The 56,554-nt window shown below is 45.4% G+C and carries 60 protein-coding genes and 1 pseudogene (1 of these 61 cut by a window edge); 30 read left to right on the top strand and 31 right to left on the bottom strand.

What is annotated here, in order from left to right:
• Positions 1-758: the 5' portion of an ABC transporter ATP-binding protein/permease gene (locus tag LOSG293_RS02085; RefSeq protein ID WP_034526425.1), read on the bottom strand. The gene continues 1,177 nt to the left of window position 1, outside the view; the window shows 758 of its 1,935 coding nt (coding positions 1-758); it begins with the start codon at positions 756-758; its stop codon lies beyond the left edge, outside the window.
• A 177-nt stretch (positions 759-935) separates the two neighbouring features.
• On the opposite strand from LOSG293_RS02085, the gene LOSG293_RS02080 reads away from it, so the two are divergent.
• From LOSG293_RS02080 to LOSG293_RS02070, 3 genes are all read left to right on the top strand, one after another.
• The gene (locus tag LOSG293_RS02080) at positions 936-1,412 is read left to right on the top strand and encodes a MerR family transcriptional regulator (protein WP_051907169.1); all 477 of its coding nucleotides are present in this window, start codon (positions 936-938) and stop codon (positions 1,410-1,412) included.
• 35 nt (positions 1,413-1,447) lie between these two features.
• Positions 1,448-2,368 (top strand): L-lactate dehydrogenase, encoded by a 921-nt coding sequence (locus LOSG293_RS02075; protein ID WP_034526472.1) that lies wholly within the window; start codon positions 1,448-1,450, stop codon positions 2,366-2,368.
• Between the two features lie 78 nt (positions 2,369-2,446).
• The gene (locus LOSG293_RS02070; RefSeq protein WP_034526423.1) at positions 2,447-3,322 is read left to right on the top strand and encodes a DegV family protein; all 876 of its coding nucleotides are present in this window, start codon (positions 2,447-2,449) and stop codon (positions 3,320-3,322) included.
• 125 nt (positions 3,323-3,447) lie between these two features.
• Here LOSG293_RS02070 and LOSG293_RS02065 read toward each other — a convergent pair whose 3' ends face one another.
• On the bottom strand, positions 3,448-4,296 hold the full coding sequence (locus LOSG293_RS02065; RefSeq protein WP_034526420.1) for an aldo/keto reductase: 849 nt from the start codon (positions 4,294-4,296) through the stop codon (positions 3,448-3,450).
• 112 nt (positions 4,297-4,408) lie between these two features.
• Positions 4,409-4,714, bottom strand: a complete 306-nt coding sequence (locus tag LOSG293_RS02060) for a hypothetical protein (RefSeq protein WP_051907168.1) — start codon at positions 4,712-4,714, stop codon at positions 4,409-4,411.
• Between the two features lie 196 nt (positions 4,715-4,910).
• On the opposite strand from LOSG293_RS02060, the gene rlmD reads away from it, so the two are divergent.
• The 3 genes from rlmD to LOSG293_RS02045 all read left to right on the top strand — a co-directional run bounded on the left by rlmD (position 4,911) and on the right by LOSG293_RS02045 (position 7,471).
• Positions 4,911-6,335: a 23S rRNA (uracil(1939)-C(5))-methyltransferase RlmD gene (gene rlmD, locus LOSG293_RS02055; RefSeq protein WP_034526418.1), complete on the top strand. Its 1,425-nt coding sequence runs from the start codon at positions 4,911-4,913 to the stop codon at positions 6,333-6,335.
• A gap of 34 nt (positions 6,336-6,369) precedes the next feature.
• Positions 6,370-6,795 carry a hypothetical protein gene (locus tag LOSG293_RS02050; RefSeq protein ID WP_034526416.1) on the top strand — a complete coding sequence of 142 codons (426 nt, stop codon included), beginning with the start codon at positions 6,370-6,372 and terminating at the stop codon, positions 6,793-6,795.
• Positions 6,796-7,045: 250 nt separating this feature from the next.
• A complete protein-coding gene (locus LOSG293_RS02045; RefSeq protein ID WP_051907167.1) occupies positions 7,046-7,471 on the top strand; it encodes a hypothetical protein in 426 nt (141 codons plus the stop codon).
• 250 nt (positions 7,472-7,721) lie between these two features.
• On the opposite strand, the gene LOSG293_RS02040 is transcribed toward LOSG293_RS02045, so the two are convergent.
• The 7 genes from LOSG293_RS02040 to LOSG293_RS02015 form a co-directional block, all read right to left on the bottom strand.
• Entirely contained in the window at positions 7,722-8,492 is a 771-nt protein-coding gene (locus LOSG293_RS02040) for an ABC transporter permease (protein ID WP_034526414.1), read from the bottom strand.
• The gene (locus LOSG293_RS02035; RefSeq protein ID WP_034526412.1) at positions 8,489-9,136 is read right to left on the bottom strand and encodes an ABC transporter ATP-binding protein; all 648 of its coding nucleotides are present in this window, start codon (positions 9,134-9,136) and stop codon (positions 8,489-8,491) included. The genes LOSG293_RS02040 and LOSG293_RS02035 overlap by 4 nt, the downstream gene beginning before the upstream one ends.
• A 129-nt stretch (positions 9,137-9,265) precedes the next feature.
• Positions 9,266-10,783: a glycerol kinase GlpK gene (gene glpK / locus LOSG293_RS02030; RefSeq protein WP_034526410.1), complete on the bottom strand. Its 1,518-nt coding sequence runs from the start codon at positions 10,781-10,783 to the stop codon at positions 9,266-9,268.
• 131 nt (positions 10,784-10,914) lie between these two features.
• Positions 10,915-11,340, bottom strand: coding sequence for a hypothetical protein (locus tag LOSG293_RS10095; RefSeq protein ID WP_439950827.1), 426 nt, complete (start codon positions 11,338-11,340; stop codon positions 10,915-10,917).
• Positions 11,309-11,545, bottom strand: a complete 237-nt coding sequence (locus LOSG293_RS10090) for a hypothetical protein (protein ID WP_235786782.1) — start codon at positions 11,543-11,545, stop codon at positions 11,309-11,311. The genes LOSG293_RS10095 and LOSG293_RS10090 overlap by 32 nt, the downstream gene beginning before the upstream one ends.
• A 25-nt stretch (positions 11,546-11,570) precedes the next feature.
• Positions 11,571-12,512, bottom strand: a complete 942-nt coding sequence (locus LOSG293_RS02020) for a nucleoside hydrolase (protein WP_034526409.1) — start codon at positions 12,510-12,512, stop codon at positions 11,571-11,573.
• An 82-nt stretch (positions 12,513-12,594) separates the two neighbouring features.
• Positions 12,595-12,849 (bottom strand): hypothetical protein, encoded by a 255-nt coding sequence (locus LOSG293_RS02015; protein WP_034526406.1) that lies wholly within the window; start codon positions 12,847-12,849, stop codon positions 12,595-12,597.
• A 127-nt stretch (positions 12,850-12,976) separates the two neighbouring features.
• Here LOSG293_RS02015 and LOSG293_RS02010 point away from each other — a divergent pair, with 127 nt between their 5' ends.
• On the top strand, positions 12,977-13,699 hold the full coding sequence (locus LOSG293_RS02010) for a gamma-glutamyl-gamma-aminobutyrate hydrolase family protein (RefSeq protein WP_034526405.1): 723 nt from the start codon (positions 12,977-12,979) through the stop codon (positions 13,697-13,699).
• Positions 13,700-13,736: 37 nt separating this feature from the next.
• On the opposite strand, the gene LOSG293_RS02005 is transcribed toward LOSG293_RS02010, so the two are convergent.
• Positions 13,737-14,351, bottom strand: coding sequence for a hypothetical protein (locus LOSG293_RS02005; RefSeq protein ID WP_034526402.1), 615 nt, complete (start codon positions 14,349-14,351; stop codon positions 13,737-13,739).
• 125 nt (positions 14,352-14,476) lie between these two features.
• Between LOSG293_RS02005 and LOSG293_RS02000 the strand changes: the two genes are divergently transcribed.
• On the top strand, positions 14,477-16,417 hold the full coding sequence (locus LOSG293_RS02000; RefSeq protein ID WP_034526399.1) for an alpha/beta hydrolase family protein: 1,941 nt from the start codon (positions 14,477-14,479) through the stop codon (positions 16,415-16,417).
• A 58-nt stretch (positions 16,418-16,475) separates the two neighbouring features.
• On the top strand, positions 16,476-16,967 hold the full coding sequence (locus LOSG293_RS01995; RefSeq protein WP_034526397.1) for a GNAT family N-acetyltransferase: 492 nt from the start codon (positions 16,476-16,478) through the stop codon (positions 16,965-16,967).
• Positions 16,968-17,044: 77 nt separating this feature from the next.
• Here the strand turns inward: LOSG293_RS01995 and arsC are convergent, their stop codons facing one another.
• Positions 17,045-17,458, bottom strand: a complete 414-nt coding sequence (arsC, locus tag LOSG293_RS01990; protein ID WP_439645957.1) for an arsenate reductase (thioredoxin) — start codon at positions 17,456-17,458, stop codon at positions 17,045-17,047.
• Between the two features lie 86 nt (positions 17,459-17,544).
• On the opposite strand from arsC, the gene LOSG293_RS01985 reads away from it, so the two are divergent.
• The gene (locus tag LOSG293_RS01985) at positions 17,545-18,204 is read left to right on the top strand and encodes a YczE/YyaS/YitT family protein (RefSeq protein ID WP_034526393.1); all 660 of its coding nucleotides are present in this window, start codon (positions 17,545-17,547) and stop codon (positions 18,202-18,204) included.
• Here the strand turns inward: LOSG293_RS01985 and LOSG293_RS01980 are convergent.
• Positions 18,201-19,043: an alpha/beta hydrolase fold domain-containing protein gene (locus LOSG293_RS01980; protein WP_160171694.1), complete on the bottom strand. Its 843-nt coding sequence runs from the start codon at positions 19,041-19,043 to the stop codon at positions 18,201-18,203. The two genes, LOSG293_RS01985 and LOSG293_RS01980, sit on opposite strands and share 4 nt — an antisense overlap.
• A gap of 168 nt (positions 19,044-19,211) precedes the next feature.
• Between LOSG293_RS01980 and LOSG293_RS01975 the strand changes: the two genes are divergently transcribed.
• The gene (locus LOSG293_RS01975; protein ID WP_034526388.1) at positions 19,212-20,003 is read left to right on the top strand and encodes a tyrosine-protein phosphatase; all 792 of its coding nucleotides are present in this window, start codon (positions 19,212-19,214) and stop codon (positions 20,001-20,003) included.
• Positions 20,004-20,018: 15 nt separating this feature from the next.
• Positions 20,019-20,951: an alpha/beta hydrolase gene (locus LOSG293_RS01970; RefSeq protein WP_034526386.1), complete on the top strand. Its 933-nt coding sequence runs from the start codon at positions 20,019-20,021 to the stop codon at positions 20,949-20,951.
• 63 nt (positions 20,952-21,014) lie between these two features.
• On the opposite strand, the gene LOSG293_RS01965 is transcribed toward LOSG293_RS01970, so the two are convergent.
• Both LOSG293_RS01965 and purB read right to left on the bottom strand, forming a co-directional pair.
• Positions 21,015-21,668, bottom strand: coding sequence for a hypothetical protein (locus tag LOSG293_RS01965; protein WP_034526382.1), 654 nt, complete (start codon positions 21,666-21,668; stop codon positions 21,015-21,017).
• 386 nt (positions 21,669-22,054) lie between these two features.
• Positions 22,055-23,350 (bottom strand): adenylosuccinate lyase, encoded by a 1,296-nt coding sequence (gene purB / locus LOSG293_RS01960; RefSeq protein ID WP_034526379.1) that lies wholly within the window; start codon positions 23,348-23,350, stop codon positions 22,055-22,057.
• Positions 23,351-23,545: 195 nt separating this feature from the next.
• Between purB and LOSG293_RS01955 the strand changes: the two genes are divergently transcribed.
• Both LOSG293_RS01955 and LOSG293_RS01950 read left to right on the top strand, forming a co-directional pair.
• Positions 23,546-24,841: an adenylosuccinate synthase gene (locus LOSG293_RS01955; protein WP_034526376.1), complete on the top strand. Its 1,296-nt coding sequence runs from the start codon at positions 23,546-23,548 to the stop codon at positions 24,839-24,841.
• A 32-nt stretch (positions 24,842-24,873) separates the two neighbouring features.
• Entirely contained in the window at positions 24,874-25,842 is a 969-nt protein-coding gene (locus LOSG293_RS01950; RefSeq protein WP_034526468.1) for a GMP reductase, read from the top strand.
• A 158-nt stretch (positions 25,843-26,000) separates the two neighbouring features.
• On the opposite strand, the gene nhaC is transcribed toward LOSG293_RS01950, so the two are convergent.
• Positions 26,001-27,440 (bottom strand): Na+/H+ antiporter NhaC, encoded by a 1,440-nt coding sequence (nhaC, locus tag LOSG293_RS01945; RefSeq protein WP_034526373.1) that lies wholly within the window; start codon positions 27,438-27,440, stop codon positions 26,001-26,003.
• 487 nt (positions 27,441-27,927) lie between these two features.
• The gene (locus tag LOSG293_RS01940) at positions 27,928-28,461 is read right to left on the bottom strand and encodes a GNAT family N-acetyltransferase (RefSeq protein WP_034526370.1); all 534 of its coding nucleotides are present in this window, start codon (positions 28,459-28,461) and stop codon (positions 27,928-27,930) included.
• 133 nt (positions 28,462-28,594) lie between these two features.
• Here LOSG293_RS01940 and LOSG293_RS01935 point away from each other — a divergent pair, with 133 nt between their 5' ends.
• The 3 genes and pseudogenes from LOSG293_RS01935 (at position 28,595) to LOSG293_RS01925 (ending at position 29,654) form a co-directional block, all read left to right on the top strand.
• Entirely contained in the window at positions 28,595-28,984 is a 390-nt protein-coding gene (locus tag LOSG293_RS01935) for a hypothetical protein (RefSeq protein ID WP_034526365.1), read from the top strand.
• A gap of 152 nt (positions 28,985-29,136) precedes the next feature.
• Positions 29,137-29,379 carry a type II toxin-antitoxin system RelB/DinJ family antitoxin gene (locus LOSG293_RS01930; RefSeq protein WP_034526363.1) on the top strand — a complete coding sequence of 81 codons (243 nt, stop codon included), beginning with the start codon at positions 29,137-29,139 and terminating at the stop codon, positions 29,377-29,379.
• Positions 29,372-29,654, top strand: a pseudogene (locus LOSG293_RS01925) (type II toxin-antitoxin system YafQ family toxin). The gene LOSG293_RS01930 and the pseudogene LOSG293_RS01925 overlap by 8 nt, the downstream one beginning before the upstream one ends.
• A 379-nt stretch (positions 29,655-30,033) precedes the next feature.
• On the opposite strand, the gene LOSG293_RS01920 reads toward LOSG293_RS01925, so the two are convergent.
• Together LOSG293_RS01920 and LOSG293_RS01915 are read right to left on the bottom strand one after the other, a co-directional pair.
• Complete coding sequence (locus LOSG293_RS01920; protein ID WP_051907166.1) at positions 30,034-31,710, bottom strand: peptide ABC transporter substrate-binding protein; 1,677 nt, start codon at positions 31,708-31,710, stop codon at positions 30,034-30,036.
• Between the two features lie 432 nt (positions 31,711-32,142).
• Positions 32,143-33,009: an aldo/keto reductase gene (locus tag LOSG293_RS01915; RefSeq protein ID WP_034526361.1), complete on the bottom strand. Its 867-nt coding sequence runs from the start codon at positions 33,007-33,009 to the stop codon at positions 32,143-32,145.
• Positions 33,010-33,240: 231 nt separating this feature from the next.
• On the opposite strand from LOSG293_RS01915, the gene LOSG293_RS01910 reads away from it, so the two are divergent.
• Positions 33,241-33,864, top strand: a complete 624-nt coding sequence (locus LOSG293_RS01910; RefSeq protein WP_034526359.1) for a hypothetical protein — start codon at positions 33,241-33,243, stop codon at positions 33,862-33,864.
• Positions 33,865-33,984: 120 nt separating this feature from the next.
• Here LOSG293_RS01910 and LOSG293_RS01905 read toward each other — a convergent pair whose 3' ends face one another.
• From LOSG293_RS01905 to LOSG293_RS01890, 4 genes are all read right to left on the bottom strand, one after another.
• On the bottom strand, positions 33,985-34,389 hold the full coding sequence (locus LOSG293_RS01905) for an organic hydroperoxide resistance protein (protein ID WP_034526356.1): 405 nt from the start codon (positions 34,387-34,389) through the stop codon (positions 33,985-33,987).
• A 116-nt stretch (positions 34,390-34,505) separates the two neighbouring features.
• Positions 34,506-35,993 (bottom strand): C39 family peptidase, encoded by a 1,488-nt coding sequence (locus LOSG293_RS01900; protein WP_051907165.1) that lies wholly within the window; start codon positions 35,991-35,993, stop codon positions 34,506-34,508.
• A gap of 28 nt (positions 35,994-36,021) precedes the next feature.
• Positions 36,022-37,167, bottom strand: coding sequence for an ArgE/DapE family deacylase (locus LOSG293_RS01895; protein ID WP_034526352.1), 1,146 nt, complete (start codon positions 37,165-37,167; stop codon positions 36,022-36,024).
• Between the two features lie 2 nt (positions 37,168-37,169).
• Positions 37,170-38,321: an ArgE/DapE family deacylase gene (locus tag LOSG293_RS01890; RefSeq protein ID WP_034526346.1), complete on the bottom strand. Its 1,152-nt coding sequence runs from the start codon at positions 38,319-38,321 to the stop codon at positions 37,170-37,172.
• Positions 38,322-38,476: 155 nt separating this feature from the next.
• Here LOSG293_RS01890 and LOSG293_RS01885 point away from each other — a divergent pair, with 155 nt between their 5' ends.
• Positions 38,477-38,986 carry a YbhB/YbcL family Raf kinase inhibitor-like protein gene (locus tag LOSG293_RS01885; protein ID WP_034526343.1) on the top strand — a complete coding sequence of 170 codons (510 nt, stop codon included), beginning with the start codon at positions 38,477-38,479 and terminating at the stop codon, positions 38,984-38,986.
• 18 nt (positions 38,987-39,004) lie between these two features.
• Complete coding sequence (locus tag LOSG293_RS01880) at positions 39,005-39,481, top strand: universal stress protein (protein WP_034526340.1); 477 nt, start codon at positions 39,005-39,007, stop codon at positions 39,479-39,481.
• 57 nt (positions 39,482-39,538) lie between these two features.
• On the opposite strand, the gene LOSG293_RS01875 is transcribed toward LOSG293_RS01880, so the two are convergent.
• The 3 genes from LOSG293_RS01875 to LOSG293_RS01865 are packed head-to-tail and all read right to left on the bottom strand — an operon-like array spanning position 39,539 to position 42,796.
• On the bottom strand, positions 39,539-40,597 hold the full coding sequence (locus tag LOSG293_RS01875) for a PTS sugar transporter subunit IIC (RefSeq protein WP_051907164.1): 1,059 nt from the start codon (positions 40,595-40,597) through the stop codon (positions 39,539-39,541).
• A gap of 2 nt (positions 40,598-40,599) precedes the next feature.
• Entirely contained in the window at positions 40,600-41,601 is a 1,002-nt protein-coding gene (locus tag LOSG293_RS01870; protein WP_034526338.1) for a D-2-hydroxyacid dehydrogenase, read from the bottom strand.
• A gap of 1 nt (position 41,602) precedes the next feature.
• The gene (locus LOSG293_RS01865) at positions 41,603-42,796 is read right to left on the bottom strand and encodes an aminotransferase class I/II-fold pyridoxal phosphate-dependent enzyme (RefSeq protein ID WP_235786781.1); all 1,194 of its coding nucleotides are present in this window, start codon (positions 42,794-42,796) and stop codon (positions 41,603-41,605) included.
• Between the two features lie 453 nt (positions 42,797-43,249).
• Between LOSG293_RS01865 and LOSG293_RS01860 the strand changes: the two genes are divergently transcribed.
• On the top strand, positions 43,250-44,857 hold the full coding sequence (locus LOSG293_RS01860) for an APC family permease (RefSeq protein ID WP_034526456.1): 1,608 nt from the start codon (positions 43,250-43,252) through the stop codon (positions 44,855-44,857).
• A 55-nt stretch (positions 44,858-44,912) separates the two neighbouring features.
• Here LOSG293_RS01860 and LOSG293_RS01855 read toward each other — a convergent pair whose 3' ends face one another.
• Positions 44,913-45,419 carry a DUF4811 domain-containing protein gene (locus tag LOSG293_RS01855; RefSeq protein WP_034526336.1) on the bottom strand — a complete coding sequence of 169 codons (507 nt, stop codon included), beginning with the start codon at positions 45,417-45,419 and terminating at the stop codon, positions 44,913-44,915.
• A complete protein-coding gene (locus LOSG293_RS01850) occupies positions 45,416-46,888 on the bottom strand; it encodes an MDR family MFS transporter (protein ID WP_034526333.1) in 1,473 nt (490 codons plus the stop codon). The genes LOSG293_RS01855 and LOSG293_RS01850 overlap by 4 nt, the downstream gene beginning before the upstream one ends.
• Positions 46,889-47,138: 250 nt before the next feature.
• Between LOSG293_RS01850 and LOSG293_RS01845 the strand changes: the two genes are divergently transcribed.
• From LOSG293_RS01845 to LOSG293_RS01805, 9 genes are all read left to right on the top strand, one after another.
• Positions 47,139-47,834: a response regulator transcription factor gene (locus tag LOSG293_RS01845; RefSeq protein WP_034526330.1), complete on the top strand. Its 696-nt coding sequence runs from the start codon at positions 47,139-47,141 to the stop codon at positions 47,832-47,834.
• 3 nt (positions 47,835-47,837) lie between these two features.
• On the top strand, positions 47,838-49,178 hold the full coding sequence (locus LOSG293_RS01840) for a sensor histidine kinase (RefSeq protein WP_051907163.1): 1,341 nt from the start codon (positions 47,838-47,840) through the stop codon (positions 49,176-49,178).
• Positions 49,179-49,482: 304 nt separating this feature from the next.
• Positions 49,483-50,328, top strand: coding sequence for a phosphate ABC transporter substrate-binding protein PstS family protein (locus tag LOSG293_RS01835; RefSeq protein WP_034526329.1), 846 nt, complete (start codon positions 49,483-49,485; stop codon positions 50,326-50,328).
• A gap of 16 nt (positions 50,329-50,344) precedes the next feature.
• Positions 50,345-51,265 carry a phosphate ABC transporter permease subunit PstC gene (gene pstC, locus LOSG293_RS01830; RefSeq protein WP_034526327.1) on the top strand — a complete coding sequence of 307 codons (921 nt, stop codon included), beginning with the start codon at positions 50,345-50,347 and terminating at the stop codon, positions 51,263-51,265.
• Positions 51,265-52,152 carry a phosphate ABC transporter permease PstA gene (gene pstA / locus LOSG293_RS01825; protein ID WP_034526325.1) on the top strand — a complete coding sequence of 296 codons (888 nt, stop codon included), beginning with the start codon at positions 51,265-51,267 and terminating at the stop codon, positions 52,150-52,152. Before pstC ends, pstA begins: the two co-directional genes overlap by 1 nt.
• 10 nt (positions 52,153-52,162) lie before the next feature.
• Positions 52,163-52,954: a phosphate ABC transporter ATP-binding protein PstB gene (gene pstB / locus LOSG293_RS01820; protein WP_034526322.1), complete on the top strand. Its 792-nt coding sequence runs from the start codon at positions 52,163-52,165 to the stop codon at positions 52,952-52,954.
• Between the two features lie 13 nt (positions 52,955-52,967).
• Positions 52,968-53,726 (top strand): phosphate ABC transporter ATP-binding protein PstB, encoded by a 759-nt coding sequence (gene pstB / locus LOSG293_RS01815; protein WP_034526320.1) that lies wholly within the window; start codon positions 52,968-52,970, stop codon positions 53,724-53,726.
• Between the two features lie 21 nt (positions 53,727-53,747).
• The gene (gene phoU, locus LOSG293_RS01810) at positions 53,748-54,425 is read left to right on the top strand and encodes a phosphate signaling complex protein PhoU (protein ID WP_034526318.1); all 678 of its coding nucleotides are present in this window, start codon (positions 53,748-53,750) and stop codon (positions 54,423-54,425) included.
• A gap of 137 nt (positions 54,426-54,562) precedes the next feature.
• The gene (locus LOSG293_RS01805; protein WP_034526316.1) at positions 54,563-55,192 is read left to right on the top strand and encodes a GyrI-like domain-containing protein; all 630 of its coding nucleotides are present in this window, start codon (positions 54,563-54,565) and stop codon (positions 55,190-55,192) included.
• Here the strand turns inward: LOSG293_RS01805 and LOSG293_RS01800 are convergent.
• The 3 genes from LOSG293_RS01800 to LOSG293_RS01790 form a co-directional block, all read right to left on the bottom strand.
• A complete protein-coding gene (locus LOSG293_RS01800) occupies positions 55,189-55,548 on the bottom strand; it encodes an iron chaperone (protein ID WP_034526315.1) in 360 nt (119 codons plus the stop codon). The two genes, LOSG293_RS01805 and LOSG293_RS01800, sit on opposite strands and share 4 nt — an antisense overlap.
• A 92-nt stretch (positions 55,549-55,640) precedes the next feature.
• Positions 55,641-55,811, bottom strand: a complete 171-nt coding sequence (locus tag LOSG293_RS01795; protein WP_081919854.1) for an LPXTG cell wall anchor domain-containing protein — start codon at positions 55,809-55,811, stop codon at positions 55,641-55,643.
• Complete coding sequence (locus tag LOSG293_RS01790; RefSeq protein WP_034526314.1) at positions 55,805-56,458, bottom strand: MBG domain-containing protein; 654 nt, start codon at positions 56,456-56,458, stop codon at positions 55,805-55,807. Before LOSG293_RS01790 ends, LOSG293_RS01795 begins: the two co-directional genes overlap by 7 nt.
• Between the last annotated feature and the right edge of the window lie 96 nt (positions 56,459-56,554).

Here is a 56,554-nt window from a genome sequence, read left to right as displayed (position 1 = left end):
GCCATCTTCACGGTCGCCGTAAAGCCTAACCGCTTCGTTGGTAATGCGGTTGGGTTATCAGTAACCGGGAAGGTTTCTTTGATGCGTTCATCACGATCAATTTGGCCGTTTTCCATGTGCACGATCCGAGTTCCATGATCGGCCACTTCTTGGGAGTGGGTCACGGTAATCACAAGTTTGTCATCCTTCGCAATTTCATCCAACAAAGCTAAAATTTCTTGGGTGTTTTGAGCATCCAAGGCACCGGTTGGTTCATCGGCAATAATGATTTGAGGATCAGAAGCCAGAGCCCGCGCAATGGCAACCCGTTGCTTTTGCCCACCGGAAATTTGGTTAGGGTACTTGTGCATGTGCTCCTTCAATCCAACTTTTTCCAGCAATGATTCTGCTCGCGCAATTTGATCCTTACGCGACATCTTGGTCATTTCCAAGGACACCATCACGTTGTCCAAAATGCTCAAGTGACTAATAAGGTGGAAGTTTTGGAAGATGAACCCAATCGTGTCACGACGGTAGGCATCCCATTGCTTTTCATTATTATCATGAAGTGACTTACCATTTAAGGAAACTTCACCTGTGTAACGGGCGTCCAGACCACCGATGATGTTCATCAGCGTGGTTTTACCACCACCAGATTCACCCAAGATTGAGACGAACTCGCCCCGCTCAAAGGACAAATTAATTCCCTTTAAGACTTTAAATTCTTCTTTATTAACGTAATATGATTTATGAATATCCTTTAATTCTAGAAAACTCATTTTCGACCTCCCCGATTACTGATTTAAAACAGTGCAGCTAGGGTTAAAGTTAAAGCAAATTGATACATAAGCCAAGGAAGTTGACTTAGACTTAAATGATTCCTAATGATTCCTAATGATTCTTCTTGACTCTGACGTTACGTCAACCCTTATTCTCTATTTATGGAGGGATTCAAAATGGCATACCAAACCGAAGCATTTGCAAAACTCACCGGCGTTTCAGCTCGCACACTGCGTTACTATCACGAACGTGGTTTGCTGGTGCCCCAACTCGCCAAAAATGGTTATCGTGAATATACCAGCGCTGAAGCAGATAGACTGCAGCTAATTCTGCTTTATCGCTCACTCGAATTCACGTTGACCGAAATCGAAAAGTTGCTGACGCTCCCACACGAGCAACTACTGAAGACGCTTGAGCACCAACGGGTTGTTTTACAACAACGCCAGGCTGAATTAGCAACTAATTTGGCTAAACTGGACGCCACCCTCGCTAATCAGAAAGGGGAACTAATCATGACCGATCAAGCAAAATTCGAACAATTCAAACAGGACGCAATTAAAGAAAACGACCGTCAATACGGCGCAGAGGTAATCGATAACTATTGTTTACTACTACACCGAAAAGTAATTATTCCGGCTCTAACAGCGTTATAATGAAGGTAACTAATACCGAAAGTGAGGCTGTTATCATGCGGAAAATTGGACTCATTGGAATGGGAAACGTCGGCGCAACAATCGCCTACACCCTCGTTACTAAGGGAATTACCGATGAACTCGTTTTAATCGATAAAAATGAAAAGAAGGTCGTCGCTGACAAACTGGATTTACAGGATGCCATGGGACGCTTGAATTCCAATACGGTCATCAAAATCCAGGACTACGCTGAACTTAAGGATGCTGATATTCTCATCATTACTGCGGGTAAGTCGTCTGCCGTTGATGGCTCCGCCAATGGTCGCATGGGTGAGCTTGGTTTCAATAAGGAAGTTATTAAAGACATGGCACCCCAAATCAAGGCGTCAGGTTTCGATGGCATCATCATTGGGATTATGAATCCCAATGACTGCATGACCCAATACCTCCAAGAACAACTCGACTACCCACGTCACAAAATTTTCGGAACTGGGACCTTTCTGGACACCGCTCGGATGCAAAAAGTGGTCGGCGAATCCTTTGGCGTAAACGCTAAAAACGTTTCCGGTGTTGCGATGGGCGAACACGGTGCCAGCCAATTTGTGGCTTGGTCAACGGTGCAAGTTAATGGTGTCCCACTTCGAACCCTCGAACGCTCCCATAGCATTGACCTCGCTAAGTTAGAAGAAGCAACCATGCTCGGTGGCATAATGGTTCTCCAAGGCAAGGGTTACACTAACTTTGCCATCGCCACCTGTGCGGTTCGTTTAGCAACCGCGGTGTTTGCGGATGAAAAGCTAGCCTGTCCAGTTTCCGCCTACAGTGATGATTTGCAAGTGTACATTGGTCAACCCGCTATCATTGGTAAAAACGGCGTTGAGGCGCTGACCCAAATTGCTTTAACCGCCGAAGAGGAACAAAAACTGACCAATTCTGCCAAAGTTATTTTGGAAAAAGTGAACCAGCTACGCGCCTAATCAAAGGCGTCTGGCGTGACTATCCTCGATTTTCAGGATAAAATTTAAGATATCAACTAACTTTTGGGAGGGTTGGCTATGGCGACATTTCAGCTACTGACGGATTCAGCAGTGGATTTACCCTTTAGCGTTCTGCGTGAGCATAACGTTGATTTTGTTTCGATGCATATCCACGTAAATGGTCAAGACATTCCGGACGATTTGGGTGAACAATTTGATTTAGATGACTTCTATCAGACGCTTAAAAATGGCACCATGCCATCCACAGCCCAGGTCAATATTGGCCAATTCGTGGCGTTCTTTGAACCGTACGTTAAGCGTAACATTCCAATTCTTTACGTTGGCTTTTCGTCTGGCCTCAGCGGGACGTTTAACAATGCCCGCCTTGCTCGTAACCTGTTGCGTAAGGAATATCCCAAAGCCAAGATTTACCTTGTGGACACCTTGGCTGCCAGTGGTGGCGAGGGGCTAATCCTCCTGGATGCCATCGACAAACGGGACAACGGCATGGGTTGTGCCGAATTAACCGACTGGTTGGTCACGCACCGATTGCGTTATCGGCAATGGTTCACGGTCAATGACCTCAACTTCTTGTACCACGGTGGACGCGTTTCTCGCTCATCCGCTACAATTGGCTCATTGCTTCAGATCAAACCAATTATGGATGTCGACCAGCATGGTAACCTGCGTGTTATCAGCAAGGCCAGGTCACGACGGCGCTCCTTGATTGAACTAGCCAATCACACAGTCAAAACACTGGCTAACCCAGACAATCCTCGCATCTTAATTACAGCTAGCCAGGCAGAAAAGGCTGCCAATGAAGTTGCTGATCACATTCGACGCCAGGTGCCAAATGCCAATATCCTTATCGAAAAGTTGGGCCCCACCATCGCTAGCCATACTGGGCTAGGTTGTGTCGCCGTCTTCTCGATGGGAAAAGAAAATCGCCAATGAAATAAAAGAGCCTCGATTGACCAATATCGGTCAACCGGGGCTTTTAAAATAATCCTGCATCGATATGTAAGTAATAAAATACCCTTCAGCCGTCTTCCCGCTGAGGGGCGCTTCAGTTCATTTTATTAAAATGCGGCTTTATCAGGATCCGTTGCTAAACCAGCAACACCATGATGAGCATCAATCTGCTTCATATCAGCTTCATCAATTTCGAAATCAAAAATTTCGGTATTTGCCTTAATATAAGCGGCGTGCACAGATTTAGGCAGTGGCAAGAAGCCGTGCTGCAACTGCCAGCGTAATACTAACTGTGCGACGGATTTATTATACTTCGCCACAATCGTTTGCAGATCAAGAATACCAAAAATTTTACCCGTACCTAGTGGGCTATATGCTTCACTTAAAATATCATGCGCTTTGTTGTACGCAGTCAGGCCCTCCTGTAAATCAGAAGGGTTCAAGAAAATTTGATTAACCATTGGATTAACATTTGCTGTCTGAAGCAAAGCATCTAAATGATGTTCGCGAAAATTGGAGACCCCGATTGCCCGAAGTTTACCAGCTTCATATGCTTCCTCCATGGCCTTCCAACTACCCGCATTGGCTTCTTGCCAATTATCGCGAAATGCTAGCGGATTTGGCCAGTGAATCAAGAATAAATCTAAGTAACCTAACCCCAGACGATTCAGTGAATCTTTAATCGCCTGTTTTGTCTTTTCATATCCATGATTAACGTTCCATAGTTTTGTCGTAACAAATATATCCGATCTATCGATTCCAGAGTCCTTAATTGCTCGGCCAACACTTTCTTCGTTACCGTAAGCATCTGCGGTATCAATATGCCGATATCCCGCCGCCAATGCTTCAGACACCGCTTCATAAGCAATGTCTCCGGATGGTGTTTGCCATGTTCCGAACCCAATAACGGGAATCTTGACGCCGTTATTGAGCGTATACGTATCCGTTAAACTCATACATTCCCCTCCTTAAAACTAAATTTCTCCTCATGATGCATTCTACTAGCCTTCCTTTCCTTATGAAACTATTATGACTCGCAATTTTGGAATATTTTTTTATTTAATTTCGTTATGCTAGTGTCCATCCTGTTTGACGGTCATCAATGGCTTCGATATCGGTCGGCTGTCCTTCATCATCGGCAATCCAGTCTGTATCGATTAAATAGTGACCCGCTTTAGTAATTGGGATCCAGATTTTATTTCGTGCAATGTCCTGCAATGACTCCCAGAACGTTTTATCACACGCTTTGTTTGCAACATTGACTTCAATCATTTGGTTCGTTTCAGTCACAGCCATCAAGCGCTGTGGGGTTACCATAATTAGTTGGACCGGAATGATGGTTGAATTCTGATTAAATGCGCCTTCGATTAACATATGCAATCACTCCTTCATTTGAATATCTTTATGATAGCGAAGAAGTTTGGTCATTTTTTGACGAAACGATTAAGAAAACAATAACCCTAGTAAAGAAACGGTAATGACACATTTCCTTCAAACTTTTGCGTTCTCTGTTATAATCTATCAAGTAACAAACGCAGATTGTAGAACGAATACACATTAAGGAGATCCAATGGCTTATACAAATACAAACAACAAACGGCGCCCTTCTCGTGATCGGCGTCCACACGTCGAAGTAGAGGTTGAAGAGGGCCAACGATTCCCACTGACCATCAAACGGTTGGGAATCAATGGCGAGGGAATTGGCTACTACAAGCACAAGACGGTTTTCGTCCCTGGTGCCCTTCCTGATGAAGTGGTCGTGGCTGAAGTTACCAAGATTCATCCCCGCTACCTAGAAGCCCAAGTTCATAAGATCAGAACTAAGAGCCCTCACCGCGTTGAACCCCGTGATTCTTACGCCGGCAATGTGGGGGGCTTCGAATTAGAGCACCTCGACTATCCTTCCCAATTGCAATTCAAACGCGACGTGGTCGTGCAATCACTCGAAAAATACCAACCACGTGGCTATCTGGACTACGAACTTCGCCCAACGATTGGCATGGAGGATCCATACGCTTATCGTAACAAGGCGGCCTTCCAGATTCGTAAGGTCGACGGCATCGTTAGAGCTGGCCTCTATAAAGAAGGCACTCATGACGTCGTTGATTTAGAAACTTGTTCCGTTCAGTATCCAATGACGATGACCGTTATGCGGGCAGTCGTAAAAATGCTTCAGGACCTGGATATTCCGATTTACGATGAGGAAGCTGGTTCCGGCATCATCAAGACAGTGGTCGTTCGTGCGGCTATCGCCACCCAACAAGCACAAATCACTTTCGTTACTAACTCACAAAAATTACCTAAGAAACGGGAACTCATCGAACGCATTCAAGCCGAATTGCCAGATGTCGTTTCCATTATGCAAAACGTGAACCCTGGCAAGACCTCACTTATTTGGGGTGATGACACCAAACTGTTAGCAGGTTCCCCTTACATTGAGGAATATCTCAACAAGCTGAAGTTCAACTTGTCCGCCCGGGCCTTTCTACAATTGAATCCGTTCCAAACGGAAACGTTGTACGATGAAGCCTTGAAGGGACTCAATTTGACGACTGATGACAATGTCATTGATGCCTATTCAGGTGTCGGAACGATTGGTTTGTCGATTGCGCGTTCTGCTAAAGAAGTCCGCGGTATGGATACCATTGCCGAAGCCGTTGATGATGCAAACGAAAATGCCAAGCAAAACGGCGTTCAAAACGCTCATTACGTCGCTGGTAAGGCCGAAGAAGTGATTCCACAATGGATTACTTCCGGCTGGCATCCCGATGCTTTGATTGTCGATCCACCACGTACCGGACTGGATGACGAGTTAATCGAAACCATTTTACAAACGAAACCCGAAAAGTTCGTTTACATTTCATGTAACCCGTCCACTATGGCGCAAGACCTAGTGAAGTTAACCGAGGCTTACGCAGTCGACTATATTCAATCTGTCGACATGATGCCTCAAACGGCAAGATGTGAAGCAGTTGTTCGTTTGCATCGCCGCTAAACCTTAACCTTATTTCTAGAAAGCTGGCTAACAATTGCAAAATCCATTTCGAAATAATAACGACAACAATGATGACGATAACAACGGCATGGGCCCCGGTGGCCTCCCGATTCCGCCAAACTACGCGACCATGGTTCATCCCGAATCAGGTGACATGCGAATCGCCAAGGTTGGCTTTTCGTACACCGCGTTGATTTTTGGCTGGTGGGTGCCGGTGTTCCGGTCCGACTGGTATAACTTATTGTGTATGCTGGGCTTAAGCGTCGGTATCTCGATGGGAATCGCCTCGTTCTACCACATCGACATTGCTCAAACGTTTGAATTTACCAATACGATTATGTGCGTTGTGTGGGGCTTCCTTTACAACTTGATGTACTTCCGCCATTTGGCTAACCGCGGTTTCAAGCCGGCGGACGCTCATTCAAAGGATATCTTGAGTCGAAGTCGTTATCTGAAATAATATCAAAGTGCTATGACACAATGTGTCGTAGTGCTTTTTTTCTGCCGATAAATCTGGCTATCCCCTTCCGATTAATGAGAGACTTCTCACCAACCGGCATACACTATTTGTATATCACTAGGCAATAAGCTAGCTTTTTCCCACCGAATGTCCTATAATAATGGCTATTGAAATTTTTGAACAAAGTTTTGTTTAATATTAAAAAATGATGAGTGTCTCGCTAACACATCATCAGAAAGAGGTTGATGGGATGCATAAACTCTCTACCATTTTGCACTTCCTAATCGGAATTTGTGCAACGGTGAGTGGCATCAGCCTAATGATCGATTCAAGCGGTAGTATTGTAGGACCATCGACGACTGATCTCGTCAACGGTCCCTTCACCAGTTTTTTGGTGCCAGGGCTCCTATTAATCGTTATTTTAGGCCTAGGGAACTTTTTAGGATGGTGGGCTGGACATCGTAACCACGTCTACACGCCATCTATGAGTCTTCTCCTGGGATTACTATTACTTATTGCTACCCTTTTCAAAAGTTGGGTTGTTGCCGACTTTGTACCATCCGTTCAAATCTTCGGCGTTATTGGATTGATCCAATTTTGCTGGGGTTGGGTACTTCGTCGCGATTATGGCGCGAGAACGAACTGCCGGAACTGGTATGGTAAGCGCACCAGTTAATAAAAATAAGAGGCTGTGCCAAAAGTAAATTTTGGTACAGCCTCTTTGCTATTTAACCAAACTATTTATTTTAATCGTGCTCCAGAAGTCACTAGTTTCACGTCGTTGTCGATGGGACTACCGCGCAGTTCGCGAGTCCCAGTCGCAGGTGCCTCCGTCTAACTACGATCAACGAACAATTCCAGAACCGAATTATTCGTCAATCTAGGTTAGTACTCAGCAACTACCCGACTTCTGTCACAACTTTTTTTTACTTTCCATTTAAATCAATTAGTTGCATCCGACTATTGTAATACTTCTTATAAGCCAGGTAGCAGGCAATAAATGAAGCCAGTGAAGTGGTTGCCAGCAACATGAACGTGACCATAATCTGGTACTTGATGGCCTTCACCGGGTCAACCCCGGCGATAATCAGTCCACTCATCATCCCCGGCAAGCTGACCAATCCCACCGTCTTAGATGAATCAATCGTTGGCGACATCCCCGTTCGAATCGTTTCCCGCAAAATACCACGCGAGGCGTTCTTAATGTCGGCACCCAACGCTAAACGCTCTAACACTTGTTGGCGTTGATCACGGAACATGGCGTACATATTGCGATAACAAAGCCCAATAGCCACCATCGAATTACTAGCGACCATCCCGGAAATTGGTACAATCTGTGATGGCGTCATTTTAATCGAACCACTCAATACTAGAACGCTCAAGACCACAAAAGTACTCGTCAGAATTGCGATAAACGAAATCCAGAATGCGCCTTCGAAGCCCTTGCTTCGTTTACGAGCATTGTCCGCTGCGTTGAACACAATAATGAGCATCAAAACTAGCGTTAAAAGCAAATTGTCGATACGGAACACATACTTCAACACGTAGCCGACGACGGTTAATTGGATGACCGCGCGAATCACGCCGATAATAATGTCTTTGTCGACCCCCAATTGTTCGTGCCAGCCAATCCAAAGGGCAATCAATACTAGGCCCATAACCAGCGTCAATGATAGATTCGTGACTGCTAAGTTCATCGTACCACCTCCAAATGACCATTTTCGACCCGAGCCAGATTCTTTGCATCAGCAATTTCGCGTTCATCGTGCGTGACCGAAATCAAGGTCACCCCACTATCAGCCTTCAAGCGGTCAATCAGTGACCAAACAATAGCCTTATTTTCTGAATCTAAGCCGGTTGAAATTTCATCTAGCAATAATAATTTAGGTAAATACATCAGGTTCCGAATCAACGCAACTCGTTGTCGTTCCCCACCAGATAGCTCATTCACCGGATGATTCAGCATATCTGGTTGTAGTTTCACGTAGTCCATTAGTTCCATTGCCCGATTGCGGTCGAATTCTTTACCTCGGATTAACGCTGGGAAACTCAGATTCTCCAGCACGTCCGTCCCAAACAAGGTTGGTTGCTGAAAACAGTAGGAAACCTCGCGTCGATACATTATCGGATCGTAGGTTTCAAGGTCCTTTCCTTCGTATCGAATCGTCCCTGCAGTTGGTGAAATCATTGTCGCAATCAGCTTCAGTAGCGTACTTTTACCACCACCAGAAGGCCCAGTAATGGTCAAATAATCGTCCGCCTCAACCGTTAGATTAACATCCTGCAAAATAGCGTGATCATTGGCCGCGAAGCCAACACCACTCAGTTCCAAAAGTGTCATAATCTAACCTCCCCCATAAATTACCCTTAGTGTAACCGAAACTGTTCATAAGAAAAAGCAACGATACTTTTAAATATCGTTGCTTACTCAGTTAACCTAAATGAGTTCATTGGAACAGCTTTCTCTTCTCTATTCCGGTCCCACCTTAAACATCCGTGTTGCCGCCACGGCATTTTGCCAACCGCGGTAAAGTCGCTTTCTGCGGGGTGCTTCCATTTGGGGCTCAAACAAACGGCCTTCTTCGTAAATTTCCACAATTTCGTCGAGGCTATCCCAGAAGCCAATGGCCAAACCAGCTAGAAAGGCGGCGCCCAATGCAGAAGTGTCTTCATCAGCGGCCCGTTTGATATTAATGTTCAAAATATCTGCCTGGAACTGCATCAAATAACGATTCCGAGAAGCCCCACCATCGGCCAAAATTTCCGGAATCTTCATTCCAGTATCTTTTTCCATCGTTTCAATGATGTCACGCGTTTGGTAGGCCACGGACTGTAAGGTAGCTTTCACGAAGTCCTCACGATTGGAACCACGCGTTAATCCAAAGACTGCACCTTGTGCATCTTGGTCCCAGTATGGCGCGCCCAGTCCGTTAAAGGCGGGAACAACATACACTTCATCGTCATTTTCAGATTTCATTGCAGCTTGCCGTGATTGAGGGACGTTGTCGATGATTCGTAACTCGTCCGCTAACCAAGAAATTGCTGAACCAGCCACGAAAATGGAGCCTTCCAGCGCGTATTTTAGTTTGCCATTAATATCGTAGGCAATTGTCGTCAGCAAATTATTCTTAGAGAATTGAGGCTCCTCACCGGTGTTCATCACGATGAAGGCGCCATCTCCATACGTATTCTTAATCATCCCGGGTTTAAACGCCATCTGGCCGATTAGCGCTGCCTGTTGGTCACCCGCAGCGCCAGCAATCGGCACCTGCTCACCGTAAAATTCGTAGTTTTCGGTTGTCCCATAAACTTCCGAACTTGAATGCACTTCGGGTAGCATCGATTCCGGAATGTTCAGTAACTTGAGAATTTCAGCATCCCACTGCAAGTCCGTGATGTTAAACAGCATCGTCCGACTCGCATTAGTGTAGTCAGTGACGTGTAATTTACCGCCAGACAGACGCCAAATGAGCCAGCTATCGATTGTTCCAAAGGCCAGTTCACCCTTTTCTGCGCGTTCTTGTGCCCCTTCAACATGGTCCAAGATCCAACGAATCTTCGTTGCTGAAAAGTAGGAATCAATCACAAGACCGGTATGACTGTGAATCAAGTCCTTGTGCCCATCCTCAATTAACTTTTTAGCAATAGGTGCCGTTTGCTTCGATTGCCAACCGATGGCATGATAAATGGGATTGCCAGTTTCTCGATCCCAAACCACAGTCGTTTCACGCTGGTTAGAAATACCAATGCCCTTGATGTATTCTGGATGAACGCTCCCGTCGATCATCGCACTCGCAATCACGGATAGAACTGAATTCCAGATTTCATTGGCGTCTTGTTCAACCCAACCGGGCTGCGGATAATACTGCGGTAAAGGCTTGCTGGCCTCGATTACCTTTCGACCATTGTGGTCAAAAATCATCGCCCGCGTTGTCGTCGTGCCTTGGTCAATTGATAAGATGTAAGTCTCTGGTTCCTTCAGTGCCATATTGGTATCCTCCACTACCGAATCCTACCGGGAAACGGTTTCACAAAGTAATTAGCCTAATAATAGCATGTTTTCACAAAAAAAGAGAGCTTTTTGATGAAAAAAGTTCTCTTTTTTGAAAATTGGTATAGTTATAAATTTAATTTTTGTCCGGCTAGAAAACTCTGTTCAAAGTCTACTGGACGCTTGACTAGCTTACCAAACTCAACAATCAGCGCATGGAATTCTCGAAATCCGTCTAGGTCCAACGTCACATTGGTTTCTACTAAGCGTTGAAACTCATCATACTTAGCGGGTATCTCAGTCCCTAGCATGCTGAACAGGCGCCGGGCGTAAGTATCCACCATGAACGTTGGTTTATCGAGTACATACATTAAAATGTAATCCGCCGTTTCATTGCCAATTCCTTTGATGGTAAGAAGTTCTTTGCGTAGGTCAGCTTTGCGCAACCGTTTGAATTGGTCTAGGTCGTCATTGCGAGTTTTGAGCCAGTTTGAAACCCCTAACAAAGTTTGTGATTTTCGCTTAAAGAACCCACTGGGCCTGATGAGAGACATCAGGCCCAGTGGGTTCAATTTCGCGTAGTTGAGCGGGCGCAAACGTGCCGTTTGTCGCGGTTTTGAGATTCGTAAGGGCTGGTTCAACATTGCGCCAGTTAGTGTTCTGGACAAGAATCGCACCCCAAATAATCTCCCACGCATTTTCAGCCCATGGGGTGCCTGGTCGTAACCAGGGCTGTTCCCCCATATTGGCTTCCATCATTTCATATAGTTGGTTCAGGTTCAAATTAGTCAGCCTTTCGTGCTAATTCATCAATCTTATCGAAGAAGGCGTCGTGATCAACTTCGTAAACCATTTCAACTGGGCGACCATCGGCTTTTTCATAGGTCCGGCCTTGAGCAGGACCATCAGCGATGACGTCACTGTTAACAGTCTTCGTCTTCACGATTTCTGGGTATTGGCTTTGAACGGTCGTCAAAACATCCCAAAGATAGTAGGTTGAGTTAGTTTCAAAATGAGCCAAAGGTGGCACAAGTGCGTAGCCGTTTCCGATTAAATCGAGGCCGGCGTACTTACGTTGCTTAGCCCAACGGTTTCGAACATCAACCGTCAATGGTACTTGACGGGTACTTTCAAGGCCAACCATGTTGATGGCAATTGGGCTATCCCAAACTGTCTTCACAGCAGCAGGATCCCAGAAAGCGTTCCATTCCATGGTTCCGTCTTGCTCTGGTTCGGCAACGTTACCACGGTTATCGAACGTGCCACCCATCCAAACCAGTTTTTCAATCTTATCAGCAATCTTTGGTTCAGCCTTAAGCGCAGTTGCCAAATCAGTTAGTGGTCCCGTCATCAAAATCGTGACCTTTTCGTCACTTGCCATGACCTTATCCAGCATATCTTTCCAAGCTGGTTCCTTGGCAACTGGCGTCTTAGGTGCGCCAAATTCGTTTAAAACTGGGAAGGCATCCACCCGGAAAGAATCCATCCGCCACTCAGTTGGGAATGTGTGCACCCCTCGTGCGTCAGATTGTGCCACTTCGAGCTTGGCACCATGACCGAAACGATCAATAATCTTTTGACTCGCTGAAACAGCTGGTTCGGTGTATGAATCGGCGCCAATCGCACCCACACCAATCAACTTAACGTTATCCATTTGAAGCAAGAGAAAGAGTGACACCAAATCGTCAACGGCACCATCATGACTAAAGTATACGTTTTGAACCACTATCAGGACCTCCTATTGTTTTGGAACTAATTTAAGTGTACCGAGAAGCCCGGCATAGTGCAACGCATTTTTAAAAGGTTTTCTAGTTCTTTTTAATGGTCACGCGAATGTCCTCTGGCTTTGGTGTACCAGTTGGATTCAGCTCTTCTTGATAACCAAAACTTGCATCATCAAAGTAGTGTTTGATTTCGTCGTTAACGACTTCAAGTGGTCGCTTATCATTGTTCTGACGTTTAATCAACAGCGTGTAACTACTACTGGACTCATCACTTTTTTCAAATTCGTAGAGCACTGCTTCGGTGTTCAAAATTTCTTGAATCAATTGTTTTTCCGTCATTATGATTACCTCGATATTTTGAAGTTACACCTCTACTTTAGTCCTCTTCGACTAAATTGTGAATGGCTGGACGCAATTCAAAAAAGCAGTATACTACAGATTAAAGAATGATTAGGAGGACCTCAACATGAAACCCAGAATTGCACTACCTGCAGACACTTATCACGACGCCACATCGGTGATTAATATGAAAATGGCACCCTTCGCGCCCTTACCAGCCGTGGAAGCTGTTGTTCAAGCTGGCGGGATTCCGGTGATTCTCCCAAGTGTTGCGCCTGAATTAGTTGCTGATTATCTTGGTACCTTTGATGGCATCGCCTTTCTGGGTGGCCCGGACGTTGACCCCACTTTTTACGGAGCCGAACCGCACCAAAACCTGGGCCTGACCTACAGTAAACGGGATGAATTTGAATTCGAATTATTCCGACAAGCAGAGGCCGCTGATGTACCAATGTTAGGCATTTGTCGTGGCTTCCACGTCATTAACGCTGCGTTAGGCGGGACGCTTTACCAAGATTTATCGGAACGGGAAGGCGAAACCCTCCAACACGCCCAACTTGCACCCGGAGATCTACCAACCCACCACGTCGAAATCGAACCTGATAGCGTGCTTGCTGATATCATGGGCTCAACCGGCTTCGTCAACTCACGACACCACCAATTGATTCAAACGGTGGCCCCTAGTTTGAAGGTCACGGCTACAGCTCCAGATGGTGTTGTAGAAGGCCTAGAGTCACGTGGCGACGACCAAATTTTAGCGGTTCAATGGCATCCAGAAAATATGTTTGAAACGGATGAGGCGTCATTTGCGATATTTGAGGACCTCGTTAATAGAAGTAAAAGTGTATAACTACAATAAAAGAGTCGAGCAAAATTGCTCGACTCTTTTATTTGTCCGAATTAGATTTCCGATATTTTTCCCTCAGCGCATCATTCAGCTCCACCACGTTCCCCGTGAAATGATGCTTCGGTCGCGGTCGGGTCGCTTTAATGATGGGTACACCAAAATTGGTGGTCTGCTCGTATTCAGCCAAATCCGAAGCTTCCTTCAAAGACACATCTCCGTAGATCATTTGCATCCCCAAAATCTTGTTAGCACTCCACATATTGTCATTTGCCGCGTACGACACCATTGTCGGCGCTACCTCGTGCACTCGAGCAATCAGGCCGTCGGTGTTACGAATCAGTTTTTCACTTCCTAAAAATGAAAGGTAGCCCTTTAAGACCGGCTCAACTGCTTCGAAGAAGTCAGGCTGTGCTGCAATTTGAACGGGAAGATTGTAGGTCATGATCTCTTCTAGATCATCGGCCTCCCACTCACCTAATCGTTTCACTTGAATGAAGTAAACGAGCTGGACCACTGAAACGCTAATCACGTAGGCGTATTCCTGCTCTTCTTCAGTTAATCGATCGTATCGGTCGCTGAGTTCATATTTTCCGAACCATTCACGATTTTGAAGCATATTTTGGACTGCGACGGTTGCAGAATATTGAGCTGTCATGGCGGACCTCCGTTTAATTTTAACTTCATCTTACCATTTCTAAATTGGTACAGGAAGTAGTTGCTTTTCATCCTTTCTAAGAATAAGATTAAAATCGAATTAAAAACCTAAAGGGGGCTTTTTGAATGCCAAACCGTCTAACCGAAACCGACCTCTATCGAATGAAATCACTCACACAACCGATTGCCCATGACAATCAATACTTCGCTACGCAAACCACCGTCGATGAAGCCAGCAACGATTACCGGGGCAGCCTTCTAGGTTTTACAAACACCGGTGAACTGATCGGCCATTTTGATAATGACAACTATTCAGCCAAGAGCGCCGTTGCTGGTGCAACTTACTTATTCTTCCTATCCAAAAAAAGTGCTGAAGATACGTACCAAGTCTATCAAGTCCCTTATGACGGCGGGACCGCTATCCAAATTTCTAAGTTAGCCCAATCCGTTGACACGTTACGTGTCGTTCCCGGAACCGACACCGTCTTTTTTTCATCTCGCCAAACCGATGAAAAACCGGTCGCCCCTTATGAAAAGGTGCCAAAAGTTCGCCGCGTGCAACGACTCTACTATAAAAAAGATAACTTCGGCTTTCTACCAACAGACGGCACCTATCGACTCTACTCATACACCGCCAACGATAAGACGCCAACCTCAGTTTTTGAAAGCCATGATCCATTTGCCTTACGTGATATTGCAGCTGATGGGCATCACGTTGTCTTTACCATGGCGAATAATCCAGACAATGATTTAGACTTTGGCGAGGGTGTCTACCTATCAGATACGCAAACTGATACCTTAACCAATTTGACGGATGCGCGACCAACTTGGACCTTTATCAACGCCAAATTTTCCCCGAACTCAGACAAACTATTGCTGATTGGTCACACCGATGAATTTGATGTCAACACTCATAACTATGTTTACGGCATCACTCTAGCGACCGGTGAATTCACCGATTACACCAGTGAGCTAGATGAAGAGGCTCATGAAGCCCTCTTTTCTGACTTCCCACAAAACTTGGATGCAGAGGACGCTTTTTGGGTGACCAATGAGCAATTCGTATTTCGGACCAGTTGGCAAGGCCATTCCCGTTTTTACCTGAATCAAAATGGTCAAAATCAGCGATTCTTTGATGAGCACGCACGCATTACGAATTGGGCTGTGGCCAATAATCAGCAGTTAATCGTGACCTACTCCACTCCAACCGTTCCCGTTAAGCTGGCCACTTTGGCATTTGATAGCACACTGACCGATTTGTACAATCCTAATGCCACTTTTGATGCTAGTCACGAATACGTCGAACCAGAAACATTTTGGTACAACGCCAGTGATGGGACTGAAATTGAGGGCTGGTTATATCCACCATTGGCCCCAACCGAAAAGAATCCCATCGTGATCGACATTCATGGTGGCCCCCATCAAGCCTGGACGGAAAACTTCTTCTTTGACATCCAACTGTACGCCAACAATGGGTTCGGCATGCTGTTGCTGAACCCTCGTGGCAGCAAGACTTACGGCCAATCCTTTTGCCAAGCAGTCGTCGGCCACTATTGTGAGCAAGATTACACTGATTTAATTGAGGGGCTCGACCACGTGTTAACCACTCATCCCGAGTATGATGCCAACCGGCAATATTGCATTGGCGCTTCTTATGGTGGCCTGATGACGACTTGGGCAGTCGGTCATACCGACCGCTTTGCTGGTGCGGTGGCCCAAAAACCAGTAACTGACTGGATTAGTTTAGCCGGCACGAGTGACATCGGTTACTACTTCATTCCCCAAGAACTACAATGCTCCCGTTTTGATGCTGAAACTCTCTGGCGGATTTCTCCGGTTGCCTACGCTAAGAATGTCAAAACCCCGACCCTCATCATTCAAGGTGAGTGGGATGCCAGAACACCCGTCGGCCAAGCTGAGGAATTCTTCACAGCTTTGGCGGAAAACGGTACCGAAACCGTCCTTTCTCGTCATCCCCAGTCTTGGCACGCCATGTCACGATTAGGATTGCCAAATCTACGAATCGAACGCATCAAAGAAACCCGCGAGTGGTGGCAACGTCACTAGTAGATACTGAGCCTTGGCGGATTTGGTATACTAGACAAAACACCATTGGAGGCAACTCATGAAAATCAACTTTACTCATCCCACACCGGCGGACTTACCCGAACTGGTCAACGTCGAAAACTCCGGTTTCACACCTGAAGAAGCGGCTACCCCAACTAGCTTGGCGGAACGCATCACGGCAATTAATGATACATTCATCCTCGCCCAAGATCGCAAAGACCAAATTCTCGGCTATGTCGTTGGCCCCGCCACTTCCGAACGCCACTTAACGGACGACTTGTTTGAAACGAGTCAACCCAACAAGCCTAACGATCCCTATATCGCAATTCTCAGTTTAGTGGTCATTCCCGAATTTCAAGGTCAAGGGATTGCCAGCCAACTGCTGACGGAAATTGAAACGGTCGCCAAGGCACAGGGACGCAAGGCGATTTCACTAACCTGCTTAGAAAAACTCATTCCCTTTTACGAGCGCAACGGCTACGTCAATGAGGGCGAATCAGCATCAACGCATGCGGGTGAAACTTGGTTTAATTTGGTTAAGGAAATTTAGTCGTTACGATCCGACAGAATGCTTGCCTGACGCACAAAAGCCAACTCCTTAGTAACGCGGAGTTGGCTTTTTATGAGTTAACCTTCAATTTCTACCTGTAACTTTTTCACTCGTTGCTCAATCTCATCGCGAACTGCGCGGAACTTCGCCATGATTTCGGCTTCCGTCCCGGTCGCTTGCGCTGGATCTTCTAATGGCCAATGGAGGCGATTCACACTAGGTGGTGTCACTGGACACTTGTCGCGCGCATCACCACAAAGCGTGATGACATAATCGCTACTCATCAGGTAATCGTGATCGATGAGCTTCGATTCATGTTGCGAAATATCGATATCGTCCTCTGCCATGACGGCAACGGCACGTGGATTCAGGCCGTGCGTTTCCACACCCGCACTCGCTACTCGCCAATCAGCAGGAAAAAGCGTTTCAGCAAATCCCTCCGCCATTTGACTGCGACATGAGTTGCCGGTACAAAGAAAATAAACTTGCAAGGTGACGCCTCCTTTACTGGTTTCCATTCCATAAGTATCGTAAGATAGATAATAGCATATTTTTTCTTGAGAGGGTTCTAAACGACATGTCAAAATTCAAAAATTTCAAACAGCGACGGAACTTTCTAATTTTTTCGATTTTTATCAATTCCGCTGGGAACGCCCTAGCCATTTCATCGAATCTTGGTAGTGCCGTATGGATGGCCTCTGGTGTGAACTTGTCCCAGTGGGTTCATATTCCACTGGGAACCACACTTCTGATATACGGCATTGTCATCACTATCATGAATCAAATCCTCATCGGGCACTTTTCCCGCTGGCGTTTTTTCTCCAATCTCCTCTTCGTGTTGCCATTCAGTTACTTCGTCGAATGGTTCACTTATCTTTGGGATTGGGTCGGCGTACCGGACGCCAGTTTGCCAATCCGAATCATTTTAGATTTAATTGGGCTGGCCACCGTTGCGGCTGCCGTTTCCATTTACCAACGGGCTAATATTTTAATGCATCCCAACGATGACCTATCTTATATTTTACGATTTAAGTATTTGAAGGGCTCCGCCATCTGGGGTCAATGGCTAAGCTACTCGCCGCCAGTTATCATCATGGTGATTTCGTACCTCGCAACCGGCCATTTAAGTGCGGTCGGCTTCGGAACTTTCTGGGCCCTCGCCACACAAGGTGGTTTTATGCAGTGGTCGGATGCCCACGTTTTCAAACGTTTGAAGCATCACGTCAATTTTGGTTAGTCGGTCAGTAAATCAGTTAGTCTAGCTAACGTTCGCTTGGTTTCTGGTAATTTGGTCCATAAAATATAATCGTGCATCATGTTGTGAAGCGCATAGCTTTGCACCGTGGTCCCAGCTGATTGCTGTAATTTAGCAATCAGTTTTTTTGTATCCGAAACCAATAATTCGGTCGTCCCGTAAAATACGTCGATTGCACCTAAATGGCTTAAGTCCGCATAAATTGGACTGATAGTGGGATCCTTCAAGGAACCCGCTCCCGCATAAATTTCTGCTGTGTCTCGTAAGGCGTCGAGTGGTAATTCTGGATCTTCGGCTTCAGCATCGTCCAGCTTAGAATCGGCCATCTGTAAGTCGACCCATGGTGAAACTAACAAGGTATTCTCCGGCAATCGAGCTGACTGGTCACGCAGTTGTGTTAGTAAAACGAGCGCCAAGCCTGCTCCTGCTGAATCGCCGAAGAGAACGAAGTGGTCATTTGGATATTGTTCCACCAAATCTAAATAAGCGGCAACGGTAAACGTCACAGTTTCTGTCGCGGTATGTTCTGGCGTTAATGGAAAATCGAAGTAAGTCACCTGAGCGTTGGAGGCTCTGGCAATTAACTCAATAAGTTGCCGGTGACTCTCCGTTCCCCGCACCGTAAACGCACCACCGTGCAGAAAAATAAGATGGTAGCGACTCGGTGTCTTCGTTGTGACGTGAACTAACCGCCCCGTTTCCAAATGTTCTTCGGTCACCACAAAATCATCGGCAAACTTTGCGGGCGCTAATTCATCCTCACGCCGGTTAGGATTTCGAAAGCTTTTTTCGACACCGCGTTTCAAATTTTCACGTTTCATTTTATGTAATAACCAATTGCCTCGTATACTCATGCATTTTCCCTCCGATAGTCCACCAAGATTCATTCTACTTCGTACTACTTCTATTATAACCGAAAGACGACCGAACCCACGTTTGAAAAATATGTTACACTAGACCATAATATTTTGACGAAGAGAGGTAACTTCATGATTAAACAACGATTACTCCAGGTAAATGGTGGCCACAACTTCCGCGATCTCGGCGGCTACAAGACCACTGATGGCAAGACCGTCAAGTGGCACCGAATCTTACGTACGGGAAAACTAGCCAATTTAAAGCCTAGTGATTTATCGCTGTTGGATCAATACCACGTACGTCATGACGTTGATTTTCGTTCAAAAGCGGAAGTCAAACTAGAGCCCGACCGCCTACCAACCGGCGCCGATTACACCAGCTTACCCGTTTTCCGAGAGGATATGACGGATAGCACCACACCACTTTCCGAACAGGAGGCCCTGCTGTCTAGCAACGCCAACTTTGGGCGCGACCAAATGATGGAAGCATATAAAGCCATGGTGACGACGACCGAAGCGCAAGAGTCATACCGAACATTTTTTGACTTACTGCTCTCCAACAATGACGAGCAAAATGCCATTCTCTTCCACTGCACTGCTGGTAAGGACCGGACTGGTATGGGTGCCGTCTTCTTGCTCAACGCACTTGGCGTGGACGAGCAGCAAATCAAACAAGATTACCTCTATACCAACGAAGTCACCGCTGACTATCTTCAAGGTATCCTCAACGATGCCAAGAAGAAAGGCATGAATCAAAACTTCATGTCCTCGGTTCAATCACTATTCTCCGTTTCGACCGACTACTATGGCGAAGCAGTCAACACGATTGACCGTGACTTCGGTGGCATGCAAAATTACTTACACAGTGTCCTCAAACTGCAGGACAATGAAATCCGCGATTTGAAACGCCTTTATTTAGATTAGAATTGGGATGATTTTATGACACATCGATTTTTCAAACTCGCAGCACCACTAGGACTAGCTTCCGCAGGGGCGCTTGCCTTTAGCTACAAACTATTCAATTTTGCCTTTAAGCGGGTAGATTACGTTCCTGAAACCTCGGCAGATAAGCAAAAATACGCTGACCTCTACTATGATTACGTCAAATGGTATCAGCAAATCCCATCTGAAACCTGGTATCTCCACGAGATGGACGCCAGCAATCGGATGGTTGCCACTTATATTCCGGCTAAGGAACAGTCGCTCAAAACGGTGATTATTTCTCACGGCTATAAGGGTAATCGCGAAACTATGGCCAACTTTGCCAAGATGTATTACGATATGGGCTTCAACGTGTTGCTGCCAGACGATCGGGCTCACGGCGATAGTGCCGGTCAGTACATCAGCTTTGGGTGGTTGGACCGCTTAGACTACATTAACTGGATTAACTCTGTTATCCAACGAGATGGTGAGCAATCGAAAATCCTATTGTTCGGCGTCAGCATGGGTGGCGCCACGATGGAAATGCTCTCCGGTGAAAACCTACCTAACCAAGTTAAAGCCATTGTGGCTGATTGTGGCTACTCCAGCATCGAAGAGGAACTCGTTTATCTGTTAAAGGAACAGTTCCACTTGCCAAAGTATCCATTCGAACCACTGGTTAGCACGATTAACCGTCGCCGTTTGGGCTACTACTTAGGTGACGTTTCCTCAAAGGAACAATTGGCTAAGAACCGCAAACCGATTCTATTTATCCACGGTGCAAATGATACGTATGTACCAGCGGAAATGGCTTACGAAAACTATCAAGCCACTAAGGCACCTAAACAGCTTTGGATTGTTAAAGGTGCCTCACACGCCGAAAGCTTTTGGAAGAATCCGGCAAAGTATCAACACCGAGTCTCAATGTTTTTGGACACGTATTTTAAATAACGACAGCCAAAAAGCCTACCATAATCCGTAACGGCTATGATAGGCTTTTTTATATTTCATAGTTTAAGCATTACCCGTTGGCACATAAAAATAATTTTTTACCGTTCCAACTGAATAGCTGCCATAGTTCTTGTTCGAGCGAATAGCGAGTCGACAATTATATTTCTTAGTCTTACTTTGAATATGCTTATCTGGTAACTTCAACATATTAGTTTTGGCGTAGTAATAAGTGATATTACCATTTTTACGGATTGCATTTAATTTAGTAGCGGAAACTGGTTTCTGCTTTAAATTACTGGATTTATAGTATTCAGCATATCCATTTGTCGTAATGATCAACCTTGGCGCAGTTTTGTAAGCCGCATCAGAAAGTGTCGTCTTCCCCTTTACCAAGTATAGGTATTGGTATGTAGCATTAGCTTTCTTGATGGTGTTATTAACCGCAAACTTAACACTTGATTTAGTCGTCTGCCGACGGATTTGATAGTTAAACTGATCCATGCTAACCGTCATCGTCCGCTTACCATTTTCCGTTCCATAAGTCTGTACCTGGAATCTTGTCTTAGCAGGAATCACAACTTTACCACTTCGAATTGACTTTGTTGTCATGACATTCTTTGAATTCACTTGGCGGGCTTCTACCTGCGTATTATTCGAGAAGAATAACAAGCCGGAAAGCGACATCGCCCCTAAAACAACATATTTTAGTCTTTTCAAATAAGTCACCCCTTTTCTGTATTTTAACACTTAAAAGAAAAACAACTAATCATGCCGTTCTTTCACCTCTTTACCTTTCCTTAAGAACAACTTCACAAAAGTAACTATTTTCGTTCACATTTGCGCCACATTTATCCGTTATATTTAAATCATAGCAAAGCAAGATGCCTTTGCTTCCCTATATACACTTCAATTTAGTCTCCCCTACTAAATTGATCCGTAAACTGATTGCTTTCAATCATGTTTACCCCTCCCCTTAAACGCATTCGCCCCCCAACGAATGCAAACTTTCATAATTATGTTCCCCCAAACATAATTTACTCCTCGAAAAAAGACCGATGACGTTTACCCCACTAAACGTTCATCGGTCTTTTTTATTGGTGTGCTTAATCTAAACCAATTCGCTTGAACACTTCATCCACACGCTTGAGGTGGTAATGATAGTCAAAGGCATCATCGATCTCAGCTTGCGATAGGTGTTCCCGAATCGTTTCGTTTTGTTCGACTAAAGGCTTGAACTGAATCTCTTCGTCCCACGATTTGGCGGTCAAGGGCTGAACTAGATCGTAAGCTGCTTCCCGTGAAAGTCCAGCATCAATCAACTTAAGCAAAACCCGTTGACTGTAGATCAAGCCATACGTCAAATCCATGTTCTTGAGCATCCGCTTTGGGAAAACCGTTAAGTTCTCGACGATGTTACTGAAACGGTGCAGCATGTAATCCAACAAAATAGTCGTATCTGGTAAAATTACCCGTTCCGCTGACGAATGAGAAATATCCCGTTCGTGCCACAGTGTGACATCTTCATAAGCGGTTTGAACATGACCACGAATAACTCGCGCTAAACCGGTCATGTTTTCGGAGCCAATTGGGTTACGCTTATGTGGCATCGCAGATGAACCCTTTTGACCCTTGTTAAAGTGCTCCTCAACTTCATGAATTTCGGAACGTTGGAGTCCCCGAATTTCCGTTGCAAACGATTCGATGCTCGTCGCAATTAACGCCAAGGTTGCGATGTAGTTAGCATGCAAATCCCGTGGCAACACCTGACTTGTAATTTCTTGGGCCCGAATGCCCAGTCGTTCGCAGGTATATTCCTCGACAAATGGTGGCACATTGGCGAAAGTTCCAACCGCCCCACTGATTTTTCCGGCTTCAACTTCGGCTGCTGCTAAATTGAAGCGCTCTAGGTTCCGTTTCATTTCTGAGTACCAACGAGCAAGTTTCAGTCCAAATGTCGTTGGTTCAGCTTGTACACCGTGAGTCCGGCCAATCATGACCGTTTCTTTATAGGTTAGTGCCTGTTTTGCAATCACATCAATGAAGTGTTGCAAATCTGTTCGCAAAATTTCATTTGCCTGTTTCAATCGGACGCCTTGCGCAGTATCCACCACATCGGTGCTCGTCACGCCGTAGTGAACCCATTTGCGTTCATCCCCTAGTGACTCTGAAACGGCACGCGTAAATGCAACCACGTCATGGTGCGTGATTGCTTCGATTTCAGCAACCCGGTCAGCATCGACCTTGGCGTTGTTCCGAATCTTCTCCACATCCGCTTCAGGAATTTCGCCCAACTTGGCCCAGGCCTCATCGATGGCGATTTCCACTGCCAGCCAGGATTGATATTGATTTTCTTTTGACCAAACGTGTCCCATCTCGGGACGGGTATAACGTTCTAACATAATAATCCTCGTTTCGTTCGGGTTTTATGATTATTTCAACCGTTCCAGTTTACCATAATCATTCGGATAATGTACATATTAAAAGCGATAATTCGGAATTCAGGGAATTGGGTTGACTTAAATTACCGAACTTGATACTATATTTAGTGTTGATTGTTCGTATGTTCAGCAAATTTAGCCAATGAGGTGTCGTTTATGTCTTCAATAGTTGTAGTAGGTAGTCAATGGGGTGATGAAGGAAAGGGTAAAATTACCGATTTCCTGAGTCAAAAAGCTGATATCGTTGCGCGTTACGCTGGTGGTAATAATGCTGGCCACACGATTGTGTTTAATGGCGAGAAGTTCCAATTACAGTTAATTCCATCTGGAATTTTCTTCTCCGAAAAACTTAGTGTGATTGGAAATGGCGTTGTCGTCAATCCCGGTGCTTTGGTGCAAGAAATCAAAGGATTGAACGATAAGGGCGTTTCAACGGATAATTTACGGATTTCCGACCGCGCTCAAGTACTCCTGCCTTACCACATTTGGATGGACGAGCTTCAAGAAGCCGCTAAAACCAACAAGATTGGGACAACCAAGAATGGTATCGGTCCTGCCTACATGGACAAGGCTGAACGAATCGGCATTCGAATGGCCGATTTATTAGATAAAGACGTTTTCGAAACGAAACTCCGTCAAAACTTAGAACTAAAAAACCGAATTTTTACCAAATTATATGACCACGAACCAATGGATTTTGATGCTGTGTTTGAAGAAACCTTTGCGTTTGGTCAAGAACTCAAGCGTTACGTGACGGATACTTCCGTCATCATTAATGATGCACTCGCCGCTAACAAGCACGTCCTATTTGAAGGTGCCCAAGGGGTCATGCTTGATTTAGACCACGGAACCTATCCATTCGTTACCTCTTCCAACCCCGTTGCTGGTGGTGCGGCAACCGGCACTGGTGTTGGTCCTACCCTCATCGATGACGTCGTAGGGGTTTGCAAAGCCTACACTTCTCGAGTTGGTGATGGCCCATTCCCTACTGAATTATTCGACGAGACTGGCGACTTTATTCGTGAAGTCGGCCATGAATACGGCACCGTTACGGGTCGTCCTCGTCGAATCGGTTGGTTCGATAGCGTTGTAATGCGCCATGCCGTTCGCGCCTCAGGTTTAACTTACCTATCCCTGAACTGTTTGGACGTCTTGACTGGCATCAAAGAACTTAAAATTGCCATTCGTTATGAACTAAACGGTAAAACCATTGAAAATTACCCAGCTAGTTTGGTGGACTTAAACAACGCCAAGCCCGTCTATGAGACAATGCCTGGCTGGGACGAAGATATTACTGGCATCACAAAGCTTGAAGATTTACCAGAAAACGCCCGCAATTACCTTCTGCGTTTGGAAGAGCTTGTCGGCGCTAAGATTGCCACATTCTCAGTCGGTCCCGATCGTGATCAAACAAACATCCTAACCGATATTTGGGACGCACAGTCAAACTAACTAGCTAACGGAGGCCACCAACTATGAATCCAATGAACGTATTTGATTATGATGATATCCAATTAATTCCAAACAAGTGTTTACTCAAAAGTCGTAGTGAAGCTGATACTAGCATCCAATTTGGTCCTAAAAAATTCAAGGTGCCGGTTGTCCCCGCCAACATGGAAACGGTCATCGACGAGCCCCTTGCCGTTTGGCTGGCTCAAAACGACTACTTCTACGTCATGCATCGTTTCAACCCTGAAACTCGTCATGATTTTATCAACAAGATGCACGGGCAAGGGCTCTTTGCTTCCATCAGTGTTGGTGTTAAGCAAGGCGAGATTGATTTCATCAAGGAACTGGCCGAAGCTGGCGACGTTCCAGAATACATCACAATTGATATCGCGCATGGACATTCCATCAGTGTTATCACCATGATCCAACTAATCAAGCAAGAATTGCCTGATAGTTTCGTGATTGCGGGTAATGTAGGTACGCCGGAAGCCGTTCGTGAATTGGAAACAGCCGGTGCGGACGCCACTAAAGTTGGAATCGGCCCTGGTAAAGCCTGCATCACTAAGCTGAAGACTGGATTTGGAACGGGCGGTTGGCAATTAGCTGCTGTGCGTCTCTGTGCCAAAGCAGCAACCAAACCAATTATTGCTGACGGTGGCATTCGTTTTAACGGCGATATCGCCAAATCAATTCGTTTTGGCGCTTCAATGGTCATGATTGGCTCAATGTTGGCTGGTCATCTTGAATCCCCTGGTCAATTAATCAACATCGACGGCAAGCAATACAAGCAATACTGGGGCTCTGCTTCAGAAACCCAAAAAGGGGCCTACCGTAACGTTGAAGGTAAGCAAATGCTCGTTCCTTATCGGGGTGAAATCGCTGATACTTACCGTGAAATGCAAGAAGATTTACAATCATCAATCTCGTATGCTGGTGGTCATCAACTTTCCGATATTCGGACCGTTGATTACGTCATCTTGAAGAATTCAATGATGGTGGATTAAAGTCACGGTGTGCCATGAGCCCCAACCAACACAATACACAAAATAACACCGCTCTCTTTCCGAGAGCGGTGTTTTGCTATCTCTATTATTTTTCTGGTTGTAGCCCTTTCAAAAAAAATACCGCCAGTGCTCACGCTGACGGTACCAAAAGTTCATTTTTAATTTGCGAGTTCAGCTTCTGCTAAAGGGCGGTCATCTTCGACCTTTCCTTGGATTGTCTTTAATCCAATACCAGTGAAGCCACTAATAATTGAGAAGACTGGTGATAGGAGACTGAAGAAACAGAATGGTAAGAATGAAAGAACGGGAACACCAAGCGTGCTAGCGGCAAATGCGCCGGCAACGCCCCATGGAATTAAGTAGTTGATAACCGTTCCACCATCTTCAAGCACTCGGCTCAAGGCCAAATTATCTAAGCCACCATCATTAAAGGCTTGCTTGAAAGCTTTACCTGGCAAGATTGCTGAGAGGTATTGTTCACCAACAAAGATGTTCACGCCGATTCCGCCGAGAATTCCGGCAGTAACCAAGGCACCATGGCTGTGCAAACGGCTGACGATTGGTGCCATTGCTGTTTGGATCAAGTTGAATTTCATCAAAAGACCACCAAGTGACAAGGTCAAAATAATCAGAGAAACAGTGCCCATCATGGCGGCAATTCCACCACGACTTAGTAGTGCGTCGACTGATGCGGTTCCAGTTTTAGAAACAAAACCGTTTTCGATGATGTTAGCTAAATCCTTGATCTTGGTGCTTGGGTTTTCAATAAAGAGCATGCCGACCGCAACCGTGATGTTTAGTAATAAAGTGGCAATAGCTGGAATCTTGAAGATTGCGCAGATGAACATCAAAGCGATTGGTAGTGCCGCCCACCAAGTAATGTTGAAGTTGGCGTTCAAAACGTTAACGGTTGACTGAATCTTATCCAAGTTAGCGTTAGTGTTTTCCGGTGTTCCAATAATGGTGTAGAGGATTAGCGATACGATGAACGCTGGAATCGTTGACCACATGAGGTTTTTAATATGAGCAAATAATTCTGAACCCGCAATAGCTGAAGCTAAGTTTGTTGAATCTGAAAGTGGTGACGTTTTATCCCCAAAGATGGCACCAGAGATGATTGCACCTGCAACCAAGGCTGGGTTAATGCCCATCGTCATTCCCATTCCGAAGAGGGCAATTCCAATTGTAGAAATGATGGTAAAGGCGGAACCGATTGATGTACCGACAATCGCACAAACTAAAAATACGGATGGCACGAACCAACGAACACTAATCATGTCAAAACCGAAAACCATTAATGATGGAATAATACCAGAAGCAATCCAAGTACTGATCAAGGCACCGATTAACAAGAAAATGAAGATTGGGACAATTCCGTTACCCACCCCTTCGCTGATACCGGCGTGCATGTCACTCCAAGTGAACCCACGAAGCCGAGACCATAGAATCACTAATGCGATAACGATTAATACCGGAGTTTGTGGCATTAAACCGAATTTGATAACACCAACACCCATAATGACTAACATGCCCACCAGAACGGCAAGCGCTTCTCCGAAACCTACTTTTGGTGCTTTAGTTGAATTTTCAATTTTCATAATTGTTCACTCCTCAAATTGTTTGATGTACCTAACACTGACATTTTTCGAGTGAAGACTAATAGTTCGCTTTACCGCCGCTTTTTCGATTCATGTTGAATTCCTCCTTGGTGATTCAGTTACGCTCTTATTTGCTTTTTCGTGACTTTCCTAGTGCTCAAGAGCAACCGATTAGAAAAGCATTGTAATAAAAAAGTCCCTGCTGCAATCAACATTGCAACAGGGACGATTGGAAACCGTGGTACCACCCAGATTGAGAATTCAACACTGTCAGAATTCTCCACTCACTAGATGGTAACGGTTCTAGTTATTATCCGTTCAATTAAGAAACTGACCACGGTATTTCGTCGACATTATCCTGATCGGTTCGCAGCAACCACCGACTTTCTGACACCCAGATAATGCGCTACTTAAAATGGTTTTATTCGTTCGCTTATTTAATTGTGTCTTAGCATATCACCCTGAAAATGAGAAGTCAATAAGAATTCTAACCAAAAAACGCACTTGGATAATAAATCTTACCGGCAACATTTGCTAAAGCACCGTCCCACAAGGGTTTGATCATGTTGTTTAACAATTCAACGGGTAAAGTCGACAAAATATTGAAGTTGTCAGCCGCCACATAGCCGAATCGACTGTAGTAGCTTGGATCACCCAAAATACTGATAGCGGGATAGCGTTCGATTGTAGCCCGGGATTCCAGCTCGTCTATAATTCGACTACCAACACCTTGGCTTTGGTAATCTGGATGAACGGCTAACGGTGCCAAGGCTAAAATCGTCGTCTTATGCCCGTTCATTTTGACGGCTACTGGTGTTAACATTCCGTAGCCAATTACCTGACCATCATCGTCTAAAGCCACCACTTCAAAATTACTGCGGTAATTCTCGCTACTGCGCACCCGACCAATTAGGTTATGTTCATCATGATCGGTATACTTGGCACCATCAAAGGCCGCCTTCACAACCTGCTTGGCTGACTCGAAATGCTCTGGTTGAATTGTATCCACGCTAATTTCCAAAATAGCCCCTCATTCTTGTAAAAAATTAATGCCTTTATTATACCGAAAATTTCAGTGATTGCACAAACTAGCTTCAACATTTGCTCAATCACTGTGGCATAATGGACGTATTACGAAATTGAGGGTGAGCATCTTGAAAACGAAAACCAAATGGCTGATTATCTCAGTCATCATTTACATTATCTTTGTGGTGGCCGTCACACCAACCGGTATCCTGAGTCCTGCTCAAATTGGATTACCATGGACGATTTTCTGGTACGTCGTGGCAGCCATGTTCATGTACTATTTTTACTACAAAAACGTCAGTTACGCCGAGGTCATTTACTACGCCCAACAATTGAAACTGACCGAGGATGAGCTACGCAACATGGTCCCTGACATCAAGAAGTCAGAGGATGTGCCCAATCCCGCCAAGCCTAATTTGTTTAGTCCGCTCGTGCAAGTTTCGTTTCGAATTTTAAACGATTTGCTGCCGAAGTTACAGCAAATGGCTAAGGAAAAGGGAATTGAAGATTTTAACTAGTTTAGTAATCCATACTGGATCGTAAACCGAAAATGGTTTGCGATTTTTTTGTCGTATTTATGAGTAAGATATAAGAAAAGAGGACATTCATAAGTCTTATTTAGTTGAAGCGCATGGTACCAAATAGTACCATGCACTCGAGGTGAAGAGTAATGAGTGATCAAATACATTTCCGGATGGAAGAAAAAGAAAAGCAAGCTTTAGAGACCATACTCAAGCAAAGTGGTTTAACAGCATCACAGGCATTTAAATTATTCGCAAAGAAAACTATCGCATCTGGTGGTCTACCCTTCGAGGTGGCAGAACCCAACAGTCAACTAACCGCTGCAATAAATAGTCGAGACTACGTTGCATTTGATTCAGCTGAGGAAGGATTGAAGTGGCTACATGAGTGAGCCTAAATTTCATGTTGCTTTCGAACGACAATTTAAGAAACATTTGAAAAAGATGCTTAAAGGCGGACAATACCAAGTAGCAGATTTTGATTTCGTTTATAGTCTTATTGGTCCGAGATATTCCACTACCGCCCAAGTACAACGATCACACTCTAGTTAATAGAAAGCCTGAACGCGAATGTCATATCCAACCTGACTGGTTACTTACCTATAAGTATGATATTGATACTGTTCGTTTCATTGACACAGGATCACATTCAGATCTTTTCGAGTAATATTTCATTTACGTTTCTCCAAAAATATACTGAAAAAGAGGCTGTGCCAAAAGTAAATTTTGGCACAGCCTCTTTCCATTTAACCGAACTATTTATTTTAATCGTGCTCCAGAAGTCAGTTTCCTCCGTCTAACTACGATCAACGAACAATTCCAGAACCAAATTATTCGCCAATCTAGGTTAGTACTCAGCAACTGCCCGACTTCTGTCACAACTTCTTTTTTTCGTATGTGTTGAAAGTTAGTTGTTATGTGGCAGAAACGTGTTCGATAAGGCAGTCCTCTCTGTCCAACCACGATTAGCGAACAATTCTAAACCCGAATTATTCACCAATCTACATTGGTACTCAAGGGCTAACCGCCTGATCTCACACTCTATTTTATTTCACCAGATATGCTCGCGTCACATCCAATGGAGTTCCGAGGTTATGTGTCACAACGCCCTTAAGCTTAGGGTTGATGAGATATGAACTAGCTGGTTGATACAAAGGAATTGTAGCTTGTTGATTGATTAAGACTTTTTGAGACTTAATCAAATCTTGCCAACGTGTATCCAAGTTATCCAAATCGCTAGTGTTAATCTTCTTCAACAAGGCATCGTATTCTTTGTCGCTAAATTTACCATGATTGTGTTCAAAGCCAGTTTCAAATTGTTGCAAGAAGGTGTATGGATCGAAGTTACCTGACCAGCCACCCAAAGCAGTATCAAACTTGTAACTCATCAGCTTCTGGAAACGACTCTTTGCTGGCACTTGTTTGATGTTCAAAGTAACGCCCTTCAACGTATTTTGAATCTTACCTTGAACATATTCGCCAACGTTCTTACCATCTGATGAATCATCTACATAGAGATCCAAACTGACCTTCTTAGTCCCAAGTTCCTTCTGAGCCGTTGCCCACAATTTCTTGGCTTCAGTTGGGTTGTACTTCACTAAGTCGCCAGTTGCGTCTGACAAATCAGTTTTACCGTCAGGGCTCTTAACAAGACCCTTTGGCACGATACTAGTTGCTGCACGAGAACCGTCTGTTAACACATCATTAACGAGTTGGTTTCTATTAATGGAAAGACTAAGTGCTTTTCTGAAGTTTAAGTTCTTTAATGACTTGTTTGAATTGATACCAAGTTCCAAGTTGTCAGAACGTAATTGAAGAACCGTCTTTAATCGTTTGTCATTCTTGAATTGCTTGACGTAGTAACCGGTTAATGAGGCGTTATCGACTTTTCCAGCTTGGAACTGGTTCACACCAGTCGCCGTATTTTTCGTCACTTGAATGTTGATTCGTTTCAACGTCACATCGTTCTTTTCATGGTACTGGTTATTCTTAACATAGTGCCAAGTGGTACCAGAACCATCCCAATCCTTCATGACGAAAGGTCCGTTACTAATAACGTACTTGCTTGAAGTCCCGTACTTTTTACCCGCTTTATTGACGAAGGCTTCATTTTCTGGGAAGAGGTTCTCAGAAGAAAGAGTTGCTTTCAAATATGGATCGCGGCGCTCTAAGGTAATTTCAAGCTTGGTATCTGAAAGGGCCTGAACACCAAGTTCACTCACCTTTTTCTTACCAAGGTTAACTTGCTCGGCATTTTTGATGTTGTAGTAAACACTCGCATTTTGAGCCGCCGTCTTTGGATTCAAAAGTCGTTGCCATGCGAAGACAAAATCGTGTGCTGTCAATTTGTCACCGTTTGACCACTTCAGACCTTTTTTAATGTTGATGACATACTTGGTCTTAGCCTTGTTTTGGGCCACTGGATTACCATCCGCTACAGCTGGAACGGCATCATTATTGCTGTTGATTTTATATAACCCTTCCCCAAGGTAATCAATTTGTTCAGCACTAACAACGTCATATTCCTTAACAGAGTCAACCGTTGGGAGTTCCGTTGAAGCGGTCCAATTTAAAACTTGCTTAGCTGCTTGATTTTTATGTGACACAGCTGATGAACTCTCACTATCTGCGTCTCCGCTGGCTTTACCACAGCCCGCTAATATTAAGCTAATAATTACTCCTGTGAAAATTAATCCTTTTTTACGTCCTAACTTTATACTCAAAATGTTTCCCCCGTTCAAATTTTTAGTTCATCATCATCTTCTTTAGTTCGACCATCTGACTGCGAATCGACATCGCAATCACCCCCTTTAATGCGTTAGCGAAGCAACAAAAAAATCTCCGCCCCTTATTCTTAAATAAAGGACGAAGATTTCTCCGCGTTACCACCTTAGTTCACTGATCCTTCACAGGCATCAGTCTCTGTCGCTTACAAATATAAGCCGGACGTTATCGGGTCCTACCGTAATAACAGCTTGCACTGTTGTTAATGCTCGAAGCTCATCTTCGTAAACGGTTCAACTTAGCCTTTCTCACCAGCCGGCTTCTCTTAAAAGTTTAATGAGTAAACTACTCTTCTTCGTTAATGCATTTCTCATTTTCTGTTACGAATACTATAAATCAGCCTAAAAATTAAATCAAGCCCTTTTTTAAATTTATTTACTGGGGCCAGCGTAAGTTTGTGATTTAGCAAGCCATTCGGCATCTTGTGGATCAGCACCCACTCTGGCATTCTTGTCCAAACTAGCCATTAATTGCATCTCATCTTCGTCTAATCCAAAATCAAAGACATCACGATTTTGCTGAATTCGTTCTTCATGAATGGACTTTGGAATCACAACTTCTTCACGCTGAATGTGCCAACGTAAAATAATTTGAGCGGGTGTCACACCATGCGCTTCAGCCAACTTCTTGATGGCTGGGTCTTCGATGGCATTATTGCGTCCGCCACCGAGTGGGCTCCATGATTCGTGGACAATCCCATTCTTCTCGAGAAAGGCGTGCAATTCAGTTTGTTGGAAATATGGATGAGTTTCGATTTGATCGATGACCGGTTTGACCTCGGTCTTACTCATCAGATCTTCGAGGTGATTTTGTTCAAAGTTAGATACGCCGATTGCCTTAATCTTGCCAGCTTTGTACAAGTCTTCTAATGCTTTCCAATTTTCAACGTAACCAGGTGCTGGCCAGTGAATCAAGTACAAATCAAGGTAATCCAAGCCCAATTTATCCAAACTAGTTTGGAACGCAGCTTTAGTTTCGTCATAGCCGCGGACGTTGTTCCAGAGCTTTGAGGTCACAAACAAGTCTTCGCGAGCGATGCCGCTTTCCTTGATAGCCTCGCCAACGAATTCCTCATTTTGGTAGTAAGCAGCAGTATCGATGTGACGATAACCAGCTGCCAACGCCCATTTGACGGCATTCTTTACTTCTTTAGGATCCGTCACTTGGAAAACACCCAACCCGAGTTGAGGAATCGATGTTCCGTTTAAAAGTGGCACTTGGGGAATTTCATTTTGCATTTTTTGTTCATCCTTTCTAGTTTCAATGCCCCAATTATAGCACTCTTATCTAAATTTAATAAATCGAATAATCCCTTATGGGACTTGCGATTGACGCATCTATTTTTTTAACGACTGTCCAAAAAACTTAACCTTATTTGAAAATTGATGTATTCTTGTGGTTAGGTAAGCGTGTTGAACACAATTTTGGCTTACCGGTTCGTAGTGTTCTCATGACATGGAGGTTTTTATTTGAGTAGTCAGGAACCTAAATCGCGGATGCAACGCTATAACTTTAATACCGATTCCAATCAGAAACGTCCAAAGCCAAAACGGAAGAAGCGCGGTCCGTTTTTTACTTTGATTATGATTCTCATTCTAATCGTTGCTGGGTTGGCCATTTGGACACTCAGTCGCGGAAGTAAGGTTTCCGAGTCACAAACCGAGCAATCAGCTAGCGAGACGTCCTCTAGTGTGTCTAAACGACAACGCTCTAGTAGCAGCGTTTCCGAATCTGCTAGCTCAGACGACGACACCGTCATCAGCAACGCGGATCGCCAGTCGATCCAAAGTTCGATTGATAAGGAAAGCAACGCATCCAAACGTAGCACAGCACAATCCCGCCTAGACGCCACCCCCGCAAAGGATGGCGCAGACAAAACGACCCAATCCGGCAACACATCGCATACCGACAGCAGTTCTTCCAGTGATACTGGAACTGACGTCGACTTTTCATCATCGCGCACGTTCTCGTCCGTCAGCAGCGCACAGAATTGGGCAGCCGCCTCAAAGCAACAATGGCTTAAGGAAGGCTACCAAACCTATACGATTACGACAGATGGACAAGGCAACTATATTTTAAAGTTTACTAAGTAAATCCGCAGATTAACCAGGAACGCCATCGCTGAAGTGGCGTTCTTTTTTGATGGAACACGATTTTATTAAGTAGAATGAGGCTACGCCGATTAATACTGGCGCAGCCTCACTTATTTAGAACTAGAAAGTCATCAACTTCACATCAATATTGCCACGCGTTGCTTTCGAGTATGGGCAAACTTGGTGGGCTTTTTCAGCCAATTTTGCCGTTTCCTCATCGGCTAAACCGTCGATATGGACACTTAATTCCACATCGATATGGAAGTCGGCGGGTCCTTCGTTATAAAGTGAAACCTTGGCCTTAACCGTACTTTCGTTTGAAATTTTTGCTTCGTTTTTGACGAGTTCTAAGGCGCTGTTAAAACAGGATGAATAGCCGGCTGCAAAGAGTTGTTCAGGATTGGTTCCTTCTTTTTTACCGGGCTTGGGTGCTGTAATCGTCATTGCCATCGAGCCATCTGGTGCCTCTACGTGACCTTCACGTCCACCAACGTTAATCATGGTTGTTGAGTATAATTTTGCCATGTTCGTTTTCCACCTTTCAAATCGTAGTACACATTCATTATAAAGTAAGCGTTTCCGAAATGACAGTTTTAACTCTGACAAAAAAACGATGGCTGTAAAAGCCATCGTCATGAGTTTTATTCAGTTTCTCTTTCAATCGCCAGATTAGCCACGTACGTCGGTTGCGCCATCTGCATAACGTAAACCGTAATGCCAGTGGCGTCATCATTGGCTTGCTGTATCTGATTCCAATCAAGTTGAATATGCCCCTGATCATCAACCTCTGCATAGTAGAACTTGCGCTCAGCCAGCGTTTTCGCTTCGCTGCCCTCATCGTTAAGGGTATAAGCAACGGTTCCCGTCCGCATGGTCAATGGATCCGTCTTAGCCGTCATTAAAACGGGTAACGGAATCAACTTTTGGCCAACCAGCAGTTCGTAGCTATGACGTGTACCATCAACTTTTTGCAGCTTAGCTAACTTACGAGTTGCTGGATTTTGAACGGGTTGATCATCGTAGGCTGGTCCAATGATGTAGGCCAGGTTGGAATGCCAAGCCCGTTTAAATTGGTCAAGCTTGTAAACGCGATTAGCAGATTCGTTGGTTGGCGCATACGAATCATTCGTCACCACAAAGGTTTCGTCTTCTTCCGTGATGAACCCGGTCACCAACAGTAAGTGCCCATAGGTTTCGCCGGGGGCATTTTCCAAATAAGGTAGCTTATGATTCTGCGGATTATTGGTATATTGCACGCTAACGCCAACCGGATACCCGCGATCCACTTCATTTTTCAATTTGTTAATATCGGTAAAAATCGCATAGGATTTGAAGCCGTACGCACCTGCTGTCGCGGTGCTAAACGACCAATTACCAAAGCCTTGGTAGGCCAAGTCATAATTCCGATAGGCCACCTCTTCGGGTAAGACATCTTTCCCCTGAAGATTCATTGCTGAGGCTAACGTGGTTGGACTGCAAATAACTGGTGCCATTTTGCCATCTCGAATTTCTTGAGAGTAAGCCGGTGCATCAATGACCTTAGGCGTGGTGTCCTCTTCGATTGCGCGAGTGAACGCGCCGTCTTTTGGTGTCGTGCTAACCGCAAGTAACTTCAACGTCGGGGTTTCACCGTTACAACTGGCATTTAGGCGCACTCGAGCCTGAACCGCCGTTGCATAGCGCTGCCCCCGGACAAAAAGGGTATCCGTATCTAAGCCTGCCAACGAATCAGCAATATCCGCTTTGGTACTACTCTTCATAATGTTGAGTCCCCAGCGACCAAACGTGTGCCAAAGTGACCATTTTTTATTCACCAAAACACGCACTTCAACTTCAACGCTGGAGTCACCAGGTGTATAGGCGTTCCACGAAGCCACTAGTTTTTTAAATGCGGGAAGCTTAAGTTGTGGCATCACAAACTGACCAGTTGCCTGTTGACTTGACTCAGCCAAAACCAGTACCCGGTCATCGTGTGCGATGTTGGTTGCATCCTCCAAACTCGTCATGCCAAAATCATCAAAAACCAGCGTGTAATTTCCAGCCGAATCAATCTGTACGCGTCGCTTAATTAGCGCCGCAGCGACTCCAACACCAATTAAGCCACCAATCACATAGCACCAGCGTTTCATGCAAATCATCCCTTCATTGCTATCCGTATTACGCCAAAAACTCTAGCGCGAGCTGCTTATATAAATCGATACTCTTCAGAAAGTCGCTCAGTTCGACATATTCGTCAGGCATGTGTGATGTGTTTGAGCCTGGCCCATAAACGATACTGGTAAAGTCGCCCTTAGCACGCAAGAACTCTGCACCATCGTTAGCACCACCAGATCCAACTGGTTTAGCCGCCGTGCCTAAGACTTCCTTAGAGACCTTCTGTGCTAATTTTACCAATGGTGTGTCCGGTTTACCAGGGATAGCCTCCTCAGGGAAACTGTATGAAACCTTCAAATCAAAGCCAGGACGCTGGTTGAGCTCATCCACCAATTTTTCGATGGCATCATAAAAAACTTGGTTCGGGTATTCCGGAATCGTTCGCATATTAGCCATTAACCACGCTTTAGCGGGAATACTGTTAATTTGCTCACCGCCACTAATTAAATCGACATTGTGCAAGACGCCACCTAAAATTGGGTTCACCTTATCAAATGGCGCCATCACCTTTTGAATCTCATTGTAATAGACCAACAAGTTGTCGATGGCGTTAATACCGAACTCGGGGCGGGCACTGTGAGAGGCTTTACCAACAGATTCAATTTTGTAATCAATCACGCCACGCGCCGTGTAAGTAATTTCGTTCAGGCCACTTGGTTCTGAAATGACCAGCCCGGCCAAATTATCAGCATAACCCTGATCAGTCAAGGTCGCTGCCCCATACTCACCAGTTTCCTCGCCTACCGTTGCTAGCAAACGAATTTCACCAGGCAACTCGGTGCCGGATTCCAAAAATTCCAACATCGCAATCACTTGAGCCGTCAGACCCGTTTTCATGTCAGAAGCACCACGACCAAATAGCTTACCGTCCGCAACCTCTGCGCCAAATGGTTCGTGTGTCCATTTGCTCAAGTCACCAGGATCCACGACGTCCATGTGTCCGGAAAAGCCCAGGCGCTTGCGATCTGGCTGGCCAATGGTGACGACCAGATTGTCTCGGTTAGGTGCGTAGTTCACCTTTTCCACTTTGGCATTTGGATACGGTGCAAATAGTGAAGCAATATAATCTGCGACTTCAGTTTCATTATCGTTAACCGATTTAATTTTAATGATATGTTGCAAAATTTCGATTTTTTCTTGTTCAGTCATCGTTATTCCCCCGATAGAAATTCCAGTGTCAGTTGCTTATACAGTTCGATTGCTTGCAGATATTGATTTAAGTCGACATACTCATCCACTTGGTGCGCCGTTTCGCTCCCGGGACCAACGATGGCAACCGGAAATTGAGCCTTAGCCGCAACAAACTTCGAGCCGTCCGTTGTGCCCGTATCACCAGCTAATTCGACGTCATGACCGACAATCGTTTCGGTTTCACGTTTCACAAGTTGGACAAACGAGTTATCAGGGTCACCCGGTAAGGCATCCCCCACTAACAGATAGTTCAATTCCAAATCAAATCCTGGTCGCGTGTTTAGTTCGGCCACTAGTGCTTCTAGCCGGTCTTGGACCAATCGTGCCGGCGTTTGTGGGATCAACCGAATATTTCCAGAGAGCTTAGCTTCAGCCGGAATACTGTTGATTTGCTCGCCACCACTCATTAAGGTCACGTTGTGGAGCAATTGACCTAATACCGGATCCGTTTCATCAAACTTGGCCAGTTCTGCTTTGGCAGTCTGCCAGTAAACCATTAAGTTTTCAATGGCATTGATGCCCAGTTGAGGCGCCGCCGAGTGCGCACCCTTGCCATAGCTAATTACTTCGTAGTCAATATCGCCATTGTGCGTATAGGAAACGTTGAGCCCGCTCCCCTCACAAATCACCAATGCGTCTAAATCATCAAGATAACCCGCTTCGGTCAATTTTTCCGCGCCGACCATCGTCGTTTCTTCCGCAATCGTTGCAATCAATTTAAGTTGACCGTCCTTGGGCTGACCCTGATCTAGCAGTTCTAATGCCGCAATCACCATTGCAGCCAGGCCGGCTTTCATGTCTGAAGTGCCTCGTCCATGCATCTTGAAGTCAGGTGTGATGTCGCCACTGAACGGTTTGTGTTGCCATTTTTGGGGGTCACCGGTCGCCACGACATCCATATGGCCAGCAAACCCCAGCGTTCGTCGTCGCCCAGTCCCAACCGTCACCACTAGGTTATCGCGTCCCGTACGGTAGCGGACACGCTCAACTTTGGCATTGGGGTAGGTTTCGAATAGCGAGGCCAAATAATCAGCGACAAAGCTTTCATGATCGTTGACGGTCTCCATTTGAACAATACGCTGCAGGATATTAATTTTCTCTTGCTGGTCCATCTTGTCACCTTACCTTTCACTAATTGCTTACTAGCATACCCGTTTGTGACATGAAAAATCAATGTGAATTTTATGAGTATAGACTCATTTATGCCGCAACAAATTGGTTTGCGGTATACTGGAACTAGTTATAATCGTGAACAGGAGGAGTTAACATGCAAATCAGTATCCCAACCGAAAATGGTTTTCTACCTGCAAAATACTCAAAACAGGCGACCGGCACCAATCAGCACAACGGTCGCCCCGTCACCTCTTTTCCCATTGACCTGAAGGACGTGCCAGCTGGTACCGCAACTTTTGCGGTCACCATGGTTGATCACGACGCCATCCCTGTAGGTGGCTTTACCTGGATTCACTGGGTTGCCGCTAACTTACCTGGTGATTTAACCCAGATTCCTGAAAACGCCAGTCTCAGTGGCGACGTCAGCATGACGTTCGGTCGCAACTCTTCTGGTGGTGGCCTAGTCGGTGAGACTGACCCCGCAGTCACGCAACACTACACGGGACCAATGCCTCCTGATAAGGACCACAACTACCTCGTCACGGTATACGCGCTTGATCAAAAACTTGATTTGTCAGACGGCTTTTGGTTAAACGAGTTATGGGCTAAGATGAACGGACACGTTTTGGCACAAGCCGAACAGACCGTTATCGGCCGGGCATAATAAAGGAGAGATTTCGCTATGTTACAAAACTACGAGCACATTTTGGTGCCACTAGACGGTTCTCAACAGGCTGAGTTAGCACTCAGAAAAGCCGTTGAGGTCGCCAAACGTAATAACGCCACGTTGGAACTCCTAAGCGTGGTCGATGTCAATCAGTACGGTTCGTTTGGCAACGTCACTGAAGGTAATTTGATTAACAGTTTAGTCAATGACAGCAAGGGCTACCTAAACGATCTTGTGGATCAGATTAAAAAGAACCATGGCTTCGAAAAAATGAACATTCACGTTCGCTTTGGTAATCCTAAGTCAGTGATTGCCCGTGATTTTCCGGAGGATTATCCGATTGACCTCATCGTCATCGGAGCCACCGGGATGCGTGCCGTTAACCGTTTCATCACTGGTTCCGTCACCGCTTTCGTGGTTCGTAACGCGAAAATGGACGTGGTCGTCGCCCGCACCGATATGAATAACGATCTTTTAAAGAAGAGCAAATAAGAAAATCCTCATCACCGTAGACCAATTAGGTCCGCGATGTTGAGGATTATTTTTTGCTTATTCGAAATCTAGCCGTAAATCAGCCGCATCAATGAAGTGGGCATTTTTTACGAAGCTCAGACGGGCTAGGTAGCCTAGTACGATTGGCAGTGCGAAGAACAAGATCACGATGGTGATGATTCCCATCGTCCCGTTCATCCCACCGTTGTAAGCAGCAAGTGGTCCAACGAGTCCTGAGAACCCGAAGCCGGCACTCATTGGCGTCCCCGTTACACCGAGTGCAGCTCCGAGTCCACCAAGTAAGCCAGAGCTCACGATAACTGGAATGAACAATTTGGGTTTGGCCAACATGTTAGCCATTTGAATCTTGGGTGACCCTAAGAAATGGGTAATTGACGTGCCAAATGAGTTCGCACCGTAGCCCATGAAGGCTAAGACAAAACTACCAGCAACGATTCCCAGGTTAGCCGATCCAGCCGCAATACCCCCAAGTGAAATCGTCAATGCAATCGCCACAACTGAGATTGGGGTCACGATTAATACAGCAAAGATAATCGCCATCACGACACCCATCAGGATTGGTTGCATGGTCGTGACCATCGCAATGAGTTCACCGAGTGCAGTCGTAATTGAACTAACGTATGGTAACGTCAAAATGCTAATCACACCAACAATCAAAATCATCAAGGTTGGCAGTAATAAAACGTTGTAAGCCTTAAGCTTGTTGCCCACTAATTTGAGGAACACGACACCCAGAATCATGGTCAAAATGATATTCACCACATCCCCAGTTCCTTTAACCATGAAAGCACCATTGACCAAGTGCCAGTTACCACTTCCAAGTTCGGCGACAATCGCTAAACTCGCACTTTGAATCGGTGTCATTTTGAAAAGTAAGGCGGTCACTAAGGCACTCACAGATGCCAGGAGGACCATCGACAAATTAGTTAACGTAATGATATTTGCTGCAAATGGGAAAATTCCCTTCACCGCAAGCATCAAGTTCCCCAAAATGGCAGCAGGTACCAAAGCCACCACTGTTCCTAAGCTCAACCCGTTAAGCACGTTCATAATCACGTTGTGAGCTGTTAATGTTGATGTTTCTGTTTTATCCATATTTACCCCTCCGTTACCAGATGAACATCCTTAGGTTCATCATTTAATAATTTCGCTACATCATTCAATGCAATCTTGACCATGTTGTCCACTGCGGCGTCCGTATAGAAGCCAATGTGTGGTGTCACTGTGACGTTGTCCATCGCCATCAAGCGGTCGATTAAATCGGTTGAAACGGTGTCGTTTTGCCGTAAATCGTTACCGAAGATGTGTTCATCCCCTTCAAAGGTATCCAAACCAGCGCCGGCAATTTCACCATTTTGAAGTGCGTTCTCTAGCGCTTTGATATCCACGATTGGTCCCCGAGCGCAGTTAAGCAAAATAGCAGTTGGCTTCATTAATTTCAGTTCTTGGTCGCTGATTAAGTGCCAAGTTGACTCATCCATATTCGTATGAATCGAAACAATATCTGATTGAGCTAATAAGTCTTCCTTCGATACATAAGTCAGAGTATCCGCAATCTCTGGTCGTTCAACAATATCATGGCCGAGAACAGTTGCACCCAATGCCTTAAATAGCCGGGCAGTCGTCGTCCCAATTTTTCCAACACCAATCACGCCGACCGTCAAATTGTGGACTTCACGGGCTTGCAGGTTTTTCCAAGAGTAGTCGTGCCATTGCATCATTTTAGTGGTCACCTTGATGTTCCGAATGAGCATCATCGCGTGTGTCAACGCTTCTTCAGCAACCGATCGTGGTGAGTAAGCTGGCACATTGGTGACTAAGATGTGATGCTCTTTAGCTAACTTGAAATCGATAATGTCGTAACCGGTGATCCGCAACGCAATGTGGTGAATGCCCATGGCGCTTAGCTTTTCATAAATGATCGGATCGGCTAACGCCTCATGTTGGGCTAAAACGATGCCATCGTAGCCGTTCGCAAGGTCCACCGTTTCGGCACTCAGAATTTCCGTGTTAAACTCAATCGTCGCTTGGTGATCAGTTGCCCACTGTTCAATCACCGCATGTTCGTCCGGTCTGACGGAGTACATTAAAATTTTCATCTTAGTTAGCCTCCATCATTTCGACTGTTTGAGGTTGGGTTGCCATGAAGGCTTTGATTCGGCTGATTGCTTCTTCAAGATCCGTCATGCTGGCAGCGAAGCTTAACCGAATGTGACCCTCACCGGCTGGGAAACTAGCGCCCGGAATGACTGCCACCTTAGCTTCCTTAGCCAATTGACGGCAAACGGCAAAACTGTCGGTCCCTAACGCTGCCGGAATCTTAGCGAAAGCGTAGAAAGTGCCGCGTGGTGTTTCCAATTCAAATCCGGCTTCTCGCAAACCAGCGACAACGAAGTCACGGCGTTTTTCGTATTCCGCCTTCATCACGAGGCCATCGTCTGGACCATTTTGGAAAGCTTCCAAGGCCGCTTCTTGTGAGCTAGTGGTTGCTGACGTAACGGTGAATTGGTGAACCATCGCGATCTTTTGGGCAATGGCCTTTGGTGCGGCGAGAATCCCGACCCGGTAACCCGTCATGGCGTGGGACTTAGATACCCCGTTAAGCAAGATGGTTTGTTCTGGCAATAATTCACCCAACGAAACGTGTTCTTGGTCAAAAACGAGTTCGCTGTAGATTTCATCGCTAATAACGAAGACATCGTGCTGACGCAATACATCTGCAACCGCAGTCAACTCTTCACGCGTGTAAGTTGCGCCAGTTGGGTTAGTTGGGAAGTTCATAACAACGGCTTTCACCTTACCATCACGCTTCGTTAACTCAGCATCCAGTTTTTCTGGTGTCAGTAGGAAGTTATCTGCCGTCGTATCCATGAGGACGGGCGTTGCACCGTTTAGAGAAGTAATTGGAATGTAGAGTGGGAAAATCGGCACCGGAATGATAACTTCATCGCCGGGATTTAAAATAGCGGTTAAGGCTGAGTAGATACCACCAGTGGCACCCACTGTGACGATAATTTCAGAGCTAGGATCGTAATGGGCATTGTATTTGTTAGCCAAAAAGTCTGCTGCCGCTTTACGCAAGGCTGGAATACCGCTTGATGGGGCGTAGTGACTGTGGTTTTCTTCGATACTCTTAATTGCAGCACTCTTAACGTGCTCGGGCGTGTTGAAGTCTGGTTCTCCTAGTGTCAACTTAATCACATCAGGAATCTGGCTAATTTCCTCGTTAAATGCCAAAATTTCTGAAGGTTTAATTCCTGCTAATTCCTGTTTCATGTTGTCTGCTAATGCCATGGTAATCTCCTCTTTCTGTTTGTTATGCCGTATATTTGTCCACACTTGAACGTTCGAACCAAAACTTCCAAAAAAAATACCCCCAGTTCCGAGAACTGGGGGTAGTCCAAAATTCAATCTTCTCGCCCCTCAGTCCTATGACCTGCGGGGCACGCTAAGCAACTCTTTGCCTCACAGAGATAATCTGAAAAACAAAAAGTAATAAAATGTCGTATTCAATTGGGTAGGTTTTTGTAAGTTCATATTAACGCTCTCCTTTACGACTTGTTAAGACTATAGCACCTGCTTTATGAGGACGTCAACATTTATTTTTAATCTTTTTATCATTCTATTATCACAAACTAGCAGAAATACCGTTCTAATGGGCTTGATTTTGGGGAGCCCTTTTTGATTAAACAAGTGAAAACATGCTACAATGTAGCGGCACAAACAAGACATAAGGGGGCGTACGCCATTAAAACTGAGTCACATAAAATCAGCTTATTTCAAACCGTCATGCTGGCCCTCGGTTCCTTAATTGGTTCCGGCTGGCTGTTCGGATCTTGGGAAGCTTCAAAGATTGCCGGTCCGGCTTCAATTATTTCCTGGATTATCGGGGGAGCCGTTATCGGGATCATTGCTTACACTTACATTGAACTCGGGGCGATGTTCCCCCAGTCCGGTGCGATGAGCAAATACGCACAATACTCTCACGGTCCCTTGCTGGGCTTCATTGCCGCCTGGGCCAACTGGGTTTCACTGGTCACCTTGATTCCTATTGAGGCCGTGGCCGCCGTTCAGTACATGAGTACCTGGCCATGGAAATGGGCTAACTGGACGCACCAGTTTATTGATAACGGATCCGTAACGACGGAGGGCTTGCTATTAGTCTTCGTCTTCATCATTATCTTCACACTACTAAATTACTGGTCTGTCACTCTATTGACGCGCTTCACCAGTTTAATTTCCATTTTCAAAATTGGGGTGCCGCTACTGACCATCATCATGATGACCATGACTAGCTTCCACCCCGGTAACTACGGTAACTCGCTTTCAACGTTCATGCCCTACGGAAGTGCCCCAATTTTCGCTGCCACAACCGTTTCCGGAATCATCTTTTCTTTCGATGCCTTCCAAACCGTCATTAACATGGGTGGCGAGGTTCGCGACCCCAAACGGAACATTGGTCGTGGCATTGCCCTATCACTGACGATTAGTGGTGTGATTTACATTGTTTTACAAAGCACTTATATTACTTCGATTAGCCCTGATCTATTAGCTAAAGTTGATTGGCATGGCATTACGTTTAACTCACCTTTTGCTGATTTGGCCATTATGCTGGGCATTTACTGGTTATCCGTTCTGCTTTACATGGATGCCTTCGTTTCGCCATTTGGAACCGGTGTGTCATTCGTAGCTTCGACCGGTCGAGCACTATATGCCATGGCAAGTAACCATCACGTCCCCGCCTTCATTGGTAAAGTCAACATGAAGTACGGAATTCCGCAAAAAGCGATTCTGGTAAACATGTTCCTCAGCATGGTTATGGTCTCCATCTTCAGGACTTGGGGTACGCTGGCCAGTGTGATTTCGACTTCAACCCTAATTGCCTACCTCACTGGTCCAGTAACGGTAGTCTCCCTGAGAAAAATGGCACCAAAATTCAAGCGACCAGTTACTTTAGCCGCCATCAATTTCTGGGCGCCCCTTGCCTTTGTTTTAGCGTCACTCGCCACTTACTGGGCAATGTGGCCAACTACCATTGAAGTCATTCTGGTTATTCTGTTAGGATTTCCTTTGTACTTCTACTATGAATGGAAATCCGGCTGGACCGATTTTCGTAAACAACTCAAAAGCAGCGCTTGGATGATTGGCTACCTCATTTTCATCTCCATCGCTTCCTACATTGGCAGTCACGAATTCAACGGTCAAGATTGGATCAAGTATCCCTACGACTTCGTGCTCGTGATCGTCGTTTCACTCGTTTTCTACTACTGGGGTATTCGAACTTACTACCACAGTCGCTACTTCGATGAGGCGCAAGCGCTGAACGAAAGAGCGGTGCAGTTGGATGAAAAATAATTAAATCATGATGTCATACAAAAATGGCCCTCACGCATTCGTGAAGGGCCATTTACTATTTTATCGTCATCTTTTGAATCTTTTCATTTGCCTTCACACTGAACGTGTAATGGCTGCGCACCAATTGATGATTGGGCATCCCGTTTGCGAACAGCAAGCGCCATTCCTCGTTACGGTAAACCCTGTAGGTCCTAGTAATTCTGACTGAATCAGTCTTGGCGCCACGATTCAACGTTACCCGACTAGTGGTGGCATCCGTGTGCTTAACGCGCTTTTCTAAAGGATTATCACGATAGAAGTAAACCCGCTCACCTTTCGTACCGAGTTGACGATACTGAAGTAATGCACCGTTTTGACCAACCGTGGCTAACGGTTTCGTTTCCGTGGAATGAATTTCCTTCATCCCCAAATACGAATTAAAATTCAAAATCATCAAGAGACAGCTACCAACTGCCAGGATTAAACCAGCAGCCACCCAGAGCCATTTTTTAAGTCCTGGTTTCAAGAAAATCATACTGGCCGCAAAGATAATCGCACCAGCAAATAAAATTAAGACAATCATGCGTGTAACCTCCTTGAATCGCGTTTCAAGAAGAACGCGAGAATGAAGCCAAGCACGGCAAATCCAGTGGCAATTGCAACGGCATATCGGAAGCCAATGACGTTTGCATGGATAGATAATTGCTTAAACAAGATTGGCGTTGCTTTAGCCACTGCATGACCTGGCACATTTTGCGCTGTGACACTAGCCATCACGGAAACCAGGATTGCGGTTCCCATCGAGGCGAAGACTTGCCGGGCCGTGTTGTTGACGACCGTTCCGTCACTAATCAAATTTAGCGGCAAAGCGTTCATCCCCGTCGTCGTGACCGGCATCATCACCATCGAAATACTAAACATCCGCACCGTATAAATCGCAACGATGTAGAGCACCGGTGTCGTCGCCGTAATCCAAATAAATGAGGCAGTGGTCATCGACAACAAAAACATGCCAGCAATCGCCATGTTTCGAGCACCCAATTGGTCAAAAATCCGACCGGTTATTGGGTTCATAATCCCGATGGTAATCGCCCCAGGTAACAGGGTTAACCCTGAAGCCAACGGTGACTCGCCTCGAATGGTTTGGAGGTACAGGGGTAAGACTAGCGTGAAGCCATTCATCGACATGAACGATACGGAAACCAAAATGGCTGACAGTGTGTAATCTGAATTCTCGAATACCTTAAATTGAAGAAGTGGATTCTTGATTTTTAGTGATCGCATGACGAAGAACGCCACGAAAATCACACCCACAATCAACGTGCCGTAAACAACCGGGCTCGTCCATGAGTAATCACCAACGGACGAAAACCCAAACAGCATCGAACCGAATCCGATGATTGAAAAGGTAACGGATAACCAGTCAATTGGCGCCTTCTTCGTTGGTAGGACCTTTCGTAAAGTAAAAAAGCCCATTACGAGTACGATTAACGAAATTGGCATGATAGATAAGAATAGCATCCGCCATGAATAGTGAATCAATACCCAACCAGCAAACGTTGGGCCGATAGCGGGTGCTAACCCAACCACTAACCCGGCCGTTCCCATCGCTGCCCCTCGTTTAGCAGGCGGGAAGATAGAAGTCATGATGGTTTGGTAAACGGGCGCGGTAATTCCCACTCCGGCAGCTTGAACCAGCCGTCCAGTCAAAATACCGCCAAATGATGTTGCAAAGTAACACATCACGGTACCAATAAAGAAAATAAAAATAGCAGACAAATATAATTTGCGCGTGTCAAAGCGCTGTAGAAAGAAACCAGTAATTGGAATAACAATTCCCATCATTAATAAAAATCCAGTCGTTAACCACTGAACCGTGGTTGCGGAAATGTTAAAGGATTTCATCAATGTTGGAAACGCAGTGGTCAGCATTGTTGATGTCGCAAACGTGCTGAATGTTCCAATTAACATAGTAAAAACAAGTACAAGCCGGTTATACGGGCGGCCGTTTTGGTCGACGGGTTGATCGGTTGCAGGTTGACGACTAGTCAAAATGCTCACCTCTAATTGTTGAATCCTTGCAGGCAAAAGAAAAATTGGCACTATGTCCCGTGCCAATTTCCGCTGGTAACTTGCTGATTCGATTTTATGTACTTAAATATTATAGAAGCATTCATGAAAATTATCAATGTTATCGCCAAAATACAACATCTTTGTAATGTGTGTGCTTAAAGTCGGCAATCAACGCGTTACTTATGCTAAAATTCAATTAAGCGTAATGAACCAAAATGAGGGGTGCAAAATGACCAAAGTTTTAGTCGTCGACGATGAACCAGCCATTTCAACTTTATTGACCTACAATTTAGAGCAGCAAGGCATCGAGCCTTTGACTGCAACGGACGGGGCTAGTGCGCTCAAAATTATCCAAGCCGAGCATGACCAGTTAGACTGCATCCTGTTGGACCTCATGCTACCCGGCATGAGTGGTTTGGACGTCCTCAAGCAAATGCAAATTCAAGCTCTCGACACCCCAGTCATTATTATTACAGCAAAGTCACAAGAAGTGGATCGCATCCTCGGACTTGAACTGGGTGCTGACGATTACATCAGTAAGCCTTTCAGTCCGCGCGAAGTCGTTGCACGAATTAACGCCGTGATTCGTCGAAATCAAAAGGCAACTCAGAATAATTCGCAGGCGCTATTTGTGTTGGACGAGCTCAAGATTAATCGGGAGCAACACATTGTAACAGTCGCCGAACATCCCCTTTCGCTAACCCCCAAAGAGTACGAACTGCTTCTCTACTTCGTCACCAACAAGCAACAAGTCCTTAGTCGGCAACAACTCATGGAACACGTTTGGGAGGTTCAAGCCGATGTCGACAGCCGCATGGTCGATATCCAGGTGAGCCATTTACGAGATAAGTTAAAAAAATACGCCCCAGAGCGGAATTGGATCAAAACGGTTCGCGGTTTTGGTTATCAATTCGGAATGGAGTAACTCATGAAAAAAACCATTTTCTTCTATTTCTTAATTAACCTCATCATCTTTGAATTACTTGGATTCATTTTTCCCGTGGACGATATTCGCCACATCACGTTTATGTTGTTGATTTCGCTACTATCCACGCTAGTTTTTACGGCTTTCGTGCTGCGGTTCAATCGTAAATTGAATCAAGTGGCTAAAAAAGTGCACCAAATTAACGTTGCGGACGATCAGACCCATTTGATCTTACCCAACAATGATCCATTTCACGGCTTAACCCATGAAATTAACATGCTGCAATCCCATATTCGCCACCAAACTCATCAAACCCAGCGTCAGGAAAACGAATTAGAAACGCTGATTAAGTACCTCCCAATCGGAGTGATGGTGATTGACCGTTTCGGCGACTTGCAGGTAGCTAACGATGGCGTGCAAGAATTGTTCCAACGCCAATTTGCACCACTACCCCATCCCTACCAGGATGACATTACACAACCCGAACTGATTACCTTGGTCAACGATGCCTTTCACCGCCAAAAAAGTAGCCAACGCCTCATCAATTTAGAAACCGCACAAGGGCGTAAAAGTATTCGTGTTCAAGTCGTTTACAGCGAAATTCGCCCTAAGCACTTCCAAATCACAGTACTATTATCAGATGTGAGTGACCTGGTCGCTATGTCCAAGATGCAATCGGACTTCGTGGCTAACGCAAGTCACGAGCTGAAGACGCCTATCACTGCCATTTCCGGTTTCAGTGAAACACTATTGGAAAATCCAACTGATGAAGCGACTCAACAAAAATTCCTCACGATTATTCATGAGGAATCTCAAAAACTAGTTAGCTTAATCAATGACATTCTCTCGCTATCACATTTACGCGATAATGAAGTCGCAGAGTTGACCCTCGAGCCCATCAAGTTGGCCGAGCTAGCTGAGGAACAACTCCAAAATCAGCAGGCCTCGGCCCAACTCAATCATGTCAAACTCATCAATGAAATTCCCGCGGATTTAGTGGTCACAAGTGATCGTGGCCGATTAATGGCCATTATGTACAACTTACTAGGTAACGCCATCAAGTATAATAAGGCTGAAGGAACAGTCACGATTTCAGCCAGTACCGGTCCTGATGACTGGCAACTGATTGTCAAAGATACCGGGATTGGCATTCCAACCAACCAGCAAAATCGCATTTTTGAACGATTCTATCGCGGTGATAACGGTAAACGCATTGCCGGAACTGGTCTGGGCCTCGCCATCGTCGCGGAACAAGTCGCACAGATGAGCGGTGACATTAACGTCACCAGTGAGCTAGGTGTCGGAACGACGATGAGAATTAGTTTTACAAATGAAAATCAATAATAGGTGCGGACGTCTCGGTGAGGGGCGTCCGTTTTTTTGTGGGCGAGAAGTGCTCGGAAACTAAACGCGAAGACTCGCACCCTTTCATATTAATCGGCTCCATGAGGCACCTTTCTCCGCCCAACTACGATTGACGAACAATTCCAAAACCAAATTTTTCGCAATCGCTGTTGGTACTCAAAAGCTCCCGCCTCATATCGCACTTCGACATTTACACAACCTTTACAAACCATCTACTTGGTCTTTACACGCGATTGGTATGCTATATCTAATGAAAAACTGACCTCAAACAAGGAGTACTGCCATGAAAAAACGTTTGCCCTTCATCATCATCGGCCTACTAATCGTGCTGCTCGGTTTCGCCTTCACCACTCGCGACCAAAGCAAGCGCGGCGAATCCATCACCGCCGTTGGCTCAACCGCCCTTCAACCTCTCGTTGAAGCAGCCGGAGAAGAATTTAGTAAGGAGAACCCTGGCATCTTTGTCAACGTCCAAGGTGGTGGATCCGGTACCGGACTCAGCCAAATCCAGTCCGGCGCCGTTTCTATCGGTAACTCAGACGTCTTTGCCAAAGAGCAAAAGGGAATCGACGAAACCAAGCTCGTGGATAATCGCGTGGCCGTTGTCGGTATCACCCCGATTTTGAACAAACAAAATGGCATCAAGAATTTAACAAGTCAGCAACTTCGTGACGTATTTACTGGTAAGGTCACTAACTGGAAACAAGTTGGTGGCAATGATCAGCGCATCGTCCTCGTCAACCGGACCCAAGGAAGTGGAACCCGGATGACATTTGAAAAGAAAGCCCTCAACGGCCAACGCAGTAAAGCTTCTCAAGAACAAGATTCTTCAGGAACGGCTCGCCAAATCGTGGCAACCACCCCTGGCGCCATCAGTTATGTGTCGTTTGCCTACGTTAATGATACCGTGATCACACCAACCCTAAATGGGGTCAAACCAACTAACAAAAACGTGACCACCGACAACTGGAAAGTTTGGTCCTACGAGCATCTTTACATTCAAAAGGGTGCCGATGCTGAAACCAAACAATTCATCAAATATGTGCTATCAAAACACATTCAAGAAAACCTCGTCCCTCAACTTGGCTACATCCCCATCAATCAAATGAAAGTTGAACGCTTGGTATAGCAGAAAGGAAACCTCAATGGATAAAATCAGAGAAAGCCTGCTAAAGCCTTCCCGCACCAGCAAACTCGAGCGTCGCGGTAAGCTCATTAGTTTAGTTAGTCTAAGTAGCATCTGTTTAGTCGTTATCGCCATTTTCATCTTTATCGCCTTTCGTGGTTTAGCCACATTTACCAGCGATCATGTTTCATTAGTCGACTTTGTAACCGGAACCGTTTGGAATCCCGATGTTGAAGTCAACGGTCAACCCCTGGTAGGTGCCCTACCAATGATCACCGGCTCCTTCCTTATCACAATCTTGGCAACCGCCTTAGCGTTACCTTTTGCGATTGGGACTGCCTTAATGATGACCGATATTACCCCAAAAATGGGAACTAAAATTCTCCAACCCGTGCTCGAATTACTGGTGGGAATTCCTTCAGTCGTTTACGGTTTTGTTGGTTTAACAGTCGTTGTGCCATTCATCCGAGATGTGTTCGGCGGTAGTGGTTTCGGAATTTTAGCCGGAACCTTTGTCCTGTTCGTCATGGTTCTACCAACGGTGACTTCCATGACGGTTGACGCCTTACGTTCTGTTCCCAAGAACTACCGATCAGCCTCACTCGCCTTGGGTGCAACCCGCTGGCAAACCATTTATAAGGTAGTCTTACGGGCTGCCACACCAGGAATTCTGACTGCCATCGTATTCGGAATGGCCCGCGCATTCGGTGAGGCGCTCGCCGTTCAAATGGTTGTCGGAAACGCCGCCTTGATGCCATCAAGCTTAGTTGCACCGGCATCAACACTAACAAGTGTGCTGACCACGGGTATCGGAAATACCGTCCTCGGAACGGTCCAAAACGATGCGCTCTGGTCACTCGCCTTAATCCTATTACTCATGTCCTTAACCTTTAACCTGGTTATTCACTTTATCGCTAAACGAGGGGAGCTGAAGCAATAATGAACGCCAAACGAACAGATAAACTTGCAACTGGCCTACTTTACACCCTTGCCGGTATCGTCGTGCTCATCTTAGTCTTCCTCCTCGGTTACATCATTTTACGAGGACTGCCACAGCTTAACTGGCGCTTCCTAACGACACCATCACGAGCCTTCACTGCTGGTGGCGGTATCGGAATTCAACTTTTTAACTCTTTATATCTGCTGATCCTCACCATGATGATTTCGATGCCCATCGCACTGGGTGCCAGCATCTACCTGAACGAATACGCTAAGCCTGGCAAGATTACCAATACCGTTCGGACGATGATTGAAATCCTCAGTTCCCTGCCTTCTGTTGTTGTGGGACTCTTCGGTTTCCTGTTGTTCGTTGTCCAATTTGGCTTAAGCTTCTCTATCCTTTCTGGTGCTTTAGCATTGACCGTCTTCAACTTACCACTCCTCACTCGAAGCATTGAAGACGCCTTGAAATCAATCAGCAACGACCAACGAAACGGCGGTCTTGCTCTTGGCTTATCAAAATGGGAAACGGTCACTAAGATTATTCTTCCAGCAGCCGTGCCAAGTATCGTGTCCGGTTTGATTTTGAGTGCTGGCCGGGTCTTCGGTGAAGCCGCTGCCCTCATTTATACAGCTGGTCAAAGTGCCCCAGCACTGAACTTCGCCGACTGGAATCCATTTAACATCGATAGTCCCCTGAACCCAATGCGACCAGCAGAAACACTCGCCGTTCACATTTGGAAAATTAATTCAGAGGGAATCATGCCGGATTCATCAGCCGTCTCAGCGGGTTCCGCTGCCGTGTTGATTATCGTCGTTTTAATCTTTAACTTACTCGCTCGTTGGTTGGGTCGCCTCTTATTCAAACGACTCACCTCAGGCTCTTAGGAGGAACGCTATGCAAACGGAAGATCGTTATATTATCGACTTCGATGAAAACCAAGAAATTGCCCTTGAAACTAAGGATTTGCACATCTACTATGGCGACTTTGAAGCCATTTCAGAAGCGGACCTCAAGATTCCTCGTTTCCAAATCACTGCGCTAATCGGCGCTTCTGGTTCTGGAAAATCAACCTTCTTACGTTCACTCAACCGGATGAATGACGGAATTGCGGACGTTAAGGGTGAAATCTGGTACCGCGACCTAAACCTTAATTCAAAGGAAATTGATGTCTATGCCATGCGTCGTCAAATCGGCATGGTGTTCCAGCGCCCTAACCCATTTCCAAAGTCGATCAAGGAAAACATCACGTTTGCCTTGGAACGTCACGGTATGACAGACAAACAAGAACTAGAGGAACGAGTGGAAACATCCTTGAAACAAGCCGCACTATGGGACGAAGTGAAGGATAAGCTGAATCAAAGCGCCCTCGCCCTCTCTGGTGGCCAGTCACAGCGTTTATGTATTGCCCGGGCAATTGCTCTGCAACCTGATATCTTGCTCTTAGACGAACCAGCAAGTGCCCTAGATCCAATTTCAACAGCACAGTTAGAAGAAACGCTGGTAAACCTAAAAGAACAATACACCATCGTGATTGTGACCCATAATTTACCCCAAGCCGCACGTATTAGCGACTACACGGCTCATTTTTCAAAGGGTCACGTTATTGAATTCAACGACACAAAGGATACCTTTACACAACCAATGGTGAAGCTGACAAACGACTACATCACTGGCGACTTCGGTTAACATGGAGGCTCAAATGGCAAATACGATTCTGAAAACCAAAGATGTCAAATTGAAGTACGGCGACTTCGAAGCGCTGCACGGGATTGACCTCTCATTTAACGAAAACGAAATCACGGCACTTATCGGTCCTTCTGGTTGTGGTAAGTCAACCTTTCTACGTTGCCTTAACCGTATGAACGACCTGATTGACGGCGTTACGATTACTGGTGAGTTCGACTACCGCGGGAAAGATGTTTACGCAGAGGACTACGATATAGTAGAATTACGGAAGCAGATTGGGATGGTTTTTCAACAACCCAACCCCTTTCCAATGTCGATTTATGATAACGTGGCGTACGGCTTACGGGTCGCCGGCGTTCGTGATAAGGAAACGCTCGATGAAGCCGTTCAAACCTCATTGAAACAAGCGGCCATTTGGGACGAGGTCAAGGATAAGCTCGATAAAAGCGCCCTTGCCCTTTCCGGCGGTCAACAACAACGAGTTTGTATCGCGCGGGCACTTGCCGTTTCACCCGACATTATTCTGCTGGATGAACCTACCAGTGCGCTGGATCCCCACTCCAGCCGCCAGATTGAAGCAACTTTATTGCAGCTAAAAGAAAAATATACCATCATTACAGTAACGCATAACCTACAACAAGCTGCCCGAATTGCGGACAGAACCGCCTTCTTCTTACAAGGAGACTTGATTGAGGCGGACGACACCAAGAATATTTTCATGAACCCAGCACACAAAGAAACCAGCGACTTTATCACGGGACGCTTTGGTTAATCACATCTAAGGAGGCTTATCATGGAACGTTTAATTGACAAAGAATTAGCCCAGTTGGATGCCCAATTTACCGAAATGGGCGTCACCGTGGCAGCCGCAATCGGTACTGCCGGCAAATCAATGGTACGTGGCGACACACGTTCAGCCGAAGAGATTGTCGCCCACGATCACCGCATCAACGAACAAGAAATGAAACTCGAGCAAAAAGCGCTTGAGATTATCGCATTACATCAGCCAATTACCAACGATTTACGAGATGTTGTGACTATTTTAAAGGCGGTTTCTGACTTGGAACACGCTGGCGACCACGCACGTGACATTGCGTTAGCTAGTATTCAACACAAACAAGAACCCGCATTACAACCTATCTTGACGAGCATCGAGAAATTCAGCATGTTCATCGAAAAACTGATGCGCGACATGCTATCAGCATACGTGAAAAAAGATTGGCGTTTTGCTGAAGATAACGGCACACATTTGGCAACCATCGTTAGTGAGCAAAACGAGCAAATCAACGCCGCCTGTATCGACGCTATGAAGCAACATAGTGAACTGGCTGAGCAGATTTTACTCTACGTTGCCGTTGCCAACTCACTTGAACAAATCTGTGACAACGCCCTCAACATTGGCGAATGGATTATCTACCGTCACTCCGGTGAAATCGTGGAAATTAAGCCATTAACGAAATTGAGTGAGTAAAACCAATCTGATAAGGCACGAGCACTAAGACGCTCGAAGTGGAATCGCATTCCGCGAAAGTGGCTTAGGCACAGTGGCTTGATTGGTGTCGCTGTCCTAAATTAAGCGAGTAAGACCGTTTGAAAGGAAGTCCCATCATGCCTGATAAGTACGAATGGCGTAAGGAGGAGAAATCCATTTACCCTAGTGGTAAAAAACCTTCTATCGTTACCTTACCCACTCAAACTTTTATCACTATTTCCGGCCAAGGTAATCCCAATACGGAAGCGTTTGGCGAACACATTGCCGCCCTTTATGCCATGAGCTATGCCATCAAAATGGCGCCGAAGAAGGATGTTCATTTCCCGGGTGCCTTTGACTACACCGTTTACCCGCTTGAGGGATTCTGGACCTTACCGGATTGCTACAACAAAGCCGAAGTAGACAAGAATCAGCTGATTTACAAGATTATGTTGAAACAGCCGGACTTCGTCACACAAGCAGTGTTTGACCAAGCTTTTGAAATGGCCAAATCCAAGATTCCGGTAGACTTACAATCAGAACTACGACTGGAAACGATTGCTGAAGGCGAAGTCGGCATGATTCTTCATGTTGGTTCATTCGATAACGAGCCCGAAAGTTTCGCTAAGTTAGCCGAATTTTTAGCTGCTGAAGGCTATGAACGGACGAGCAAAGCGCATAAAGAAATTTACCTTTCAGATTTCCGCAGAGTTGCTGAAGAAAAACGCAAAACAATTTTACGTGTAACTATTAAAAAACAGGCCTAGGCCTGTTTTTTTGTAACTTCTTCTATTCTGAACTGCACTATTTTACGAATCAATGCAACTGGGAGCGGCTGGTCATACGGAAATTGAATAGCACCTTTAGAATGTTTATAAGGTAATAGTTCCTGTTCGAAGTGCACAATTGGTTCACTAGTGGGATAGAAGCCCAGATGCTTTTGCGTTGGCGCAAAGTAGACAAGGACTTTTCCAGATTGTTTAACCGCTGGCATGTTGTACGAAATAACTTCCGTCGCATCCGGGGCCGCATCCGCCAATAATTCACGCATAATTTGTGCCACTTCTCTGCGCATCGAATCTAGACTTGCCAAATAATCCGCAACATTTGCAAACTTTTCCAAATGACCACCGCCCTTTTGACTAAATCATAGCATATTGCACACAAAAAAGAGCTGATTTCAAATTCGAAATCAGCTCTTTTGCATGGCCTCAATTAGTCGTCTTCACGCTTCTTACGTTTAACGCCTAATAGTCCAAGAAGCATTCCCATAATTGAGAGTCCAGCTACGGCTGCCGCCTTATCTGAAGATTCATCAGTTTGAGGAAGGTGTTTCTGTGATTGACCATCTAATGTTGCCTGGTTAGCTTCGTTTGAAGTTACCATTGATGTTCCATCATCGGATTGTCCTGACTCAGAACTATTCCGTGTTGATTCATCGGATCCTGATTCTGGCTTGTTAACAGAACCTGGTTTGTGGCTTGGTTTTTGAACTGGTCCTGAAGTACCTGGTGTTTCTGGTACCTCTGGTTCTTCAGGAGTTGTAGTGACAGTACCATTATCGATATTACTGGCGTACCAGGGTTAACGGTATATTGACTAAGAATCGTAAATCTTCCTGGTAGGAATGCACTTGCACTAAATACCATGTGTGGATTAGCCACCTTCACCTTGGCTTGCCCAATAGCGTTCAAGTTAACACTATATTCACCTGGTTCAGTAGGTGCTACCCCGTTGAACACAACAACTTTACCATTCTTCATTGTTGTAAAGATGAAATCAACAATTGTCAGGTTAACCGTATTCAAGTTCGAACCATAAGTTACCGTAAAATCTGGTGTTGAATCGCCTTGATTAACAGTCTTATTGTTGGTATGAACTTGGTTGATTTGGCTCGCCGTAGCGTCATTTACCTCAATGATAAATTGGCCTGGCAAGAACGAATCAGCTGTAAATGTATAGTTCGGGTTGGCTGCTTCTACCTTAGCCTGTCCTGCAGCACTCAAGCTAACACTATAAACACCATCTGCCAAAAATAAAAAAGCTCAAAAGGCTCTGGATAAGTTGCTAAGTCGGCAAGATTACTTAGTCGTACAAGGTAATGACCTTGCTAAGTCTTTTGGTGGTCT

Origin of the sequence: Secundilactobacillus oryzae JCM 18671, from assembly GCF_000740055.1 — a bacterium.
Lineage (GTDB): Bacteria > Bacillota > Bacilli > Lactobacillales > Lactobacillaceae > Secundilactobacillus > Secundilactobacillus oryzae.
Note: the sequence above shows the minus strand (reverse complement) of the source record. Positions and strands in the feature narration are given on the sequence as shown.

What these genes read in the sequence shown, in the direction of transcription:
- LOSG293_RS02080 (WP_051907169.1), top strand. Translation starts at nt 936, where the DNA reads ATGGCATACCAAACCGAAGCATTTGCAAAACTCACCGGCGTTTCAGCT.
- LOSG293_RS02075 (WP_034526472.1), top strand. Translation starts at nt 1,448, where the DNA reads ATGCGGAAAATTGGACTCATTGGAATGGGAAACGTCGGCGCAACAATC.
- LOSG293_RS02070 (WP_034526423.1), top strand. Translation starts at nt 2,447, where the DNA reads ATGGCGACATTTCAGCTACTGACGGATTCAGCAGTGGATTTACCCTTT.
- LOSG293_RS02065 (WP_034526420.1), bottom strand. Translation starts at nt 4,296, where the DNA reads ATGAGTTTAACGGATACGTATACGCTCAATAACGGCGTCAAGATTCCC.
- LOSG293_RS02060 (WP_051907168.1), bottom strand. Translation starts at nt 4,714, where the DNA reads ATGTTAATCGAAGGCGCATTTAATCAGAATTCAACCATCATTCCGGTC.
- rlmD (WP_034526418.1), top strand. Translation starts at nt 4,911, where the DNA reads ATGGCTTATACAAATACAAACAACAAACGGCGCCCTTCTCGTGATCGG.
- LOSG293_RS02045 (WP_051907167.1), top strand. Translation starts at nt 7,046, where the DNA reads ATGCATAAACTCTCTACCATTTTGCACTTCCTAATCGGAATTTGTGCA.
- LOSG293_RS02040 (WP_034526414.1), bottom strand. Translation starts at nt 8,492, where the DNA reads ATGAACTTAGCAGTCACGAATCTATCATTGACGCTGGTTATGGGCCTA.
- LOSG293_RS02035 (WP_034526412.1), bottom strand. Translation starts at nt 9,136, where the DNA reads ATGACACTTTTGGAACTGAGTGGTGTTGGCTTCGCGGCCAATGATCAC.
- glpK (WP_034526410.1), bottom strand. Translation starts at nt 10,783, where the DNA reads ATGGCACTGAAGGAACCAGAGACTTACATCTTATCAATTGACCAAGGC.
- LOSG293_RS10095 (WP_439950827.1), bottom strand. Translation starts at nt 11,340, where the DNA reads ATGTCTCTCATCAGGCCCAGTGGGTTCTTTAAGCGAAAATCACAAACT.
- LOSG293_RS10090 (WP_235786782.1), bottom strand. Translation starts at nt 11,545, where the DNA reads ATGATGGAAGCCAATATGGGGGAACAGCCCTGGTTACGACCAGGCACC.
- LOSG293_RS02015 (WP_034526406.1), bottom strand. Translation starts at nt 12,849, where the DNA reads ATGACGGAAAAACAATTGATTCAAGAAATTTTGAACACCGAAGCAGTG.
- LOSG293_RS02010 (WP_034526405.1), top strand. Translation starts at nt 12,977, where the DNA reads ATGAAACCCAGAATTGCACTACCTGCAGACACTTATCACGACGCCACA.
- LOSG293_RS02005 (WP_034526402.1), bottom strand. Translation starts at nt 14,351, where the DNA reads ATGACAGCTCAATATTCTGCAACCGTCGCAGTCCAAAATATGCTTCAA.
- LOSG293_RS02000 (WP_034526399.1), top strand. Translation starts at nt 14,477, where the DNA reads ATGCCAAACCGTCTAACCGAAACCGACCTCTATCGAATGAAATCACTC.
- LOSG293_RS01995 (WP_034526397.1), top strand. Translation starts at nt 16,476, where the DNA reads ATGAAAATCAACTTTACTCATCCCACACCGGCGGACTTACCCGAACTG.
- LOSG293_RS01985 (WP_034526393.1), top strand. Translation starts at nt 17,545, where the DNA reads ATGTCAAAATTCAAAAATTTCAAACAGCGACGGAACTTTCTAATTTTT.
- LOSG293_RS01980 (WP_160171694.1), bottom strand. Translation starts at nt 19,043, where the DNA reads ATGAAACGTGAAAATTTGAAACGCGGTGTCGAAAAAAGCTTTCGAAAT.
- LOSG293_RS01975 (WP_034526388.1), top strand. Translation starts at nt 19,212, where the DNA reads ATGATTAAACAACGATTACTCCAGGTAAATGGTGGCCACAACTTCCGC.
- LOSG293_RS01970 (WP_034526386.1), top strand. Translation starts at nt 20,019, where the DNA reads ATGACACATCGATTTTTCAAACTCGCAGCACCACTAGGACTAGCTTCC.
- purB (WP_034526379.1), bottom strand. Translation starts at nt 23,350, where the DNA reads ATGTTAGAACGTTATACCCGTCCCGAGATGGGACACGTTTGGTCAAAA.
- LOSG293_RS01955 (WP_034526376.1), top strand. Translation starts at nt 23,546, where the DNA reads ATGTCTTCAATAGTTGTAGTAGGTAGTCAATGGGGTGATGAAGGAAAG.
- LOSG293_RS01950 (WP_034526468.1), top strand. Translation starts at nt 24,874, where the DNA reads ATGAACGTATTTGATTATGATGATATCCAATTAATTCCAAACAAGTGT.
- nhaC (WP_034526373.1), bottom strand. Translation starts at nt 27,440, where the DNA reads ATGAAAATTGAAAATTCAACTAAAGCACCAAAAGTAGGTTTCGGAGAA.
- LOSG293_RS01930 (WP_034526363.1), top strand. Translation starts at nt 29,137, where the DNA reads ATGAGTGATCAAATACATTTCCGGATGGAAGAAAAAGAAAAGCAAGCT.
- LOSG293_RS01915 (WP_034526361.1), bottom strand. Translation starts at nt 33,009, where the DNA reads ATGCAAAATGAAATTCCCCAAGTGCCACTTTTAAACGGAACATCGATT.
- LOSG293_RS01905 (WP_034526356.1), bottom strand. Translation starts at nt 34,389, where the DNA reads ATGGCAAAATTATACTCAACAACCATGATTAACGTTGGTGGACGTGAA.
- LOSG293_RS01900 (WP_051907165.1), bottom strand. Translation starts at nt 35,993, where the DNA reads ATGAAACGCTGGTGCTATGTGATTGGTGGCTTAATTGGTGTTGGAGTC.
- LOSG293_RS01895 (WP_034526352.1), bottom strand. Translation starts at nt 37,167, where the DNA reads ATGACTGAACAAGAAAAAATCGAAATTTTGCAACATATCATTAAAATT.
- LOSG293_RS01890 (WP_034526346.1), bottom strand. Translation starts at nt 38,321, where the DNA reads ATGGACCAGCAAGAGAAAATTAATATCCTGCAGCGTATTGTTCAAATG.
- LOSG293_RS01885 (WP_034526343.1), top strand. Translation starts at nt 38,477, where the DNA reads ATGCAAATCAGTATCCCAACCGAAAATGGTTTTCTACCTGCAAAATAC.
- LOSG293_RS01880 (WP_034526340.1), top strand. Translation starts at nt 39,005, where the DNA reads ATGTTACAAAACTACGAGCACATTTTGGTGCCACTAGACGGTTCTCAA.
- LOSG293_RS01875 (WP_051907164.1), bottom strand. Translation starts at nt 40,597, where the DNA reads ATGGATAAAACAGAAACATCAACATTAACAGCTCACAACGTGATTATG.
- LOSG293_RS01870 (WP_034526338.1), bottom strand. Translation starts at nt 41,601, where the DNA reads ATGAAAATTTTAATGTACTCCGTCAGACCGGACGAACATGCGGTGATT.
- LOSG293_RS01865 (WP_235786781.1), bottom strand. Translation starts at nt 42,796, where the DNA reads ATGGCATTAGCAGACAACATGAAACAGGAATTAGCAGGAATTAAACCT.
- LOSG293_RS01855 (WP_034526336.1), bottom strand. Translation starts at nt 45,419, where the DNA reads ATGATTGTCTTAATTTTATTTGCTGGTGCGATTATCTTTGCGGCCAGT.
- LOSG293_RS01845 (WP_034526330.1), top strand. Translation starts at nt 47,139, where the DNA reads ATGACCAAAGTTTTAGTCGTCGACGATGAACCAGCCATTTCAACTTTA.
- LOSG293_RS01840 (WP_051907163.1), top strand. Translation starts at nt 47,838, where the DNA reads ATGAAAAAAACCATTTTCTTCTATTTCTTAATTAACCTCATCATCTTT.
- LOSG293_RS01835 (WP_034526329.1), top strand. Translation starts at nt 49,483, where the DNA reads ATGAAAAAACGTTTGCCCTTCATCATCATCGGCCTACTAATCGTGCTG.
- pstC (WP_034526327.1), top strand. Translation starts at nt 50,345, where the DNA reads ATGGATAAAATCAGAGAAAGCCTGCTAAAGCCTTCCCGCACCAGCAAA.
- pstA (WP_034526325.1), top strand. Translation starts at nt 51,265, where the DNA reads ATGAACGCCAAACGAACAGATAAACTTGCAACTGGCCTACTTTACACC.
- pstB (WP_034526322.1), top strand. Translation starts at nt 52,163, where the DNA reads ATGCAAACGGAAGATCGTTATATTATCGACTTCGATGAAAACCAAGAA.
- pstB (WP_034526320.1), top strand. Translation starts at nt 52,968, where the DNA reads ATGGCAAATACGATTCTGAAAACCAAAGATGTCAAATTGAAGTACGGC.
- phoU (WP_034526318.1), top strand. Translation starts at nt 53,748, where the DNA reads ATGGAACGTTTAATTGACAAAGAATTAGCCCAGTTGGATGCCCAATTT.
- LOSG293_RS01805 (WP_034526316.1), top strand. Translation starts at nt 54,563, where the DNA reads ATGCCTGATAAGTACGAATGGCGTAAGGAGGAGAAATCCATTTACCCT.
- LOSG293_RS01795 (WP_081919854.1), bottom strand. Translation starts at nt 55,811, where the DNA reads ATGGTAACTTCAAACGAAGCTAACCAGGCAACATTAGATGGTCAATCA.